General features: G+C 37.1%; 34 protein-coding genes and 2 pseudogenes (2 of these 36 cut by a window edge). 22 read left to right on the top strand and 14 right to left on the bottom strand.

The genetic code is table 11. The features are described 5' to 3' along the window. A protein-coding gene (locus JCM15092_RS02680) for a beta-galactosidase (protein WP_024993304.1) crosses the window boundary here: on the top strand, window positions 1-1,744 show its 3' portion. 332 nt of this gene lie to the left of the window's left edge; only the last 1,744 of its 2,076 coding nucleotides appear in the window; its start codon lies beyond the left edge, outside the window; it ends in the stop codon at window positions 1,742-1,744. 102 nt (window positions 1,745-1,846) lie between these two features. Here JCM15092_RS02680 and JCM15092_RS02685 read toward each other — a convergent pair whose 3' ends face one another. Next, complete coding sequence (locus JCM15092_RS02685) at window positions 1,847-2,971, bottom strand: glycoside hydrolase family 88/105 protein (RefSeq protein WP_024993305.1); 1,125 nt, start codon at window positions 2,969-2,971, stop codon at window positions 1,847-1,849. Window positions 2,972-3,521: 550 nt separating this feature from the next. Between JCM15092_RS02685 and JCM15092_RS02690 the strand changes: the two genes are divergently transcribed. The 8 genes and pseudogenes from JCM15092_RS02690 (at window position 3,522) to rhaM (ending at window position 20,304) form a co-directional block, all read left to right on the top strand. Beyond that, the gene (locus tag JCM15092_RS02690; protein WP_024993306.1) at window positions 3,522-6,692 is read left to right on the top strand and encodes a SusC/RagA family TonB-linked outer membrane protein; all 3,171 of its coding nucleotides are present in this window, start codon (window positions 3,522-3,524) and stop codon (window positions 6,690-6,692) included. Window positions 6,693-6,724: 32 nt separating this feature from the next. Continuing rightward, window positions 6,725-8,842: a RagB/SusD family nutrient uptake outer membrane protein gene (locus JCM15092_RS02695; protein ID WP_024993307.1), complete on the top strand. Its 2,118-nt coding sequence runs from the start codon at window positions 6,725-6,727 to the stop codon at window positions 8,840-8,842. A gap of 235 nt (window positions 8,843-9,077) precedes the next feature. Next, a complete protein-coding gene (locus tag JCM15092_RS02700; protein WP_024993308.1) occupies window positions 9,078-10,406 on the top strand; it encodes an oligogalacturonate lyase family protein in 1,329 nt (442 codons plus the stop codon). A gap of 22 nt (window positions 10,407-10,428) precedes the next feature. Next, a pseudogene (locus JCM15092_RS14710) lies at window positions 10,429-13,433 on the top strand (glycoside hydrolase family 2 protein). Window positions 13,434-13,612: 179 nt separating this feature from the next. Continuing rightward, window positions 13,613-15,211: a rhamnogalacturonan acetylesterase gene (locus JCM15092_RS02710; protein ID WP_235782256.1), complete on the top strand. Its 1,599-nt coding sequence runs from the start codon at window positions 13,613-13,615 to the stop codon at window positions 15,209-15,211. A gap of 33 nt (window positions 15,212-15,244) precedes the next feature. Then, the gene (locus JCM15092_RS02715) at window positions 15,245-18,520 is read left to right on the top strand and encodes an exo-rhamnogalacturonan lyase family protein (RefSeq protein ID WP_024993310.1); all 3,276 of its coding nucleotides are present in this window, start codon (window positions 15,245-15,247) and stop codon (window positions 18,518-18,520) included. Between the two features lie 66 nt (window positions 18,521-18,586). After that, the gene (locus tag JCM15092_RS02720) at window positions 18,587-19,960 is read left to right on the top strand and encodes a glycoside hydrolase family 88/105 protein (protein ID WP_408636483.1); all 1,374 of its coding nucleotides are present in this window, start codon (window positions 18,587-18,589) and stop codon (window positions 19,958-19,960) included. 30 nt (window positions 19,961-19,990) lie between these two features. Further along, window positions 19,991-20,304: pseudogene (gene rhaM, locus JCM15092_RS14715) on the top strand (L-rhamnose mutarotase). Between the two features lie 78 nt (window positions 20,305-20,382). On the opposite strand, the gene JCM15092_RS02730 reads toward rhaM, so the two are convergent. The 5 genes from JCM15092_RS02730 to rhaB form a co-directional block, all read right to left on the bottom strand. Then, a complete protein-coding gene (locus tag JCM15092_RS02730) occupies window positions 20,383-21,297 on the bottom strand; it encodes an AraC family transcriptional regulator (RefSeq protein ID WP_024993312.1) in 915 nt (304 codons plus the stop codon). 121 nt (window positions 21,298-21,418) lie between these two features. After that, complete coding sequence (gene rhaD, locus JCM15092_RS02735; protein WP_024993313.1) at window positions 21,419-22,228, bottom strand: rhamnulose-1-phosphate aldolase; 810 nt, start codon at window positions 22,226-22,228, stop codon at window positions 21,419-21,421. Between the two features lie 9 nt (window positions 22,229-22,237). Further along, a complete protein-coding gene (rhaT, locus tag JCM15092_RS02740; protein ID WP_024993314.1) occupies window positions 22,238-23,248 on the bottom strand; it encodes an L-rhamnose/proton symporter RhaT in 1,011 nt (336 codons plus the stop codon). Between the two features lie 12 nt (window positions 23,249-23,260). Then, on the bottom strand, window positions 23,261-24,511 hold the full coding sequence (locus tag JCM15092_RS02745; RefSeq protein ID WP_024993315.1) for an L-rhamnose isomerase: 1,251 nt from the start codon (window positions 24,509-24,511) through the stop codon (window positions 23,261-23,263). Window positions 24,512-24,541: 30 nt separating this feature from the next. Then, the gene (gene rhaB / locus JCM15092_RS02750) at window positions 24,542-26,020 is read right to left on the bottom strand and encodes a rhamnulokinase (RefSeq protein WP_024993316.1); all 1,479 of its coding nucleotides are present in this window, start codon (window positions 26,018-26,020) and stop codon (window positions 24,542-24,544) included. A gap of 275 nt (window positions 26,021-26,295) precedes the next feature. Here rhaB and JCM15092_RS02755 point away from each other — a divergent pair, with 275 nt between their 5' ends. The 11 genes from JCM15092_RS02755 (at window position 26,296) to JCM15092_RS02805 (ending at window position 42,115) form a co-directional block, all read left to right on the top strand. Continuing rightward, window positions 26,296-28,671, top strand: a complete 2,376-nt coding sequence (locus JCM15092_RS02755; RefSeq protein ID WP_024993317.1) for a glycoside hydrolase family 31 protein — start codon at window positions 26,296-26,298, stop codon at window positions 28,669-28,671. A 119-nt stretch (window positions 28,672-28,790) separates the two neighbouring features. Then, window positions 28,791-31,316, top strand: coding sequence for a glycoside hydrolase family 9 protein (locus tag JCM15092_RS02760; protein WP_024993318.1), 2,526 nt, complete (start codon window positions 28,791-28,793; stop codon window positions 31,314-31,316). Further along, window positions 31,306-33,189 carry a putative glycosyl hydrolase gene (locus tag JCM15092_RS02765; protein WP_024993319.1) on the top strand — a complete coding sequence of 628 codons (1,884 nt, stop codon included), beginning with the start codon at window positions 31,306-31,308 and terminating at the stop codon, window positions 33,187-33,189. Before JCM15092_RS02760 ends, JCM15092_RS02765 begins: the two co-directional genes overlap by 11 nt. 108 nt (window positions 33,190-33,297) lie before the next feature. After that, window positions 33,298-33,771: an arginine repressor gene (gene argR / locus JCM15092_RS02770; RefSeq protein WP_024993320.1), complete on the top strand. Its 474-nt coding sequence runs from the start codon at window positions 33,298-33,300 to the stop codon at window positions 33,769-33,771. Between the two features lie 28 nt (window positions 33,772-33,799). Further along, the gene (locus JCM15092_RS02775; RefSeq protein ID WP_024993321.1) at window positions 33,800-34,354 is read left to right on the top strand and encodes a GNAT family N-acetyltransferase; all 555 of its coding nucleotides are present in this window, start codon (window positions 33,800-33,802) and stop codon (window positions 34,352-34,354) included. Between the two features lie 12 nt (window positions 34,355-34,366). Further along, window positions 34,367-35,572 (top strand): argininosuccinate synthase, encoded by a 1,206-nt coding sequence (locus JCM15092_RS02780; protein ID WP_024993322.1) that lies wholly within the window; start codon window positions 34,367-34,369, stop codon window positions 35,570-35,572. 2 nt (window positions 35,573-35,574) lie between these two features. Next, on the top strand, window positions 35,575-36,543 hold the full coding sequence (argC, locus tag JCM15092_RS02785; RefSeq protein ID WP_024993323.1) for an N-acetyl-gamma-glutamyl-phosphate reductase: 969 nt from the start codon (window positions 35,575-35,577) through the stop codon (window positions 36,541-36,543). Between the two features lie 74 nt (window positions 36,544-36,617). Then, complete coding sequence (locus tag JCM15092_RS02790; RefSeq protein ID WP_024993324.1) at window positions 36,618-37,739, top strand: aspartate aminotransferase family protein; 1,122 nt, start codon at window positions 36,618-36,620, stop codon at window positions 37,737-37,739. Between the two features lie 68 nt (window positions 37,740-37,807). Then, window positions 37,808-38,581, top strand: coding sequence for a pyrroline-5-carboxylate reductase (proC, locus tag JCM15092_RS02795; protein ID WP_024993325.1), 774 nt, complete (start codon window positions 37,808-37,810; stop codon window positions 38,579-38,581). A gap of 465 nt (window positions 38,582-39,046) precedes the next feature. After that, complete coding sequence (locus JCM15092_RS02800; RefSeq protein ID WP_024993326.1) at window positions 39,047-41,383, top strand: glycosyl hydrolase 115 family protein; 2,337 nt, start codon at window positions 39,047-39,049, stop codon at window positions 41,381-41,383. 57 nt (window positions 41,384-41,440) lie between these two features. Further along, window positions 41,441-42,115, top strand: a complete 675-nt coding sequence (locus JCM15092_RS02805; RefSeq protein WP_024993327.1) for an SGNH/GDSL hydrolase family protein — start codon at window positions 41,441-41,443, stop codon at window positions 42,113-42,115. A 118-nt stretch (window positions 42,116-42,233) separates the two neighbouring features. Here JCM15092_RS02805 and JCM15092_RS02810 read toward each other — a convergent pair whose 3' ends face one another. Genes JCM15092_RS02810 through JCM15092_RS02825 form a run of 4 tightly spaced genes read right to left on the bottom strand, consistent with a single transcriptional unit; the run spans window position 42,234 to window position 47,085 of the window. Next, on the bottom strand, window positions 42,234-43,424 hold the full coding sequence (locus JCM15092_RS02810; RefSeq protein ID WP_024993328.1) for an AGE family epimerase/isomerase: 1,191 nt from the start codon (window positions 43,422-43,424) through the stop codon (window positions 42,234-42,236). Window positions 43,425-43,428: 4 nt separating this feature from the next. Then, a complete protein-coding gene (locus JCM15092_RS02815; protein ID WP_024993329.1) occupies window positions 43,429-44,835 on the bottom strand; it encodes an MFS transporter in 1,407 nt (468 codons plus the stop codon). A 1-nt stretch (window position 44,836) separates the two neighbouring features. Continuing rightward, on the bottom strand, window positions 44,837-46,018 hold the full coding sequence (locus JCM15092_RS02820; protein ID WP_034541468.1) for a glycoside hydrolase family 130 protein: 1,182 nt from the start codon (window positions 46,016-46,018) through the stop codon (window positions 44,837-44,839). A gap of 2 nt (window positions 46,019-46,020) precedes the next feature. Further along, on the bottom strand, window positions 46,021-47,085 hold the full coding sequence (locus JCM15092_RS02825) for a glycoside hydrolase family 26 protein (RefSeq protein ID WP_024993331.1): 1,065 nt from the start codon (window positions 47,083-47,085) through the stop codon (window positions 46,021-46,023). Window positions 47,086-47,361: 276 nt separating this feature from the next. On the opposite strand from JCM15092_RS02825, the gene JCM15092_RS02830 reads away from it, so the two are divergent. Both JCM15092_RS02830 and JCM15092_RS02835 read left to right on the top strand, forming a co-directional pair. Continuing rightward, window positions 47,362-49,095 carry a DUF6057 family protein gene (locus JCM15092_RS02830; protein WP_024993332.1) on the top strand — a complete coding sequence of 578 codons (1,734 nt, stop codon included), beginning with the start codon at window positions 47,362-47,364 and terminating at the stop codon, window positions 49,093-49,095. Window positions 49,096-49,107: 12 nt separating this feature from the next. After that, window positions 49,108-50,574: a TolB family protein gene (locus tag JCM15092_RS02835; protein WP_024993333.1), complete on the top strand. Its 1,467-nt coding sequence runs from the start codon at window positions 49,108-49,110 to the stop codon at window positions 50,572-50,574. 502 nt (window positions 50,575-51,076) lie between these two features. Here JCM15092_RS02835 and JCM15092_RS02840 read toward each other — a convergent pair. The 4 genes from JCM15092_RS02840 to JCM15092_RS17880 form a co-directional block, all read right to left on the bottom strand. After that, on the bottom strand, window positions 51,077-52,978 hold the full coding sequence (locus JCM15092_RS02840) for a RagB/SusD family nutrient uptake outer membrane protein (protein ID WP_024993334.1): 1,902 nt from the start codon (window positions 52,976-52,978) through the stop codon (window positions 51,077-51,079). A 19-nt stretch (window positions 52,979-52,997) separates the two neighbouring features. Further along, window positions 52,998-56,273 carry a SusC/RagA family TonB-linked outer membrane protein gene (locus tag JCM15092_RS02845; RefSeq protein WP_024993335.1) on the bottom strand — a complete coding sequence of 1,092 codons (3,276 nt, stop codon included), beginning with the start codon at window positions 56,271-56,273 and terminating at the stop codon, window positions 52,998-53,000. Window positions 56,274-56,769: 496 nt separating this feature from the next. Continuing rightward, entirely contained in the window at window positions 56,770-57,288 is a 519-nt protein-coding gene (locus JCM15092_RS17875; RefSeq protein WP_369384641.1) for an acetylxylan esterase, read from the bottom strand. Beyond that, window positions 57,237-57,671, bottom strand: the 3' portion of a protein-coding gene (locus tag JCM15092_RS17880; RefSeq protein ID WP_369384638.1) for an acetylxylan esterase. 381 nt of this gene lie beyond the right edge of the window; the window shows 435 of its 816 coding nt (coding positions 382-816); its start codon lies off the right edge, out of view — the gene reads right to left on this strand; it ends in the stop codon at window positions 57,237-57,239. Before JCM15092_RS17880 ends, JCM15092_RS17875 begins: the two co-directional genes overlap by 52 nt.

Raw genomic sequence — 57,671 nt, forward strand, 5'->3', positions numbered from 1 at the left:
CTCAAGGAGATATCCTGAGATCTTAATTAAAGAGGAGGATGGCACTATTCTTGACCATGGTGCACGTCAACATGCCTCTTTTGCTTCACCTCTTTATAGGAAGTTGGCATACAGAATGATTGAGAAATTAGCGGAACATTATGGTAATGATTCCAGAATAATTGGTTGGCAACTAGATAATGAGCCTGCTGTACAGTTTGACTATAACGATAGTGCAGAGAAGGCCTTCCGTGAATTTCTCAAGAAGAAATATGTAAATATAAAAGCTCTGAATGATGCTTGGGGCACAGCCTTTTGGAGTGAAGTCTACTCTTCATTTGATGAGATAACATTGCCAAAGAGAAAACAGATGTTTATGAATCATCATCAGATTCTTGATTACAGACGTTTCGCTGCTGCTCAGACAAATGATTTTCTTAATGAGCAATCTTTACTGATAAAGAGATATGCAAAGAATCAGTGGGTTACAACTAACTATATCCCAAATTATGAGGAAGGACATATCGGAGGAAGCAAATCTCTTGATTTCCAAAGCTACACTCGTTACATGGTATATGGAGATAATGAAGGAATTGGAAGAAGAGGGTATAGGGTAGGCAATCCTCTTAGGATAGCTTTTGCAAATGATTTTTTCCGTCCCGTTCAAGGTACTTATGGTGTTATGGAACTTCAACCTGGACAAGTTAACTGGGGAAGTATAAATCCTCAGCCACTACCTGGAGCCGTACGTCTCTGGTTATGGAGCGTTTTTGCCGGAGGAAGTGATTTTGTTTGTACATACAGATTTCGACAGCCACTTTATGGAACAGAACAGTATCATTATGGAATTATCGGACCGGATGGCGTGACTGTTACTCCTGGAGGATATGAATATAGTCAGTTTGTTAATGATATAAAAGAACTTAGAAAGCATTATAAGCCTCGTCAGCTTATGCCTAAGGAGTATTTGGCAAGACGCACTGCCATACTTTTCAATCATGAAAATTCATGGAGTATAGAGAGACAAAAGCAGAATGCTACATGGAATACATTAGGGCATGTGGAGAAATATTATAAAGCACTCAAATCTTTTGGGGCACCTGTTGACTTCATAACAGAAGATAAAGATTTTTCAGCCTATCCTTTCATGATTGCTCCAGCGTATCAGTTGGCTGATGATGAGTTAGTAAGCAAATGGATAAAATATGTAGAGAATGGTGGTAATCTTATCCTTACATGCAGAACAGCTCAGAAAGATAGATTTGGACGTCTGCCTAAGGCTAAGTTCGGAGCTATGCTAAACAGACTAACAGGTAATGAGCTTGATTTTTATGATCTACTTCTCCCTAATGACCCAGGTAAAGTTGTAATGGATAATAAGGTGTATAAGTGGAATACATGGGGGGAGATAATAAAACCAGCTCAGCAAGCAACTGTTTTAGCAAAATATACCGATGAGTTTTATGAAGGTGCACCAGCTGTTACAACACGTGATCTAGGAAAAGGTAGCATTACATATGTGGGAGTTGATTCTCAAGATGGGGCTTTAGAAATGGATATATTGAAGAAAATTTATCCGAAAAACAATGTACAAATATTGGATTTGCCTTTCGGAGTAACTATGGAATATAGAAATGGATTAGGTATTGTACTTAACTATTCTGATAAACCTTATCAATTTGATCTCCCTAAAGAAGCAAAGGTTCTTATAGGAAAACCATTGATTGAGACTGCAGGAGTTCTAGTATTCTCAATAGCAAAATAACATTGATGCTAATATAAATTAAGGTCCTCTATGTGAATACATAGAGGACCTTTTCATAATCTTTTACCTATACTAAAAAATAACACCTTTTCATGAAAACATTTAGTTTAGTTTATAGATTTCTGTGCCTGCCAACAAGAAACATCCAACTCCAAAGTCATCAAAATTAGGTACGGTATTGTATGTTACAGGTTGGCTGTCTTTAGGCTCTTTTCCTGTACCTTGTACATATCCTAAGAAACCATTACTATGTACGGCATCTTTTACAACTGCATTCCATGCTTTGAGAAGTATTGGTAGATACTCATTTCTGTCTAGTATATTATTACGTACTCCCCATGCCATACCATATATGAATAGTGAAGTTCCAGTTGTCTCTTTGCCGCCGAAATTTGTTTCATCATGCAGACTTACGTTCCAAAATCCGTCTTTTCTCTGACAGCTTTTCAAAGCCTTACTCATATTAATAAAGTCCTTGATATAGTCATTTCTATGAGTCTCATTAGATGGTATTTCATCTAGCACCCTAACAAGAGCAGCATAAACCCATCCATTTCCTCTACTCCAATAGCAGTTCTTTCCATTTGGCTCTTTATATGGTGGGTCAAAATCCTTATCTCTCCACCACAGCCCATCTTTCTCATTATACATGCCATTATCTCCATCATGATTACGTGAGAAATCGTACATCTGCCACATCTTATCGAAATATTTCTGTTCACCGGTAACATTGCCTAACTTGGCAAAAACAGGCATTCCCATCTGAATAGCATCAATCCAGTTCCAATCATTAGCCTGTGGTGTATTAACTAACATATCCATATTAGTCTTTACATTTTGTATCATTCCCCACTGTTTTGTAATCCTATACATATCTATATATATCTGACTACAGCAATAGTTATCAGCATTTCTTGTCGCTGCTCCATCTCTAGGACACCATTTATGGAATTCCCCCCAATCAAAGATATAATTATAGAATGTATCCTGAGGATATATTTTGTAAAGTTCCATCAGTCCTTCATAATATACTGCTCGTGTCCAAAGATTGCTGGAACGATATTTTCCTACAAATGTAGCTGTTCTTGGATCAGGCCATTTAGACATAAAATGATTGTTCACTTTGACTAAAGTGGCAAGTGTTTCCTTCTGATTAGGGATCTCTTGTGAAACTATTTTTCCACAGGTAAGTACCATTAAAATGGTTATTACAAGATTCTTATTCATAAATGATGTTTTCGCTTATTTTGATGATTTATACTTCTGAGATTATTACGTTATTGCGTTTATATACAAAATCAATAATATTATATATAGGTATAATAAAAGACATTTTGTAAAACTAAATCTTAGAAACAAAAATATGAAATGTAGATAACATGCAAAATGTGTTATCATCCATTGTTATGTACTATTGTACGATAATGGCAATTTATTTGAATCATATACCAATAAAAGTAATTACCTGCATTAATCCTTTTATTCAGTATCGTAGAAATATAGAAGAATGCATAAGTGCTGATAATCAAAATGCTCGCAAAGATATCCGTTTTGATATTAATCTAGTTCTTACTTCTTAACTTTTTATTCAATATGAAATATTTTCCATCAAATTGTACGATTCTACATTTGTATTACCTATAAATGCAGATATGTTTGTATAGCAAAATCATATTTAAATATTAAATATGGTTGTCCATATCTATTATTAGATTAATAGATAGCGTTACCTTAAACTATTTATAACCAGAGTCATATAAAACTTATTTCTAGTAAAATGAAAAAACGAATTAAATCTAAATTTAATGTAAATCAAAAATTGCTTGTAGCTATTTTGATTTGTTCCTCATCTCTTGGAGGTAGTATTTCAACTTTCGCACGACCAGATTCTTCATCTATACAATCTGTCTTGGAGAATATACAGGTTAAAGGTAATGTGGTAGATACATCTGGCGAACCAATAATTGGTGCAAGTATAGTTGTTAAAGGAACTACTAATGGAACAGTTTCTGACCTAGATGGAAATTTTACATTAAGTGTTCCAAAAGATGCAACGCTGAATATCTCTTACATAGGCTATATTTCTACATCAGTAAAAGCTGCTTCAAATCTTAAGATTGTCTTAAAGGAAGACTCTAAAACCTTAAGTGAAGTTGTTGTTGTAGGTTATGGTGTTCAAAAGAAGAGTGATGTAACAGGTGCAATGGTCAGCGTTAGTGGTGAGCAACTTAATGTTAAGCCAGTGAGCAATGCTTTTGAAGCTCTACAAGGTAAGGCTGCCGGTGTTGATATTACTTCAAGTGAACGTCCTGGTACAGTAGGATCAATACATATTCGTGGAAACCGCTCTATTACTGCAACCCAATCTCCACTGTATGTAGTTGATGGAGTACCTTTGAGTGCAGGTGGTATAGAATCAATCAACCCACGTGATATACAATCAATAGATATATTGAAAGATGCATCATCAACAGCAATTTATGGTTCTCGTGGTGCTAATGGTGTTGTTCTTATCACTACAAAACGTGGAAAAGTTGGAAAGATGTCATTGAATTACTCAGGTTCTGTAACTCTTGAGAATCTAGTAGATAAATCTCCGGCAATGAGTGCCAGCGATTATATTACATGGCGTAGATGGGCATATTATAATTCTAATCCCGCAAAAAATCCAATGGGTAATCAACCAACTTACGCAAAAGACCAAGATTATTTCTCAGGTGATGAGTCCGCTTTGGCTAACGTTAATAAAGGTTGGGTAAATGATACATGGGATGGATCAAAAGTAACTGACACAGATTGGGCTGGAATGGTAACTCGTACAGGTATCACCAGTGAACATACATTGAGTGGTAGTGGTGGTAATGAGTTTGCTCAGACCTTCTTCTCAGTAGGATATCTAAATAATAAGGGAACTCAGAAAGGACAGGAGTACTCTCGTTATAACTTTGCAATGTCTGTTGACTTACAGGTAAAACCATGGTTGAAACTTGGTGGATCTATCAATGGTTCATGGGCAGTACAGGATTATGGTTATTCACGCACTGGGCAATCATCTAATTCAGGTCCAACAGATATCTATGGTGCAGCTAAAGCTATACCAAGATATGGTGTTCCATATACTGAAGATGGTACTATTATAACTAATCCTTGTGGCTCTGTAACAAATGTATATACAGTAGTGGACGAATGGACTAAATCAACTGATAACCGTGAAACATTCAGAGCTTTAGGTAGTTTCTATGGTCAATTCGACTTCGGAAAGATGTGGAAACCATTAGAAGGCTTTTCATATAAGATCTCTTTCGGACCAGACTTCCGTCATTATCGTCAGGGTATATTTATTGGCAAAGATTCTGCTGTAAAGATGGGTTCAAAGAATTATGCAAAATATTCTACAGACCGTTATCTTTCATGGACATTAGATAATCAGATTAATTATGCCAAAAGTTTCGGAAAGCATAGCTTTAATTTGACGTTGTTACAATCTGCTTCAAAATATAATAAGGAAGGTGGCTCTGAGAATGCTAGTGCTATACCTAACGAGAATTTTGAATGGTATAATATGGGCTCTGTGGATATCACAGATGCTACAACTTATGGAGCAGGTATGGGAACAAGCTTAAGTGAAAATCAGCTTGCATCTTATATGGGCCGTTTGAACTACTCTTTCAATGAAAAATATCTGCTGACTATATCTGGTCGTTATGATGGCTCTTCTGTTCTGGCAAAAGGTAATAAATGGAGTTTCTTCCCATCTCTTGCATTAGGCTGGCGTTTGGATCAAGAGGACTTTATGAAAGATATAAAATGGGTTAATCAGTTGAAACTACGTTTCGGTGTAGGTACAACCGGTAATGCAGCTGTTGGTGCTTATTCTACTCTAGGAAATATTCAAGGTTTCTATGTTCCTTTCGGAGAAACTTTGACTCCTGCTTATGCAACAAATGAGCCATATTATACATCAAATTCTGTGCTTATGGCAAATAAGGACTTAGGTTGGGAAAAGACAACTCAGTTTAACTATGGTGTTGACTTCAGCTTCCTTAATGGAAGAATCGGTGGTACTCTTGATATATATCACTCAAAGACAAATGATCTTCTTCTTGCAATGAGCATCCCAACTCTTACAGGTTTCGCCTCTACAAATGCAAATGTTGGTAAGACAAAGAATTTCGGTGTTGACTTGTCATTAAATGTAATACCGGTAAGAACACGTGACTTTGAGTGGAGCTCTACTTTTAATGGTTCTTATCAGAAAGATGAAATTGTTGAATTGTCAAATGGTAAGGAAGATGATATCGCTAATGAGTGGTTTATTGGTAAATCTATTGGAGTTGTCTATGGAACTGATAACGACGGACTTTGGCAAGAAGCAGATGCAGAGTTAATGGCTAAGTTCAATGCTAATGGTCATAAATTTGAGGCTGGTAAAGTTAAACCGGTAGATCAAAATGGAGATTTTGTTATAGATAGCAAAGACAAGAAAATTCTTGGAAACACAACTCCAAACTGGGTAATTGGATGGACAAATAACTTTAGCTATAAAGGATTGGAACTTGCTATTGAACTTAACGGACGACTTGGCTATATGGTTAATCAAGGAGCAGAAGGTCAGTATGGTATGTACAATCAGCGTGAGATAGATTATTGGACTCCTGATAATACAGGTGCAGAATATCAAAAGCCAATTTACAGTACCGCTGGAGGTGATGAATTCTCAAGTTTGCTTGGATTCAGAAAAGCTTCTTTCATAAAGGTCCGCAATATATCATTGGGATATAACTTTGACCAGAAACTTATAAGAAATCTTGGCATTAGCTCATTGAAAGTATATGCTCAGGCTAAAAACTTAGGTAATTTATATTCTTCTGTAGACTTTATGGATTTGGATTTAGGAACAACATACTACAATAGAGGTTTCTCTTTTGGCTTACAAGTAGGTTTCTAATCAATAGTTCACATATCAATATTTAATAAACCATGAAAAAGATAAATATTTTACTATATTCTTTAGCATTGACAGTAGCATCTACTTCATGCAGTGAAAGCTTCTTAGATGAAGAAAACAAGGCTTCATATACAACTGATTATTTCAAAACATCTCAAGGAATTCAGGACTTGGCAACTGCCTTATATGGTAATATACGTTGGCACTTCGGATATGAGTGGGCGTATGGTATCACATTATATGGTACTGATGAATTTACAAATGGTGCTGATTTAACATCTGAACCTTGGAATACTTATGACAGCCGTCTAAACTCACTAAACTGTACTACAGCAAATGGTGCAGCAAATAATAACTGTCCTGGTGTCTCTGCTCTTTGGGATCAGATGTACTACGGTATTGCTTCTGCAAATGAGGTTATCTCTTCTGCAGTTTATGTAAGCGATGAATCTGTCCGCACAAAATGTGAAGGAGAAGCATACTTCTTGCGCGGATATAACTACTATCGCCTCTTTGCACAGTACGGTGGAGTAGTTATTCAGACTGAACCAGCTCAAGGGGTTGTGAGGACATTCAAGCGCGCAACCGCTGAGGAGACATTGAACCAGGTAATCTCTGATTTTGAACAAGCTTATGCTAAATTACCTATAGAACGCTGGCGTGGTACAGGAACATGGACAAAATATACTGCGGCTCATTTCTTGGCCAAAGCATTACTTTATCGTCAGTCAGAACGTTGCAGTGACTGGAATTCGTCATATAATGCAACTACTGATCTTCAGAAAGTTGTTGCTCTTTGTGATGAGGTAATAGCTGCTTGTCCTTTGGAGAGTGATTATAATAATCTATATGCAAAGTGGACCGGAATTGATTGCAAGGCTGAAGAGTCTAAAGAGATATTGATGTCATGCCAGCACAGTTCTTCGGCTGTAGGACGTTTTGGAAACCGTACTTATAATTACTTTACTCCACAGTTCTCGAACTTCTCAGGAGGCTTTGTTCAGCGTGGCCAATATATTGGAGGTATGGACTTCCAACGTTGCCGTCCAACAGAATATAGCTATTCTATATTTGACAATGTTAATGACTCACGTATGTGGAAGACATTCAAGACTGTTTATGGAATGAATAATTATGTTGAAATACCTGCTAATGTTAAGAGTCTTGGTATAACAAGTGATAAACAGCCACAGTTAGGTGATGAGGGTATTATGTTTATTCTTAATAAGAAGGATGATTCACGTTTCCAGGATGAGACTACCTATGGTACTTTCGGTCGTGGAGGAACAGCTCATACATTTGTTAATCCAAATACAAATAAGTGGGTGCCTAACGTATTCCCTGTATATCTTGGCGGAAAATATGTATTAAATACATATGGTGTTAGTGGAAACCCATCTCAGTCAAATGTTTTCTGTGGTATAAATAAAGCAGATGATGGTTCTCGTACTGCTGAAAAGGGTGATGCACATCGTGACGTTATCATGGCTAGAACAGGTGAAACATACTTAATTAAGGCTGAAGCACAAGTACGTATGGAAAAATACCAGGATGCTATTGCTACTGTTAATTTATTGCGTGCAAGAGCACAATGGAAGAATGGTGAGAATAGAGAGTTCTATACAGATGGATCAATGGCTTTCTTGAAGAGCTATGGTGGTGATGAAGACAATTCAACTGCATCATCTGTATTGGGCAAGTGTAAAGATGCAAAAAAAGTTAAGCTTGATAACAAGGCTGCATTTGAAGCATCATTTATACAGCGTAGTACATACTATTTATCAACTGGTATAGCAAAAACAACAGATCCTTCTAGCTTGCAGATTGCTAGTTACAAAACTTTGCCTGCAGAAGATGAATCAGTTTTATCTGCTATGGGAGTTAGTGGTGATAAAGATAGGTTGATAAACTTTATTCTTAATGAAAGAACTCGCGAGTGTTTAGGTGAATGGAATAGATGGGAAGAACTTAGCCGTACAAAGACTTTAGTTAAACGTGCTAAACTCTATAATCCTGAGGCTTCAAAGAATGTAGCTGAAAAACACCTACTTCGTCCTATACCTCAAACATTCCTTGATCAACTTCAAAATGAAGATGGTACTAACTTGACAGACGAGCAAAAGGCTGCTTGGCAGAATACAGGATATTAATAAAGGTTTTACTATTTGTTATTTGATAATAATAATTTTAAGAGGGTGTGTCGTGATGACACCCCCTCTTTTTTTGTTGCAAACGCCGGAATAATGATAGTCCTTATTGTACTAAATTGGTTTTGGACTATTCACTATGTAATTGTACAAAATTCTATTTTATGCAATATGTTGCTTACATATTTTTGCTTTCCAAAGTATAATAATTCAAAACTATTAATATCATAAATACGATATGAAAAAGATTTTTCTTGCTGCTTTTGGACTTCTTGCTCTATGTAATTCAGCTGTTGCCCAGTTTGGCAATGTCTCAAAATCAGAGATGAAGAGTTTTGTAGATCCTCAAACAGGATATAAAATAACAATGCTCACAGATACAATGAAGAATGATAGATTTCTATATCAAACAGATCCAATGTGGACTGCTGATGGGAAGTATCTGTTATTCCGCTCTTCAAGTCGCGGTGGCAATTCTTTAGAAAAAGAGGTGAATGGTGAAAAACCAAAGTCAAGACCGGTACAGATCTATTTTATCGAAATAGCAACCGGGAAGATTACCCAGGCAACAGAAAGTGATAATTTGGGAAGTGTTTTTCTTGCAAACAAGAGCAATCGTATGTTTATGAGTCGTCAAGAGAATGAAAATTGGAACATGTATGTTATTGATCTTGATAGATTCTTTACAGATGCAAAAAAAGGAAAAGTTGATAGTAAAAGTTCTTATGAGAAGTTTATAGGCACATTTCCAAAGAACATGGGTAAACCAGGTGGATATGCAATAGACTGCAATGATGACTATGCATATATTACTGTCGAACGCGAGGGAACTAAGGAAGAGGAAGAGAGGATGATGAAGAATGCATATATAGGAGAGAGTAATCAGCCTATAAAAATACAACCAACTCTTTGTGGAATAAGAAAGATGAATCTTAAAACAGGTGAAGTAACAAAGGTTGTTGACACTGAATTTAAGACCGGGCATATACAGGCAAGCCGTTTCACTCCAGGTGAGATCGTATTCTGCAATGAAACAGGAGGTGATGCCTATCAACGCATGTGGTTCTGCACTGCCGATGGCTCCGTGTTCAAGCCTCTTTATAATGAGACAAAACTTGATTGGGTGACACACGAGACATTTGTAACTAAAGACTATGTCTATTTCAATATATTGGGTTTCCAACCAAGACTTAGAAAGCAGCTTAGTGGTATTGTAAGAATAAACTTGCGAACTGATGATGTGGAACCTATTGGACAGGTTGAGATGGATAAAGACCGCAAGGCTATGGAAGGACAACTAATTGGCAGAGGATTTTGGCATTGTAATGCAAGCAGAGATAATGTATGGGCTGCAGGTGATACTTTTGGAGGTAATGTGTGGCTTATAGATATTAAAACTGGTAAGCGTCACTGGATTGCATCTGATACAAAGATGAAGCCTGACCATGCTCACCCAAGTTTTAGCCCTGATGGAACAAAACTACTTTTCCAATCAGGGCATTTTACCAGTGGTAAACGTCTGAATCTTATGATGTTTGATATTAGTACAGTAGATAAAAAGAATTGAAAAATCTTAAAGTTATAATATAATGAAGAAAAAAATAGTATTAGTCTTTTTGACTCTCTTTTGTATCGGTTTTGTAAGAGCCAATGCAGAGGCGCGCGATAAATATAATTTTAACTCCAACTGGCTTTTATGGGTAGGAGATGACTCTAGTGCAAAAGAGTTCAAATATGATGATTCCCGTTGGAAGAAGGTTACATTGCCACGTCCATTTAATGAAGATGAGGCTTTTCGTTTGAGTATAGAGCAACTTACTGATACCATTATATGGTACCGCAAGCATTTTGTACTCCCTAAAGAGAGCAAAGGAAAGAAAGTCTTTGTAGAGTTTGAAGGTGTAAGACAGGGAGCTGACTTCTACATTAACGGCAAGTATATAGGTCTTCATGAAAACGGAGCTATGGCAGTAGGATTTGATGTCACTCCATATATCAAGTATAATAAAGAGAATGTTATTTCTGTTAGGATAGATAATAACTGGAGTTATAAGGAACGTGCTACCGGTACAAAATACCAATGGAGCGACCGTAACTTTAACGCTAACTATGGAGGAATTCCAAAGAATATATGGCTTCATATCACTGATAAACTTTACCAGACATTACCATTATACAGCAACCTTAAGACGACAGGTGTCTATGTATATGCAGAGGATATCAAGGTTAAGTCGAAGAGAGCTGTTATCAATGCAGAATCACAAGTAAAAAATGAGTATGCTAAGAATAAAAGAGTAGCATATAAAGTTGAGCTGATTGATAATGAAGGCAAAAGTGTTAAGAAATTCGGATCAGATGAAGTGTTAGTTAAGCCGGGTGAAACAGTTACTCTAAAGGCTGCCGATAGTGTAGAAGGACTTCATTTCTGGAGCTGGGGGTATGGCTATCTATATACTGTTAAAACAAGTCTTTGGGTAGATGGTAAGAAAGTTGATGAGGTTGCAACACGTACCGGTTTCAGGAAGACACGTTTTGCTGATGGAAAAATTTGGCTAAACGACAGAGTGATACAGATGAAAGGTTTTGCACAACGTACCAGTAATGAGTGGCCAGGAGTGGGTATGAGCGTTCCTGCATGGTTGAGTGATTATAGCAACGGCCTTATGGTTGAAGGTAATGCTAATCTGGTAAGATGGATGCATATTACTCCATGGAAACAGGATATTGAGTCTTGCGACCGTGTAGGTCTTATTCAGGCTATGCAGGCGGGAGATGCTGAGAAAGATAGCAAGGGACGCCAATGGGGACAACGCACTGAACTTATGCGTGATGCCATAATATATAATCGAAACAATCCGAGCATCTTGTTCTATGAATGTGGAAATGAATCAATAAGTCGCGAGCATATGCAGGAGATGAAGGCAATAAGAGATATGTATGATCCTAATGGAGGACGTGCAATAGGCTCTCGTGAGATGTTGGACATACGTGAGGCTGAATATGGTGGCGAGATGCTATATATAAACAAGAGCAAACATCATCCTATGTGGGCTATGGAGTATTGCCGCGATGAGGGATTGAGAAAATATTGGGATGAATATTCATATCCTTATCATATTAATGGAGATGGTAATGATTCATTCCGCTCAGCTGCGACAAACACTGTGCAGAAGAAAGTAGATGCCAGACCATACAATCGCAATCAGGACTCTTTCACTATAGAGAATGTTATGCGCTGGTTTGACTATTGGCGTGAACGTCCCGGAACGGGAGATCGTGTTAGCTCTGGTGGAGTTAAAATTATATTCTCGGATACAAACACTCATTACCGAGGAGTAGAGAATTACCGCCGTAGTGGTGTTACAGATGCTATGCGTATTCCTAAAGATCCATTCTTCGCACATCAGGTGATGTGGGACGGCTGGGTTGATATTGAGAAACCACGTATCTATATTGTGGGACATTGGAACTATAAAAAAGATACAGTAAAACCTGTTTATGTAATATCAAGTGCAGAGAAAATTGAGCTATTTCTTAATGGAAAATCATTAGGATATGGAGTAAAAGAGTATAATTTCCTAAATACATTTAAGGACCTACATTTCGAAGAGGGAAAACTTGAAGCCGTAGGATATGATGCAAATGGTAAAGAGTGTTGTCGTACTATGTTGCAGACAGCCGGCAAACCAGAGAAGATAAAATTAAGTTTGATTCAGAATCCGAATGGATGGAAAGCTGATGGAGCTGATATGGTTCTGTTGCAGGTAGAGGTAACCGATAAGGATGGCCTACGTTGTCCTTTGGCTAATGATACGATTCATTTCCAAGTTGACGGACCTGCAGAATGGAGAGGTGGTATAGCTCAAGGCAAGGACAACTTTATTCTTTCGAAAGATCTGCCGGTGGAATGTGGAGTAAACCGTTCATTGATACGTTCACTTACTGTTCCTGGCAATGTACATATTACTGCCAAGCTGAAGGATTGGAACAGGCAGTGATAGATTTGACTACATCTACTGTTGAGGTAAAAGGTGGACTATCTAAATATATTCCGGGAGAAGCTTTGAAAGGACGACTGACACGTGGTGAAACACCTCTTACCCCATCATATAGTGATTCAAAGATAGATGTGAAAATTCTTTCTGCTGTAGCTGGAGTTAATAGTGATGATGCAGCAAATAGCTTTGATGATAATGAGCTTAGTGAGTGGAAAAATGATGGAAATTTGAGAACTGCGTGGATAAAATATACCTTCGAACGCCCTGCTAGAATTGATGAAATTTGTATGAAACTTACAGGATGGCGTATGCGTAGTTATCCATTGGAGATATATGCTGGTGATGAGAAGATATGGAGTGGCGAAACAGAAAAGAGCCTTGGATATGTCCATCTTAATGTAAAACCTGTTTTTACTAAGGAAATATCTATACGTCTTAATGGTTCAAGTAAAGAGAATGATGCCTTCAATGGAATAGTTGAAGTGGCTGCACCTGCTGCTGGAGAACTTGATCTGTTTAAAGCAAAAGATGGGGATAAGACAAATAATGAGTTGCGCATTGTAGAGGTCGAATTTAAAGAGAGCTTATTGCAATAGGAAATATATAGTAATTGATTCCATATGATGTGAACGATATAACATTAATATGAATAATTATCTATTCATATATAATTGTATCTCTTCTATCTTTGAGTATTGATATATTCTATATCCTTTCTAATAGAAAAAAGATGAAATACATACAGAAGATTATGTGCTTACTTTTTATCACTATAATGATACAAGAGGTAAATGCACAACAAAAAATAAATGCTCCAGTAAAAGATGTAAATGGAGTTATTGATAATACTTTAGATAGCCTAAATATAGCACTTACATCTCGTCCTCAATCAGGCTCTTCCAGAAAAGGAGATAATCCTGTCCTGTTTCTTGTAGGTAACTCGACTATGCGTACCGGAACTCTTGGAAATGGTAATAATGGTCAGTGGGGATGGGGATTCTTTGCTCATGAATACTTTGACGAGGATAAGATTACAGTAGAGAATCATGCGTTGGGTGGAACAAGTAGCCGTACTTTCTATAATAAATTATGGCCAGATGTTCTAAAAGGTATCCGTAAGGGCGATTGGGTAATAATCGAATTGGGACATAACGATAACGGACCATATGATAGTGGAAGAGCAAGAGCTTCAATACCTGGAATCGGTAAGGAATATCTTGATGTCACAATCAAGGAGACCGGCGTTAAAGAGAGAGTATATACTTATGGAGAATATATGCGCCGTTTCATAAGTGAAGTGAAGAAAAAAGGGGCTCATCCAATACTTATGTCGCTTACTCCACGAAATGCATGGGAGGATAAGGATAGCACAATCATTACACGTGTTAACAAGACTTTCGGACTATGGGCTAAACAGGTTGCTAAAGCAGCAAAAATTCCATTTATCGATCTGAATGATATCTCTGCCAGAAAGTTTGAGAAGTTTGGTAAGAAGAAGGTTCAGTATATGTTCTATATTGATCGTATTCATACAAGTGCTTTCGGTGCAAGAGTGAATGCTGAGTCGGCTGCTGAGGGAATAAGAAACACAAAAGGATTAAAGTTAGCCAATTTCCTAAAGCCAGTCCAAGTGGATAGTGTCATAGGAAAAAGCCGCAAGAAAGGTTGTCCAATACTCTTCACTGTTGGTGATAGCACTGTGAAAAATCAAGATAAAGATGAGAATGGCCAATGGGGATGGGGAAGTGTAATATCTGAACTTTTCAATACATCCAAAATAACTGTTGAAAACCATGCAATGGCCGGCAGAAGCGCACGCACTTACCTTGATGAAGGAAGATGGGACAAAGTATATAATGCCTTGCAACCTGGCGACTTTGTCTTAATACAATTCGGACATAACGATGTGGGAGATATAAATATAGGTAAGGCACGAGGAGAACTTACCGGATCTGGTGATGAGAGTAAGGTGTTCAAGATGAGTAATACAGGCAGATACCAGGTGATTTATACCTTTGGATGGTATTTGAGAAAATTCATTATGGATGTTCAAGAAAAAGGTGCCACACCTATTGTTCTTAGTCATACTCCACGCAATATATTCGACTCAGGCAAGATTGAGCGTAACAGTGGCTCTCTTGGAAAATGGACTAAAGATGCAGCTGAATCAACTGGAGCATATTATATAGATTTGAATAAGATATCTGCTGATAAGCTTCAGAAGATAGCTGATGAAGATGGTCTAAAGAAATTGGGAGAGTACTTTTGTAAAGATCATACTCATACATCTATTAAAGGTGCACATTTGAATGCTCAGGGAATAGCAGAAGGTCTAAAGGATGTCAACTGCCCTTTGAAAGAGTACTTAAAGTGACCTAAACAATATCTTCTATAAATGAGAGTTATTATGAGAAACATATTTATTTTCCTTACTCTTATGCTATCTGTGAATGCTGTAGCTCAGAGTGGTAAAATCTCCGGATTAAATTCTAGGGAGTTTAATAAATATTGGAAAGTTGAATCAGAATCACCTCTTTATAAGGTTACTTTCAAAGGAGATACTGCAGATATCATCTCTCCAAAAGGACTGACTCTCTGGAGAAAGGAGAAGCTGAGAAGTGATATTATCATTGAATATGATGCATGTGTGGCTATTGAATCAGAGGGTGATCGTTTAAGTGATTTGAACTGCTTTTGGATGGCATCTGATCCCAAGAGTCCCGAATCAATATGGAAAAGAGAAAAATGGCGCAGAGGAATTTTTGAGAGATGTTATTCGCTTCAGCTATATTATCTGGGATATGGAGGAAATAATAATACTACCACACGTTTTCGCAGATATCAAGGTAATGAGGAGGGGGTAAAAGATCCGAAATGTCGTCCCTCTATCATTAAGGAGTATAAGGATGATTCGCATCTGCTAAAGCCGAATCATTGGTATCATATTAAGATAATGAACCGTAATAACAGAGTGAGTTTCTTTATTGATGGTAAATGTATTGTGGATTATAATGATGCCAAACCTCTTAAAGAGGGATGGTTTGGATTTAGAACTACACTTTCGCACACTAAGATAACAAACTTCAGGTACTCTATAGAGCAAAAAGGGAAACTAAACATTCCGCTGAACTGGATAGGTAATAGTCCGAAAAAAGATAAACCGGTAAGTTTTGGAGTTCCCTTTGACAAAGGCGAACTGTCAACCAACGAGAATCTATCTCTTATCTCAAGCGATAGTAAAAACATACCTGTGGATATGTGGCCATTAGCTTATTGGCCTGATGGCTCTGTGAAATGGTGCGGAATAGCAGCTGTTATTCCTAAAGGAACATCCAGTATATCTTTGGCGAAGAGTGAGAAGAAGAGGTCGTCGAAAAAACAGAATGCTGGTAAAAAACTTCAAATAAATGAGACTCCTGCATCCATTAAGATATCTACTGGAGAGGTTATCGCATATATATCTAAGAGTGGTAAATTCTTTATCGACAGCCTTTTCTATAAAGGGGTGAAAGTCGGTGAGAAGGCAAGAGTGATATGCGGAACTCAGAGCGAACCTGTTTCTGAAAACTCTGGCAATGTGATTTATGATAATTACGAAAGTCAGATAAAGAAAATCACCATAGAGCGTGCCGGTGATATACGTGCATTAGTTAAGTTCGATGGTATCCTTAAGAATCAGAAAGGCCGTGAATGGCTACCTTTTACTATCCGTGCCTATTTCTATGGTGGCAGTGGTGAGATAAAGATAGTCCATAGCTTGGTTTTTGATGGAGATCAGAATAAGGATTTTATCCGTTCACTTGGTATAAGATTTGATGTACCTATGCGCGAGGCTTTATATAACCGTCATGTGGCTTTCTCATGTTCCGATGGCGGCGTGTGGAGTGAACCTGTGCAACCACTTATCGGTAGACGTATACTGACATTGGATGGCTATGGCCCATTGCAGAAGATGCAGATGAGTGGTGAGCGTATCCCTGATTACGAAAAATTTGATGCAAAGAACCGCTCATTATTGGATAACTGGGCATCATGGGATAGCTATCGTCTTTCACAACTTAATGCAGATGCTTTCACTATACGTAAGAGAACGAATGGCAATAACCCATGGATAGGAACTTTCTCAGGAACACGTAGCAATGGATATGCTTTTGTTGGTGATGTAACAGGAGGATTGTCTGTCGGATATAAAGATTTCTGGCAATCATATCCATCATCAATAGAGATAACAAATACGAATTCAGATAAGGCCTCGTTGACTGCATGGCTATGGAGTCCGGAAGCTGAGCCTATGGACCTTCGCCATTATGATAATGTAGCTCATGATCTTAATGCCAGCTATGAAGATGTTCAGGAAGGACTTAGTACACCATACGGCGTAGGCCGTACATCTACTATTACTATAATGCCTCAATGTGGGTATAAGGGCAAAGAAGATTTTGCACAACAAGCAGAGGAGTATTCTGAGACATCTGTTTTGATGCCAACAGCTGAGTATCTTCATGACAAGCAGGCATTCGGTATATGGAGCCTTCCTGATAGGAAAACTCCTTTTAGAGAGAAAATCGAAGATAGATTGGACTTCTTTATAGAGTACTATAAGAAAGCAATTGAAGAGAATAAGTGGTATGGCTTTTGGAACTATGGTGATGTTATGCATACCTATGATCCGGTACGTCACACCTGGTTATATGATGTGGGTGGCTATGCATGGGATAATACAGAGTTGGCTACCAATATGTGGATATGGTATAGCTTCTTGCGTACAGGTCGTGCTGACATATGGAAGATGGCTGAGGCTATGAGCCGTCACACATGTGAAGTCGATGTTTATCACTTGGGTCCTAATGCCGGATTGGGTAGTCGTCATAATGTAAGCCATTGGGGATGCGGTGCAAAGGAGGCTCGTATTAGCCAGGCTGCATGGAATAGGTTCTATTACTATCTTACCACTGATGAAAGAAGTGGAGATTTGATGAGCGAAGTTAAAGATGCAGATCAGAAACTATATACTCTCGATCCAATGCGTCTTGCTCAGCCAAGAAGTCAATATCCATGCACAGCACCGGCTCGTCTTAGAATTGGACCGGATTGGTTGGCATATGCAGGCAATTGGATGACAGAGTGGGAGCGTACTAGGGATAATTCATATCGCGACAAGATCTTGGCTGGAATGAAGAGCATCGTTGCTTTACCAAGTAAAATATTCACAGGACCATTGGCATTAGGCTATGATCCTAAGACAGGAATAATTACAAGTGAATGCGATCCAAAGCTTCAGTCAACAAACCACCTCATGACAATAATGGGAGGTTTCGAGATTATGAACGAGATGATCAAAATGGTTGATTACCCTGAATGGAACAGTGCATGGCTGGAGTTCACAGCTAACTACAAGGATAAAGCCTTTAAAATAAATAGAAATAGATTCCGTATATCTCGTCTTCTGGGCTATGCTGCATATCATAACAGCGATACACAGATGGCTCACGAAGCTTGGAGTGAGATGATGCCTGAGAAAGATGGCAAACCTCTTCGTATCTATTCATCAAAGAAGATATTGCCACCTGAGGTTCCATCTCCTATAGATGAGTGCATAGGTATAAGTACAAATGATGTCGCAACTTGGGGACTTGATGCTATATATCTGCAGGAAGTGGTTCCTATGGATGACTGGAAATAAAGGAAATGTATTACTAACATATATAATATGAAAAAGAGAATTAAGATTCTGAATATTATAGCTTTAATGCTATTTGTTACAACTGCTAGTATTCATGCGCAGAAAAAGAATGAGCCAATTAATGATTCAAATACTCCATTACATCTGCTTAAGCCGGATTATAATGTACCATATAGAGTATTAACCAAAGAAGATATTAAGGTTGATATTGACCGCATCCTACACTATCTTGAATCATGCACTCCAACAAAAGTTGTGGATAAGAGAGATGGTAAAGTTATAGAGAATTATAAAAAAATAGATGAAAATTCTCAGCTTGAAAGAGGAACATTCCGTTTAGCAAGTTATGAGTGGGGTGTGACCTACTCAGCTATGCTCTCTGCAGCACAGATTACAGGTGACCAAGCTTATTATAAATATGTAACCGATCGTTTCTCTTTCCTATCAAAAGTGGCTCCATACTTTAATAAACTTCTTAAGGATGGTAAAGCTATTGATTCTCAGATGAAACAGATTCTTGCTCCTCATGCTTTGGATGATGCAGGAGCTGTTTGTGCTTCTATGATAAAACTACAGCAGAACGATAAGTCTCTAGATCTCTCAGCACTTATCAATAACTATATGGATTTTATAGTTAATAAAGAGTACAGACTTTCTGATGGTACTTTTGCACGTACTCGTCCACAGTATAATACTGTTTGGCTTGATGATATGTTTATGGGAATACCTCCTGTAGTACAATTTTCAAATATGGCCGATGGTGAAAAAGACAAATATCTCTCAGAAGCAGTGAAGCAAGTTCTACAGTTTTCTCAACGTATGTGGGTTCCCGAGAAGAACCTCTTCCGCCATGGATGGGTTGAAGGTATGAAACAGCATCCTGCATTCTTCTGGGGAAGAGCTAATGGATGGGCACTGTTGACTATGTGTGAGGTGTTGGATGTACTTCCTGAGAATTATCCTCATAGAGGAGAAATTATGGAATTGTTTAGAAAACATGTGGCAGGTTTGGCAGCTTTGCAAAGTGGTGAAGGATTATGGCATCAGTTGCTTGATCGTAATGACTCATATCTGGAAACCTCTGCTACTGCAATATATGTATATTGTATTGCCCATGCAATCAATAAGGGATGGATTGATGCTATGGCATATGGTCCTGTAGCCCACTTAGGATGGAATGCTATTAGCACTAAGATAGACTCAAAAGGTCATATCAGTGGTATATGTGTGGGAACAGGAATGGCTTATGATCCTGCATTCTACTATTATCGCCCTGTAAATGAATATGCAGCACATGGTTATGGACCTGTAATTTGGGCAGGTGCCGAGATGATAAATCTGGTCAACAATCAACATCCAAAGATGAATGATAGTGCTGTGATGTATTATCAGAATGAGCAGAAGACTACTGAGCCAATATTCCACGTGACAGATAAATAAATATTTATAACATAATTAAGGAGAAACAGTATGAAACGTGAAGCTTTTAAAATGTTCTTGAAACCAGGATTTGAACAGGAGTATAAGAAAAGACATGCCGCAATTTGGCCTGAGCTAAAGAAGATGCTTTCTGATGGTGGAGTGTATGACTACTCAATCTATTGGGATGAGGAGACAAATATACTATTTGCATGCCAGAAGACTAAGGGTGATGAATCATCACAGGACATGGGAAACAATCCTATCGTTCAGAATGGTGGGACTATATGGCTGACATAATGGAGGTAAATCCAGATAATTCACCTGTTACTATCCCATTACCAGAGATGTTTCATATGGATTAACGATATAGTATTTTAGTATTTTAGGTTAGGGTAATACGGTTCATGATAAGTCTTTATGACTTTAGTGAATCGTATTTTTTACTCCTCATCCAACTTCTTTGGACATTTGCCTATATTCCTATACTCTGATGGAGTCATCATAGTGCTCTTCTTAAATACAGAAAAGAAATGCTCTGTAGAAGAGTAATTTAATTTATAGCATATCTCTTTTATAGGAAGAGATGTTTCAACAAGAAGTTGTTTTGCTTTCCTTATCTTAAGTTCCTGAAAATATTTAGCAGGAGCATAACCTGTGTACTCTTTGAAGACCTTCCTGAACCAAGAATAGCTAATGTTAAGTTTAGTCGCTATCTCTTTAGCGTCGATCTCCTTCTCTATATTTTCACGCATTATAATCTTTGAACACTCAATCTTCTGAGCTGCTTTGTTCATCTCATACTTCTGATTGTTGGATATGTATATTATCTCTCCAATGATATGTAGTATAATACCTGAAATGCACTGCTGCGAGAAACTCTTATCCGATTCAGCCACTTCAAGTGCTTTGGAAAAGAGAGAAACGATATCTTCGTTTATTCCTAATGAGACGACCTGATTCTCTTTACTTATGAATGAGTTGCTGAATAAATTATCTGCAATAGTTCCTTTAAATCCTATGTAGTATTCATTCCATCCTGTCTCCATATTAGGAGAATAACTATGCCACTGGCCAGGAAATAAAATGAGAAGAGTACCCTTTTCTATCTCTGATTCCGGTGTCGTCTCACTATGAAATGTGCCTTTCCCTTTTGTGATATATACAAGTTGGTATTCATTAAGCACTCTCCCTTGTTGAGGAGAGAAATAGTAAGAGTCCGGATGGTTCTTAGGGGGATATATGCCTCCAGCCTCAATAGACTGAAATCCTACAGTGTTAACAGAGAGACCGAAGTTACAGTCTCGCTCACTTACAATTAGGTATTTAAATTCCGTTGCGTGTTTGTTGTAGTGCATACAATAGTATTTATCATTAGGATAAACAAATATATTGTTTTTTATTGAAGATGAACAGAAAAATCCCACTATAACATAAATAATTGTGTTATAGTGGGATAGGTGAAAAATAAAAAGTTCGTTATTTAGGTAAGTTGAAAGCTATTGAAAGTTCTTTCATCTGTTCGTCGCTCATTCCTTCAGGCTCAAAGCCCATGTTCTTTGCAGCTATGTAGATAAGTGCAGACTTGTTGAGTACGTCTACCTGGTCGAATGCTTCGAAAATGTCTGTTGATACGGAACAAACTCCATGTTTTTCCCATAAGACAACATCATAATCATTCAACTCTTCAACAGTCTTAGTAGCCAACTCTGTACCGCTAGGCATCTTATATTCTACAATACCTAATCCTCTTGGACAGAATGCTTTTGTCTCAGGAATCATGCTCCAAAGAATCTTAGTAAGCACATCTTTCTCTAAAAAGCTTCTCTTATGACTCATTGCTACAAGTTCAATAGGATGAGTGTGCAATGAAGCCTTGTAGTTATTGCCTTTACTAATCATATCCGAATGCATAAGCAGATGTGATGCTATTTCAGATGTTGGTTTTATAGGATTATCTGCAATTACTTCATAATTCTCTCCATCATCACAAATTCTAACGAATGAGCCATTCTCCATAGGTTTTCTAGCGAGATCTCTCATTCTTTTGTTTGTACCTTTGCAGAAGAAATAGCAACCTGCTAGATTAGGGAGTTTGAATCCAAAGCCACTCTTGGGTGCAATAGAAGGCATATTCTTTATCTCTTCATCTACATATTCAGTCACATTGACTACAATATTTCCTCCGTTTCTCTCAGCCCAACCTTTTTGCCATAAATATCCTGCAACTTCGGCTACCTTATCTATCTCTTCTTTTAAAAGAGGGCGATCATTTAATATTGATTTCATCATATATCTCTATTTTAATAATTCTGGTAAGAAACATGAAACAACAAGTACTACCAATCCTGTTACAAGCACAATAATTGTTTTACTATTGCATCCTTTCCACTCTTTCAATATTATTCCCCATACATTTGAGAATGTTACATTCAGTGACATTAGTATACACCACGAGAATGTTAGGAGAGTGGCTGATGAAGCTAGGAATCCTTTGCCAAGACTTAATCCGAAGAACTGACTATACCACAACAATCCGGCAAGAGCACAGAATAGGAGATTATTTGATAAGATTGAAGTCTTACCATAGTCACTCCATGTATGGTTCTTTGAATTCTGATAGATACAGTATAATGCATTAGTAAGAAAACCTCCTGTAGTCACCATAAGTGTGGCAGGTAGAGTTTTATAGATGGCATCAGTGCTCTCGAAACATAATGGCTCTCCAAATCCAAGTCCTATGCTGAAGCATGCACTCATAAATCCGGCAAGCAAAGCAACTATCATACCTTTTGTGAAATTGAAATCCTTCACAGCCTTTTTCTTCTCCTCATCACTAAGTGTTGAGGATTTCATACTTCCTGCATAACCAATTATGGCAATACCTACCAATGTTACAGCAACACCTACAATAACAGCAGTGGTAAGCTCATTAGCTTTTCCTGTAAATATTGGGGTGAGGATTGTACCCAAACCTGCACAAGTGCCTAATGCTATAGACTGGCCTAATGCAACACCAAGATATCTCATTGAGAGTCCAAAAGTCAAACCTCCTACGCCCCATAGAACTCCAAAGAATAGAGACCATAAAGTAGCAGTCGGGTTCTGAATGTAAATATCAAAGAGTGAAGCTCCTTGTGGCACTGCCAACAAGGCTCCAAGAAATGGGAATATAAGCCAGGCAAATACTCCTTGTACCATCCAATATGATTCCCAACTCCATGATTTTATCTTGTTTATTGGGACATAACAGCTGGATTGACAGAATGCTCCGATGGCAATAATTAATAAACCAATTATCAACTCCATAACAGTGTGGATTTATCGTTTAGAAGTTACTTCAGTTTCATATTTTTCTATCTCAGCGATAAATTCTTCGCCAACAGGAACATTATTCTTATAGCAGAACATATCCCATACAGCATTCCAAGGAAGTGACTTGCTCTCTTCAAGAAGTGCAAGACGTTGGAATCCTTTATCTTCTGCTTCATATTTTCTTAATGTATTCAATGGCTCAAGAAGTGCCTGACACATACATTTCTGTGTAGCTCTACTACCAATGACATAAGCACCGATTCTGTTAATTGATGCATCGAAGTAGTCAAGACCGATATGAACTTTATTAAGAGCATCACATCTTACTATCTCTTTGCAAAGATCAAGAGTGTCATCATTTAATATTGTTACGTGGTCTGAATCCCATCTTACAGGACGGCTTACATGTAACATCAACTCTGGAACAAAGAGAAGTAGAGAAGAAACTTTATCAGCTACACTCTCTGTTGGGTGGAAGTGACCTGTATCTAAAGTTATAATCTTATTGTTCTTAGATCCATATCCTACATAGAAATCATTTGAACCAACAGTATAGCTCTCAAGACCAATACCGAATACTTTTGATTCAATGCAATCCTTCATCATATCATATTTCTTCTCAAAGATATTATCAAGAGAGTCTTTAAGAAGAGCACGGTATTTCATTCTGTTTACAGTGATATCCTTGCTACCATCGTGTACCCAGATATTCATAATACATGGATCATTCTGGTATTCACCTATCTTCTGAGCTATCTCACGACAACGTTTTGTATGCTCGATCCAGAAATTGCGGATAGACTCATCTGGATTTGATAATGATAGGTTGCCTGATTTTGGATGAGAGAAAGATGTTGAGTTAAAGTCCAATTTTAAATTGTTTTCTTTAGCCCACTGCATCCAGCTATCAAAGTGCTTTGGCTCTACCTGGTCTCTGTCGACAAACTCACCTTTGAAATCACCATAAATTTCATGTAGGTTTACGCGGTGGTTACCTGGTATAAGTGATGCAGCCTTTTTGATATCTGCTCTTACCTCATCTATGTTACGTGCTTTGCCTGGGTAGTTACCTGTTGCCTGGATACCTCCTGTGAGTTCTCCTTTTGATTCAAAACCTGTAACATCGTCGGCTTGCCAACAGTGGAGAGATAGTTGAACTTTCTGTAACTTCTCCATTACCTCTTCAACATTGATACCAACTGCTTGGTAACGTTCAATAGCAATTTCGTATGCTTTTGTTATTGATGCTTCTTTCATTTGTAGTTTTATTTTTGGTTATTAAATTTATTAGATATCGTTTCTAAATAATGTTAGGTATTTATCATATGCTTTTCCCCATAACTCACCATCTTCAGGTTGATATGCGACTGTATCAATAGAATCTTTTATAAGCGTTCTCATAGATTTGATGTCGCTTACAATTCCTGAACTCATAGCTTGTATCATTATATTTCCTATAGCAGTAGCTTCACTTGGCCCGGCTACAACTTCAATACCTAGGGCATTGCTTGTTAACTGGTTTAATAGAGCATTCTTTGAACCTCCGCCTATGATGTGAAGTACATTAATCTCTTTTCCTGATAGGTTAGTAAGAGTTGTAAAGACCTGTCTGTATCTTAGTGCTAGTGACTCGAATATACAACGTGTTATTTCCCCATAAGTGGTAGGAACAGGTTGCGATGTTTGCTTGCAGTAACTCTTTATAGCATCGATCATCGATGATGGATTAGCAAAACAAGGAGAGTCCGGATTTATAATATATTTAAATGGCTCAGCTTTAAGTGCAGCATCAATAAGCTCAGGGTAAGAATAGTTATGTTCTTTCTCCCATTCTGCTCTGCATCTCTCCAAAAGCCACATGCCACATATATTCTTTAGGAATCTTATTGTACCCTGAATACCTCCTTCATTTGTGAAGTTTTCTTTGAAGCTATTCTCATTTATTATAGCATCAGAGTTTTCTATACCCATAAGACTCCATGTTCCTGAACTGAGGTATGCAAAATGATCATCTTTAGCTGGCACTGCAGCAACAGCAGAAGCTGTATCGTGACCTGCAACGGCTATTACAGGTATATCCGACAATCCGGTGATTTCTTGTACTTCTTTACTTAGGTTGCCTATTATATGTCCCGGGAAAACAATAGGTGCGAATTTATCTTTGCTAATACCTATTTCATTAAGCAACTCTTCATCAAACTCTCTCTTATTGGCATTTAGCATCTGTGAGGTGGATGCGATTGTATATTCAGTAACCATTTTGCCGGTAAGCAGATATGAGAGCGCATCAGGCATGAACAGAATCTTATCTGAAGCTTCCAAAGCTTGGCAGTTTCTTTGTTTTTGAGCAAAAAGTTGGAATAGAGTATTGAAGTTCATTATCTGGATACCTGTGTTTCCATAAACCTTCTCTTTACTAACCTTTTTAAATAGCTGGGCAGGAGAATCTATAGTACATGGATCCCTATATGAGTATGGATTTGATAAAATCTCACCATTCTTATCAATAAATACAACATCTACTCCCCAAGTATCAATACCTATAGAGCTAATCTCAATATTCTCTTTTGATATTATTTTTAATCCGTTTAGTATTTCATGGTATAGTGCTAGAATATCCCAATAGAAGCGGTTGCATGATTGAATGATATGATTGGGAAATCGTGTGATTTCTCTAAGTTCAATCTTCTGATCGATAACTTTTCCTAATATTGTACGGCCACTGGTCGCACCTAGGTCTACTGCAAAAAAATATGTGTCTTTCATCTATCTATTAATGGTATATAATTGGTTTAATCAAAGATATACTCTCTTAAATCAAAGGATATTCTCATTTTGATAATAAAACTATACTTTTTGATTCTATTACTTAATGTATAACTATGTTTCACATATAAACATGGTTTACAAATGAATATAACTATGATATATGTACTAAAATGAAACAAACAGATACCATATCTGAATCTTTTGATATACATTAGTTATCTAAGAATAAAATATCTTTATTATCCAATATTATATACTTTAAATTAATTATTATGAAAAAAGCATTTTTAGCTGTGGCTCTCCTTATGTTTGCTTCGGGCGACTTATTGAGCCAGCCACAATATAATCAAGGCTCTCTATATCTGATGAATCAGTCATTGGATATGAGTGCAGATTTCCATGATATGAGTAACACGCTATTCTTCGCTGATCATCTTGACTCTTTTGATGCGAAAAGTGGGGAGGGAATGCTTAACTGGAAAAGAGGACGTCTTGTTCCTAGGCAGGCATTTAATACAAACTGTTCACAGCCTCAGAAGTTGCAGATGCTTGATTTCCCAAATACAGCATATGTGAACGACCCCAATCTAAAGTTTACTATAGAATTTATAACTCCTCGTACTGCCAGAATAAAAGTTTTCACAACAATTGTTGAGCCTAAAAAGAGTGAGTCGGTTATGTTGGTAAAGGAGCCTGGTAAAGATAATAGTTGGAAGGTCAGTGAATCAGCCGATAAGATAGTCTATTCAAGTTCTTACGGAACGATTCAGATAAATAAAAATCCATGGAGAATAGTTCTGAAAGATAAATCAGGAAGGGTACTTAGCCAGACTGCAACATTGAGTGATGCTGACTCTACTCAGGTAAAGTATACTCCTTTCTCATTCATCAAGAGAGGCACAGATAATGCCCGTCGTATTAATCCTGTATTTACTTTGGCTGCTAATGAGATGATTTTTGGTTGTGGTGAATCTGCGACTGGACTAAATAAGGTCGGACAAAAGTTGAATCTGTTTGTAACAGACCCTCAAGGACCTGAGACTGATCAGATGTATAAGCCTATACCATTTTTTATGAGTAGTCGTGGATATGGAATGTTTATGCATACATCTGCTCCTGTTACCTGCGATTTTGGTGCGTCATATATAGGCTTGAACAAACTATTTATGGGTGATGAGAACCTTGACCTATTCATCTTTTTCGGAGAACCGAAAGACATTCTAAATGAGTATACTGAACTTGTTGGTAAACCAGGCATGCCTCCATTGTGGTCATTTGGTACATGGATGAGCCGTATTACCTATTTTAGTGAAAAGGAGGGATATGAAGTTGCTGCAAATATCAGAAAGAACAAATATCCTTGTGATGTAATTCATTTTGATACAGGATGGTTTGATGTTGACTGGCAATGTGACTATAAGTTCTCAAAGAACCGTTTCCCTAATCCTGAGAAGATGCTTAGTGATTTCAAAAAGGATGGTTTCCATGTATGTCTATGGCAGTTGCCATATTTTACACCTAAGAACAGCTACTTCCAGGAGTTGATAGATAAGAATATGTATGTTAAGAATGGAAATGGAGAACTCCCATATGAAGATGTTGTCCTTGATTTTTCAAACCCTGAAACAGTAAAATGGTATCAGGATAAATTGGCTGGTCTTCTTAAAATAGGAGTTAGTGCCATAAAGGTTGATTTCGGTGAAGGTGCTCCACTAAATGGAATATATGCATCAGGAAAGAGTGGATGGTATGAACATAACCTATATCCATTAAGATATAACAAAGCAGTAGCTGATATAACAAAGGACCTACATAATGAAAATATAATGTGGGCACGTTCTGCTTGGGCAGGATCTCAGCGTTATCCTTTACATTGGGGCGGTGATGCTGCAACAACTAATACCGGTCTATTGGGAACTCTTAGAGAAGGTCTCTCTTTTGGACTATCAGGATTCTCTTTCTGGAGTCATGACATGGGAGGTTTTGTTACATCTACTCCTGAAGATCTATATTGCCGTTGGTTACCATTTGGATTCTTGACTTCTCATACACGTGCACATGGAGCACCTCCAACAGAACCATGGTTATATGACAGCAAACGTGTTCAGGATACTTTCAGAAAGAGTGCAGAGATGAAATACCAATTGATGCCGTATGTGTATGCACAGGCTAAAGAGTGTACAGAAAAGGGACTTCCAATGCTTAGAGCACTGTTTATTGAATTCCCTGATGATCCGGGTGCATGGAAGATTGAGGATGAATATATGTTTGGTTCACAAATATTTGTAGCTCCTTTGATGGAATCAGGTATAAATGAACGTGTTGTATATCTACCTAAAGGAAAATGGATTGATTATCATGATGGAAAGGTTTACAATAGTGGCTGGAATACAATAAAAGCAGGAACTTTACCTATTATAATGCTTGTTCGTGACGGCTCTGTTCTACCTCATATTAAATTGGCTCAATCGACTTCAGAAATGGATTGGAGTAAGATAAATCTAAAGGTCTATTGTGTTGAAAAGAAGAGTGCGGAAGGACTATTATTCCTACCTTCAGATAGCAAAACACAAAGTATAAAGGTAAACTATGAACAAGGAAAGCCTGTATTATCAGGCAATGTTACAGGAACAAAGGTTAGCTTTTAATTTGTAACTTATATCTATCCCCCCTTCTCATGGGGGGATAGAAAATCCCTTTGAAATCCTCTTGAGATTACTGACAGATGCTGATTTATAATTGATATAATATAAATCCAATTAAAGTTATGAGGAATATCGCAATTGCTGTTGTGGCATTTTGTAGTATCACAATCCAAGCACAAGATTTTAAAATCAATTCTTCTGGATATTTTCAGAATTATGGAGCAAATGTAATGTTATTTAGTGATGTCTATCCAGAGGGGCATCAAGGTGGATTAACATTGGTACTGAATGGAAACCGTAAGGCTTCTAATGGTGATGTACGATTTGAGATATCTCCAGGACAGTGGCAAGCTCTTCCTAAAATAAGAGAGAGAGTGGTGGATGTTGAGAACAATGAGATTACTGTAAAATTAAGTTATCCCGATTCAACAAGACATCTTTCAGGCTTTAACCCCACAATATATCCTGATTTTGCATTTAACTATACCATAAAGGTAAAAGGAGAGAAAGATTATTTGGTACTGACAGTGGATCTTGATAAACCTGTACCTGAATCTTTTGCTGGGAAACTTGGATTCAACATTGAACTTGTTCCGTCAACTCTATTAGGCAGACCATGGTTGATGGATAATAATAGCGGAATTTTCCCTCATCAGGCTACAGGACCTACAATGAAGCAGAACTCCAATATTGAGCATATTGGAAACTTTAACTCTAAAGGGAAGGCTGATCTGAACCAGTTGCTACTGGACAAGAGTATATACAATCCTATGATTGCCGATGATATTGTATCTGCTCCTTTTGCAAAAGGTAAAAAGTTTGTGCTTAATCCTGACGATGAACTCTCCAAAATAACTATTGAAAGTGAAAAAGGTGATTTATCATTATATGATGGACGTATAAATCATAATAATGGTTGGTTTATTCTTAGAAGTGAATTCCCTGTAGGAGCTAAGGATGGAGCTGTTAAATGGATTATTCGTCCTTCTGTAGATAAAAAGTGGTACTATTCTCCGGTAGTCCAGACTTCACAAGTAGGGTATCATCCTGACCAGAAAAAGGTATCTGTCATAGAGTTGGACAGCCGTACATCTGATTTTAAGGATGTTGCTTTATACAAGATTGATGCGGATGGTCAGAAATTGGTTAAGGAGGGAAGAGCAAAAGATTGGGGTGCTTTTTTACGATATCATTATATTCAATTTGATTTCTCAGAGGTTAAAGGAGATGGACTATATAAGGTTGTTTATGATGGTAGTGAATCTCCAGTCTTTAGAATAGCAAAAGATGTGTGGACTAAAGGTATATGGCAGACTGAAGTAGAGTATTTTTTACCAATACAGATGTGCCATATGCGAGTGAATGAGAAGTATAGAGTTTGGCATGGGGCTTGCCATAATGATGATGCCCGCATGGCAAAAACAGATATTAATCATATTGATGGATATACACAAGGAACTTCTACACTATGTAAATATCAACCAGGTGAAATAGTACCGGGACTAAATGTTGGAGGATGGCATGATGCAGGTGATTACGATTTAAGAATAGAGTCACAGTCTTCAGAGGCTTATGTACTTGCAATGGCTTATGAAAACCATGGAGCTTACTGGGATGAGACAGCTATTGATTTCGATAAGAAGATTGTAGAAATGCATCAACCGGATGGAAAGAATGATATTTTACAGCAGGTTGAAAATGGTGCAATGACTATTGTTGCCGGTTGGAAAGCTTTGGGAAGATTATACAGAGGTATAATTTGTCCTACAGTAAGGCAATATGTACATTTAGGTGATGCTGTAACTGAAACTGACAATATTATAGGCAATGATGATGACCGTTGGGTATTTACAGAAGACAATCCAGGACGGGAGTTTCAGGTTGCTGCACAACTTGCCGGAATATCTCGAGCTTTGAAGGGATATAATGATTCTCTTAGTGATGAGTGCCTCAACATATCACGTTCTATTTTTGACAGAACACGATCGGATAGCAATTGGATCATGACAAATAAGATACATGCTGCCGTAGAACTTTATCTTGCCACTAAAGAGCGAAATTATAGGGACTTTGTATTAGCACAGGAGAACTTTATCTGTAATAACATTAACCAAACAGGTTGGTTTATAGGGCGATTTGATAAAGCAGCAGGAGATAAGAAATTCAGTAAGGCTATACGTAAAGCTTTACCAAAGTTACGCGAGATGTATATTGCTAATGAGAATAAAACTCCGTACGGAGTTCCTAATGATAGGGGTAATACTACGTCAGGCTCCTGGGAACCTCAGGGACTGGCATACAACTACTGCTTTTTGCATGATTCATATCCAGATATATTTGAGCCTGATTATATATTCAATGCTGTTCAGTATCTTCTAGGTATGCATCCAGGACGCAATCAATCCTCTTTTGTAACGGGTGTTGGATCTGAAACCATGAAGCAGGCATATGGTGTGAATAGAGCTGAATGGTCGTATATTCCTGGTGGAGTATCACCAGGTACAAACCTTATTCGTCCGGATTTACCGGAACTTCTACGCTTCCCTTATCTTTGGCAAGAAGGAGAATATTGTATGGGTGGTCATACTACTTGGTTTATGTATATGGTATTAGCAACAAATAAAATATTGAATGGAGATGAAAAATAGAAGTATATTATTTAAGTTTGGTATTGTAACTATTCTATTATTTACAATTATGTGTCAATCAGCTTATTCCAAAGCTTATAAGAACTTTAAAGTATCTGTTTATGTACGTGCTTATGAAGTTGAAAAGATGAAAGATCTTCAGTGGCTGGAATCTTCATGGAATATTATTTCTCAGCAACTTGATGTTGATAAAGTATATCTTGAAACTCATCGTGATTTGTTGATTGTAGATGATGCTACACTCAATCAGGCAAAGAAATTTTTCAAAGACCATGGTATTGAGACTGCAGGAGGCATAACATATACAATAGATGAGTCAAACAGTTTTGAAACATTCTGCTACTCTAATCCGGAACATAGAGAGAAGGTTCGTGAAATAGCTGAGCATACAGCTAAGCATTTTGATGAATTTATATTGGATGATTTCTTTTTTACAAGTTGCAAATCGGATATTGAGATAAAAGCAAAGGGAAATCAAAGTTGGAGTGAATATAGGCTTAAACTGATGAATGAGGCAGGACGTGATTTGGTCTTAAATCCTGCAAAGAAGGTTAATCCTAAAGTGAAAGTAATAATTAAATATCCTAACTGGTATGATCACTTTCAAGGTTTGGGATTTAATCTTGAAAAAGGGCCTCAGATGTTCGATGGAATGTGGACCGGTACAGAAACTAGAGACCCAGGGGGCAATCAGCATCTTCAGAATTATTTGAGTTATAATATTATCAGATTCTTTAACAACCTACGCCCGGGATATAATGGTGGAGGATGGGTTGATTCAGGAGGTCTAAATTTGGGTATGGATAGATATGCTGAGCAGCTGCATCTTACCATGCTTGCTAAAGCACCTGAAATAATACTATTTGCATTCAATCAATTATTGGATATTAAGTTATCCCCTAAATTTAATACTCCTTGGCAAAGTCCGGGGACAAGCTTCGACTATTCCAAAGTAACTGCGCCTATAAAGAAGAACGGGGAGACTGTTGAACCTACTACAATGGCTCGTATAGCAGATGTAGTCTTGAAACAGACCGATAAAATTGTTGGCAAACTTGGTAACCCAATAGGTATCAAATCATATAAACCTTTTCATTCTAATGGAGATGATTTCCTTCAAAATTATTTAGGAATGATAGGCCTGCCTATGGATATATATCCAACATTTCCTGAAGACCAGAAAGTAGTCCTGTTGACAGCTCAAGCTGCAAAAGACAGTATTATAGTTGATAAGATCAAGAAACAGCTGCAAAGGGGAGGTGATGTTGTTGTGACAACAGGATTGTTAAAGTCTATTCCTGATAAATTATCTGAGATATCAGAGTTACGTTGCAATGACTTGAAAGCTTTGGTAAATGATTTTGGATATTATGGAAAGAGCGAGAGAGATCTGCTTATTCCGCAAGTATTATACTATACAAATGATGCTTGGGAAATGGTAAGTGCAGGACGACCTTTGGTGGGAGGAGTATCTGGATTCCCTATTCTTTTAAGAGCACCATATTCTTCTGGAAATATGTATGTTCTTACTATACCAGATGATTTGGGAAATCTCTATGATTACCCTAGAGAGGCGTTGACTGAAATTCGTCGTATCTTATCAAAAGATAGCGGTATTTATTTAAATGCTCCATCTAAGGTTGCACTATTCCTATATGACAACAATACTTTGTTAGTTGAGAACTTTAATGATGAACCTGTTGAAGTTAGTATTATTACAAAAAAAGGAATTGATAACATGATAGATTTAGAGGATGATAAGATCTTAAAACCAATTCCACTAAACGTTCCATTTAGTAGAGCCAATGTTTCGCCACAGCAATCATTTAACTTATCGTTGTTACCCCATTCATATAAAGCTTATAAATATTGATATTCGGTATAAAAATTCGCATAAAAGTGAATAAATATATCTGTTAATCTTGCAGATATTCAAATTATATGTAATTTTGTAGTCGATTTTAAGAATAATTATACAGATATGAAAAGTAAGAATAGTAGACTGGATGCAATCAAAATTATTATTTCAAAGAATGAGATAGGTAGTCAGGAAGAATTGTTGCAAGCTTTATCAAAAGAAGGATTTAGTTTGACACAAGCTACATTGTCTAGAGACCTGAAGCAATTGAAAGTAGCTAAAGCCGCTAGTATGAATGGTAATTATGTTTATGTATTGCCAAACAATACAATGTATAAACGTATGACCGATCCCAAGCATGATAATGATAATTTGATTCATAACGGATTTATCTCTATTGAGTTTTCTTCAAACATAGCTGTAATAAAGACACGCCCAGGATATGCAAGTTCTTTAGCATACGATATTGACAACAAAAATTTTGACGAAATACTTGGTACGATTGCAGGAGATGATACGATATTACTTGTAATACGTGAAGGTTATAGCCATAGTTCAATAAAAGAGGCATTGTCGCTGATAATTCCTAGTTTTTGAAAATACAATTTTTTAGCTTAAGATATAAATGGATAATAAACAGATTGATGTGATGGTCGCAGACGCATCGCATGAAATATATGTCGATATAATTCTGGATACAATTAAAGAAGCTGCTAAGGTTCGTGGTACAGGTATTGCAGAACGTACTCATGAATATGTTGCAACAAAGATGAAAGAGGGGAAAGCTATTATTGCTCTTAGTGGTGATGCTTTTGCTGGTTTCACATATATAGAATCATGGGGAAACAAGCAATATGTAGCAACTTCCGGACTTATTGTACATCCCGATTTTAGGGGATTAGGCCTTGCTAAAAGAATTAAGCAGGCTTCATTCCAACTAGCTAGACTGCGATGGCCTAACGCTAAGATTTTCTCACTGACAAGTGGAGCGGCTGTGATGAAAATGAATACTGAACTTGGATACGTTCCTGTTACATTCAATGAACTAACAGATGATGACGCTTTTTGGAAAGGATGTGAAGGTTGCATAAACCACGATATCCTGAAAGCTAAGAATCGCAAGTTTTGTATCTGTACAGCTATGCTTTTCGATCCGTCAATACATTCTGATAAAAAATAAAAAAATATAGATATGGAAAACAAGAAAAAAGTAGTCGTTGCATATAGCGGCGGTCTTGATACATCATACACTGTAATGTATCTTTCTAAAGAGAAAGGATACGAAGTATATGCTGCTTGTGCAAATACAGGTGGCTTTAGCGCTGAACAGCTTAAGAAAAATGAGGAGAATGCCTATAAACTAGGTGCAAAAAAATATGTTACTATTGACGTAACTCAGGAGTATTACGATAAGAGTTTGAGATATATGGTATACGGAAATGTGCTTCGTAATGGTACATATCCTATCTCTGTAAGCTCTGAACGTATCTTCCAGGCATTAGCCATAGCACGTTACGCTAATGAGATTGGTGCTGATGCAATAGCTCATGGCTCAACAGGTGCAGGTAATGACCAGATACGTTTTGACATGACTTTCCTTGTATTGGCTCCAGGTATAGAGATTATCACTCTTACTCGTGACAATGCTCTTAGCCGTAATGAAGAGATTGAATATCTAAAGAATAATGGTTTCGAGGCAGACTTCACTAAATTGAAGTATTCATATAATGTTGGCCTTTGGGGAACATCTATATGTGGAGGCGAGATCTTGGACTCTAAGCAGGGCCTTCCAGAATCAGCTTATCTTAAACAGGTTACTAAAACAGGTAGCGAAGAACTTAAACTTACTTTTGAAAATGGCGAACTTAAAGCTGTCAACGGAGAGGAGTTTGATGATCCTATTAAGGCTATCCTGAAAGTTGAAGAGATTGGTGCTGCATATGGTATCGGCCGTGATATGCACGTAGGTGATACTATCATAGGTATTAAGGGTAGAGTAGGCTTTGAGGCTGCTGCTCCTATGCTTATTATTGGTGCTCATCGTTTCCTTGAAAAATATACTCTCAGCAAATGGCAGCAGTACTGGAAAGATCAGGTTTCAAACTGGTATGGTATGTTCCTACACGAGAGCCAGTATCTTGAACCTGTTATGAGAGATATCGAAGCTATGCTTGAGGAATCTCAACGTAACGTAAACGGTACTGCAATTCTTGAACTACGTCCTCTCTCTTTTTCAACAGTGGGAGTTGATTCAAAGGATGATCTTGTTAAGACAAAATTCGGTGAATATGGTGAAATGCAGAAGGGATGGACTGCCGAAGATGCTAAAGGATTTATCAAAGTAACTTCAACACCTTTGCGTGTTTATTATAATAACCATAAAGACGAAAATATATAATCATGATTAAAGCGGGAATAATTGGTGGAGCAGGATATACGGCTGGTGAACTAATTAGAATTCTTCTGAATCATCCGGAAGTAGAGATAAAGTTTATTAATAGCAGCAGTAATGCAGGAAACAAGATTACTGATGTTCATGAGGGACTTTATGGTGAGACAGACTTACTATTTACAGATCAGTTGCCACTAGATGAAATTGATGTTCTCTTTTTCTGTACAGCACATGGAGATACAAAGAAATTCATAGAAAGCCATAACATTCCTGAAGATCTCAAAATTATTGACCTCTCAATGGATTATCGTCTGGAGAGTGATGACCATGATTTTATTTATGGATTGCCAGAACTTAACAGACGCATTATCTGCCAGAGTAAGCACGTTGCCAACCCTGGATGTTTCGCTACTTGTATTCAGTTGGGGTTGTTACCTCTAGCTAAGCATCTTTTGTTGAACGACGATGTAACTGTAAATGCTATAACAGGTAGTACAGGTGCGGGAGTTAAACCCGGAGCTACAAGCCATTTCAGCTGGAGAAATAATAATATGAGTATATATAAACCTTTCTGCCACCAACATGTGCCAGAGATAAAGCAATCTCTGAAACAGCTTCAGAATAGCTTTGACTCTGATATAGACTTCATACCTTATCGTGGCGATTTTCCACGCGGTATATTTGCTACATTGGTAGTGAAATGCAATATGGAACTGGAAGATGTTGTGAAACTATATGAAGATTATTATAGCAAAGACTCTTTCGTATTTATTATAGATAAGAACATTGACCTTAAACAGGTTGTCAATACAAATAAGGCTCTTATACATCTTGAGAAACATGGCAATAAACTGCTCATCGTTTCTTGTATAGATAATTTGCTCAAAGGAGCCAGCGGACAAGCTGTTCATAATATGAACTTAATGTTCAATCTTGAAGAAACAGTAGGCCTTAGACTGAAATCTTCGGCATTCTGATAAAATCAGATGAAGGTGTGTCGAGATTTTATCAGCTGACACACTTTCATTTTATAAATTTAAAAGTAGAAATTATGAAACTATTCGACGTATATCCACTATTCGATGTAAACATTGTTAAAGGAAAAGGATGCCATGTCTGGGATGATAAAGGCAATGAATATCTGGATCTTTATGGTGGCCATGCTGTTATCTCCATCGGTCATTCGCACCCACATTATGTTGAGGCTATAAGTAACCAGGTTGCACAACTTGGTTTCTATTCAAATTCAGTTATTAATAAACTTCAACAACAGGTAGCAAATCGTTTGGGAGAATTGAGCGGATACGACGACTATCAGCTTTTCCTTGTAAACAGTGGAGCTGAAGCAAATGAAAATGCACTAAAACTTGCATCTTTCTATAACGGAAGAAAACGAGTAATATCTTTTAATAAAGCTTTTCACGGACGTACTTCACTTGCCGTAGAAGTTACCGCAAATCCTAGTATAATAGCTCCTATCAATAACAATGGTCATGTGACATATCTTCCTTTGAATGATATAGAAGCTGTAAAATCTGAACTTATTGATGGGGATGTGTGTGCTGTAATTATTGAGGGTATTCAGGGAGTAGGAGGAATACGCGTACCTGAGGTTAAATTCCTGCAAGAGTTGAGCCGTATCTGTGAGGAGACAAACACAGTGCTTATACTCGATGAGATTCAGTCAGGTTATGGCCGTTCAGGTAAGTTCTTTGCTCATCAGCATGCAGGAATCCGTCCTGACATGATAACAGTAGCAAAAGGTATTGGTAATGGTTTCCCAATGTCAGGGGTTCTAATAAGCCCTAAATTCAAACCTGTCTATGGACAGCTTGGAACAACATTCGGAGGAAGTCATCTTGCTTGTACTGCAGCAACTGCTGTCCTTGATGTCATGAAGGATGAGAACCTTATAGAGAATGCCGCTAAAGTTGGTACACATCTTATTGCTGAACTGAAAAAGATAAGTCAGATAAAAGAGGTGAGAGGCGAGGGACTTATGATAGGTATGGAATTTGAAGAGCCTGTTAAGGAGTTAAGAAAAAGGTTACTCTTTGAAGAGAAAGTATTTACCGGAGTTAGTGGAACAAATGTAATACGTCTTCTTCCACCATTGTGTCTCTCTATGGATGAGGCTGACGACTTTCTAGGAAGATTAAAAAAATTACTATAAATATAAACAATAGTACCTTAGGCTTGTATATTTAATGAGTCATTAAGATATAAATAAATTCTGAAGATATGAAAGTAACAATAATTGGAGCTGGAAATATGGGCGGTGCAATTGCCCGAGGATTAGCACAAGGGAATATCGTTGCTACATCTGATATTACTGTATCAGATCCTACAACCGAAAAGTTAGAAGAACTGAAGGCTGAATATCCTGATATAAATGTTATTGCAGATAACTCAGAGGCTATAGAAGTTTCTGATATCATTATATTGGCTGTAAAACCTTGGTTGGTTAATCAAGTGCTTAGCATAATCAAACTCGCTCCAGAACAGGTACTGGTATCTGTTGCAGCAGGAGTTACATTCCAGAATATTGAAGAGAGTATAGGTTCAGGACAAACTATTTTCAGGTTGATACCGAATATTGCAATTAAATATCTTCAGAGTATGACTCTTATTGCAAGTCATAATGCAAGTAAGGAACAAGAAAAGTTCATTCTTGACATCTTTAATGAGATGGGACTCGCAATGATTGTTCCTGAGAGTCAGATGGCTGCAACAACAGCTCTTACATCTTGTGGAATAGCATATGTTCTGAAATATATTCATGCAGCCATGCAGGCAGGCATTGAACTCGGTATATATCCTAAAGATGCACAGAAGATGGTTGCACAATCTGTTAAGGGTGCTGCAGAACTTCTCCTCAATCAGGATACTCATCCTGCTGTAGAGATTGATAAAGTAACTACCCCTGGTGGAGTAACAATAAAGGGTATTAATGAGTTGGATCACTCCGGTTTTACTTCGGCTATAATAAAGGCTATGAAGGCAAGCGTGAAGTAGTTTTACTTATTATTCTTTTATATTCATCATTGATGTTTATATACACTTCAGCTGTGAAATATATGAATATCAATGATGTTTTTATTTTCCACAGCTGTGAAACCTTAATATCTTTGTATTAGATTCAGAAACTTTCTATGAATACTAAAAACTAAAACTTCTTTACCTGATGTAATGTAGACATTAACAGTTGTTTTTGTATCGGCTTTACATAATCATAAATTTAATCTTGTAAAGTATAATTCATTTTGCCATTATGTAGCTGGTCATAACCTTTTGTAAGTATCCTGAGAATGCAGTAAGAATTAAGACACCTACTCTTCCATTTGCTAAATATAAGCTTCAAGTTAAGGTCACAGGTGATAAACCTGAATGGAGCGACAAGAGAAAAATAATGTATGGAAGTGATGATACATTTGTGACAATAAATGATATTTACTATTTTCGATGAATAAAATATTAATAATGAAATATATAAAAGGAATAATTGCTCTTATTTTTGTTGTTAACGCTCAAATAGCTAGCGCTTTCTCAATAATATCAGAAAAACAGATAAACATATCTTTTGATAAGAAAGAGCAATCAGTAGTTAAGAAAGCGCTGGATTTGTTTACTCAAGATTGTAAAGTAGTATTGTCATCTGATATAAATATTAATAAATCCGGCAATATCATCGTTGGTACTATAGGAGTTAATCCTCTTCTGAAAGGCTATTCCAAAGAGATATCTAAGATAAAAGGTAAGAAGCAGGCATTTATTATTAAATCGCTTCAAGATGGAAAACTATTGGTAGCCGGTAGCGACTCCCATGGTACTGCCTATGGCCTAATGGAACTCTCGGAATTGATAGGTGTATCTCCATGGGAATGGTGGGCTGATGTTACTCCCAAAAAGAGAGAATCGTTTACTCTTCCTGATTCATACGAGAGAGTATGTTATCCTTCAGTGGAATATCGTGGTATATTCATTAATGATGAAGATTGGGGACTTATGCCTTGGAGCTACAAAAATTATGAGAAGTCTCCTGAGAGGGGACATATTGGTTCACGTACCAATGAGAAAATCTTTGAGTTGCTATTAAGGTTGAAGGCTAATACATATTGGCCGGCTATGCACGAATGTACAAAACCTTTCTTCCTTACAGATGGCAATCGTGAGATGGCAGCAAAATATGGCATCTACATAGGAGGTTCGCACTGTGAGCCAATGGCTTGTAGCGCTGCAGTAGAGTGGGGTGTTCGTGGAAAAGGGGAATACGATTATGTAAATAACAGGAAAGGTGTATACGATTTTTGGGAAAGCCGTGTAAAAGATGTGGCAAAGCAAGAGATATTGTATACCATAGGCATGAGAGGAGTTCATGATGGTAAGATGCAGGGTGCCAATAGTGTGGAGGAACAGAAAAATGTGCTGACAACAGTTTTTAAAGACCAGCGTGAGCTATTGACTAAATATGTAAATAAAGATATAGAGAGTGTACCACAAGTATTTATCCCATATAAAGAGATATTGGATGTTTATAATGCAGGCCTTCAAGTACCGGATGATGTTACTCTGATGTGGTGCGATGATAATTATGGATACATTCGTCATTTTCCTACTTCAGAAGAGAATATGCGTAAAGGAGGTAGTGGTCTCTACTACCATGTCTCTTATTGGGGACGTCCGCATGACTATTTATGGCTTGGAACATTTAGTCCATACCTTCTTTATCATCAGCTAAAAAAGGCTTATGATAAAGGTATTCAGAAGATATGGATCTTGAATGTTGGTGACATAAAACCAGCAGAGTATCAGATAGAACTTTTCATGGATATGGCTTGGAATATCGATGAAGTAAGCAAAATAGGCGTAAAGTCTCATCTGCAAAACTTCCTAAAGAGAGAATTTGGGAATAGTATAGGTGAAAGAATAGCTCCATTAATGGACGAGTATTATCGTCTGGCATTTATACGAAAGCCTGAGTTTATGGGGAATACACGTGAAGAGGAGAAAGATCCTCAATTCAAAATTGTTAAAGACCTCAATTGGAGTGAAGATTACATAACAAAGCGTTTGAATGATTATAAAACTATATCAGACAATGTGGAAAAGATTGGTAAAGATGTAGACAACGATCTTCAAGATGCATACTTCCAACTGATAAAGTACCCATTGCAAGCTGCTTCACTGATGAATGAAAAACATCTTTATGCACAACTTGCCCGACATGGTAAATCCGATTGGAGTAAGAGTGATATGGCTTTTGATGGCATAGCCTCTTTGACAAATATCTATAATGAGGGCATAAATAATAATGGTAAGTGGAGATATATGATGGATGCTCAGCCACGCAAGTTATCGGTCTTTAAGAAAGTGCCTCATACATCTTCTGATAAAGGGATGTTTGTGGAACGACCATATAAATACAAGTTCAATGCAGCTGATTATGTAGAAGGTAAAGGGCTACCTTGTGAGGGACTGGGTTATGAAGTAGAGGCTGTAGAGATATCTGAAGGCTTATCTCTGGGATATGATTTCGGCTCTATCGATGCAGATTCTGTAGAAATAGAACTCTGCTTTGTTCCTACTCATCCTGTTTCCGGTGATAAATTGCGCGTAAAGATTGCACTTGACGGAGAGACATGTGAACAGGAGATATCATATCAAACATATGGAAGAAGTGAGGAATGGAAAGAGAATGTACTTAATAACCGTGCCATTCGTAAAATAAAGCTGCCATTGAAAAGGGCTGCTTCTCATAGAGTGAAGATTACGGCATTGGATAATGGTATTGTTTTTGACCAACTTTTCATATATTGATCTCTAAATATTATATCTTTACAGTAACGATATTCTGTTTTTACTATTATTAATATTATGAAGAGACTTTATTTATTATTGATTCTGTTATCATGTAATCTGGCCATTATGGCTCAGACAGTATCCTCTGAGATACTCAATTCCTCACTTTATGGGAAGACAATAAACGTTATAGGAGACAGTTATGTAAGAAACCATCTACGTCCTGTTGAAGAGAGCTGGCATGCAAAGGTTGCCAAGAAGTATCATATGAAATATAATAATTATGGTCGCAATGGAGTATGTATAGCTTTCGATCGTGAACGTTTTGGTAAATCTCTGCTGACTCAATATGCTCAGATGAACGATAGTGCGGATTATGTACTGGTTATTGCCGGTCATAATGATGCCGAATTTGTGAAGAATAATTCAGACTCATTGCTTATCGTTAGTGATGCTATGGATAAGCTCTGTAAATCGTTAATAGCAAAATATCCAAGTGCAAAGATTGCTTTTGTAACTCCATGGAATGTACCTCGTCAAGGTTTCCAACAGGTTATTGGTGTTATGGAGGAAATTTGTGCAAAATACTCCATTCCTATATTCAATGCAGCAAAGAAGAGTGGGATATATGTATGGGATGAAGCATTTAGAAAGCTATATTTCCAATCACCTAATGATACTGCTCATTTGAACGATATGGGACACAATCTGTTTATGAATAAGGGGGAGAAGTTCTTGTTAGGACTTTAACTTTATAGAATTATATATGAGAAACCCCGAAAAGTTTATATCACTTTTCGGGGTCTCTTTTTAATAAATATTTGGTAATAAAAATGTAGCTTATAAATAATTTGAAATAGTCTTATGGTCAAAATCTTTCAATAATTTCCATACACATTCTTCCATTGTGATATGGGCACTTCCAAAATCCAGCCTTATCATCTTTACGGTTTACCTCTCCATTATCAGAAATACTCCAATACCACTCTCCATTGTCATAGTCTATCAGGTTATTCTTTATGAACTCCCAGCATTTTATGGCTTTTGATAGGTATGCATCATCATTGGTATGCTGATACATATTAAGGTAGCCGATAACAGTTTCTGCCTGAACCCACCAATGTGAGTCTCTATCTGTAGTACCTTTTTCAAGGTTCTTCTCGTAAATCATTGAGCCTTTTGTTGTTAACCCTTGAGATGCAGCATCGGCTATCTTCTTTATGATTGGAAGGATCTTATTTTTTAAGTCTTTATCTTCAAGAACAGAGACTGCTTCATCAATAAGCCAAGAAGCCTCTATGTCATGGCCATATGATACAATTCTATATTTACTGTTCCAATTATCATCGAAGAAGAGGTTAAGATGACTGGTCTCTTTATCCAAAATCTTATCAGTAAATATATCTATCAGATTTCTAATCTGCCTCTCTAACCTCTCATCTTTCCATACACGATAGAGATTTGTATATGGTTCAAGAATATGCAGATGAGTATTCATTGTCTTTCTTTCATTTGCATCTTTTTCGCTCAGACGCATGTCGTCTATCTCGTTCCACTCTCTTGTAAGTGCTTCACAATAACCGTTTTTATCATTGTCAAAGCTGTACTTCTCAATGCTTTCGAAAAGAGATATTGCATAATCAAGTGTTTCAGTATCAGATGTAGCTCTATAATATTCGCTTAGTCCGTATATAGCAAAGCCTATTGCATAAATCTGCTTCTTTGTATCTTTTGGCTCTCCATTATCTTTGAGTGACCAGTAAATTCCACCGAATTCTTTATCGAAAAAACCATTTATGATTACTCTTTTAGCGCGGGTAGCCATTTGAAGGTACTCAGGTTTCTTGAACAGTCTATATGCGGCTGAGAATGTCCACAATATTCTGGCATTTAGTATAGCTCCTTTATCTGCTCCCTTAATATGATTATCATTGCCATCTATCCTGCCGTAGAATCCACCCTGTACATCGGTCATCTTTTCTATCCAATATGGCAATATGTTATCAAGCAAAGTTTCATTGACTTCACTCTTTAACGTGGTTATTATATTCTCATTCATATTACTAATAGTTTTCTCTCCTTGTCTTGAGTTGTTCAGTTACATCCTTCATCTTCTTATCACCAAGTGGATAGAATATGAGAGCTACTACAGCTATAAGGCATGATAAGCCAGGCAACCAGCTCATAAGCATATTAAGTCCGAAAAGTGCTCCGTCGTTCTGTGCAGAATTTAATGCAGTGTTATATCCATAATAAGAGAGTAGCCATAATATAAGAGCACTTCCGAAGGCTCCTCCGAATTTCTGTGCCATTGTTGATGATGAGAAGATAAGTCCGGTAGAGCTTCTTCCATTCTTTAGTTCAGAGTAGTCGGCAACATCGGCATACATACTCCAAAGAAGAGGAAATGTCATACCTGCCATAATGGAAATAAGGATTTGAAGCGATAGGTATAGCCAACTCCCGGATGCATAAAAGAATACAATACTCAAAATAGCAGCCATAGACATAGCAAACATATAGGTATATTTCTTACCAATAAATGATGATATAGGAACTGCTAATATTACACCTATCATATTGGCTATCTCGCCAACTGCTAAATATACACCTGTAGTTAACCTTATTTCATTTCCTTCATTAGTGATCCAAAGTATATTATTATCTCCAACATAGTTCTGGAAGAAATATGCAGCAGCTCCTCCTCTGATAGAGTTAAAGAGCAGTGCTGATATTGCAACAAGAAGAAGTATCCACCAAGGGCCATTGCATCCTAATGCTTTAACATCTTTCAATACAGAACGATCTTCTTGGTTATTGTTTACCACTCTCTCTCTTGTCCATAAGAAGCATAATACAAAGATAATGGCACATATAATGCCTATAACAATCATTGCAAGTTGCCATGAGGTCTGCTCAGAGTGAAGACGTGCAGCTGCATCCATATCTGGTGTCGCCTTGTTGAAGCAACAGCAAAGAGGTTCAAAGATTGCGATTGCAATAAAACTTCCTGCATAAGCAAAAAACATTCTGAAGGATGAAAATACGGTCTTCTCTTCAGGTTTGTCAGTCATGACGCCAAGCATAGCTCCATAAGGAACGTTGATAGCTGTGTATATTGTCATCATCAATATATATGTCACATAGGCATATATGAGCTTACCGGTATAGGAGAAGTCAGGCGTACTGAAGGTCAATATACCTGCTATTGCAAAAGGAACAGCAACCCAAAGTAGGTAAGGTCGGTATCTTCCCCATTTAGTACTTGTCCTATCTGCAATTATTCCCATTATAGGGTCAGATACCGCATCCCATAATTTGGAGATAAGAAGCAGAAGTGCTCCATCAGCTAGTGAAAGACCAAAAACGTTTGAATAGAAGAATGGAAGATAGTATGAAAATATCTTCCAAAACATAGAGGAGGACATGTCGCCAAATCCATAACCGATTTTCTCCTTTAAAGATGCCATTTTACTTGTTTAATATTTTTAGATTATTGTCAACCAATCTCTTTATATTATCAACTGAGGCTTTAGTTGTCAGACCATCTTGTGGTGTGTTCATGCAATAGTCAATAAGCTTATCGATAGTAGAAGTAGCAACATGCATTCTAGTATCAGAAGAGGCATAGTAAATATATACTTTTCCATCTTCATCTGCAATCCATCCATTAGTAAAAAGTACATTTGACACATCACCAATTCTCTCTTCACCCTCAGGAGCCATAAAATATCCTGATGGAGCAGCTATAATCTTTGTAGGATCTTCAAGAGATGTCATATACATATATAAAACATATCTTAATCCTGCAGCACATCCTCTCACTCCGTGCGCTAGGTGTAACCATCCTTTTTCAGTCTTAATAGGATGAGGGCCCTCTCCATTTTTGACCTCCTTTATGGTGTGGTAAAATCTATAATCTATTATCTTTTCATCTTTTACAACAGCATTAGTGATGTCATCTATTAAAGCCCAACCGATACCACCGCCGCTGCCGGCATCGATGAATCCATCTTGTGGTCGGGTGTATAGTGCATATTTACCGTCTACAAATTCAGGGTGTAGTACAACATTTCTCTGCTGGCGTTTTGACTTCAAATCAGGAAGTCTCTCCCAGTTGATAAGATCTTTAGTACGTGCTATACCAGCTGTGGCTGTAGCAGAAGAGAGATCACCTTTTGGGGCATTATTGTCATATCTTTCAGCGCAGAAAATGCCATAAATCCATCCATCCTCATGAGCTGTAAGTCGCATGTCATAAATATTTGTTGCAGGGATAATATCTTCAGGCATAGTGACAGGATAGTCCCAAAAGCGGAATTTGTCTATACCGTTTGGACTCTCTGCAATAGCGAAGAATGACTTTCTATCAGCACCCTCAACTCTTACCACTAAAATATATTTACCATTATATTTGATAGCTCCGGAGTTCATGGTAGCATTGATGCCATTCCTCTCCATCAAATATGGATTTGTCTCTTGATTAAAGTCATATTTCCATATCAATGGAGTATGTTTGTTGGTGAGAACAGGATTCTTATAACGATTGTAAACGCCGTTACTTTCCTCTACTATCTCATTTTTCTTTTGTATTAACGATTCATGATGAGTGAATAGCTCCTTAATTCTCTTGTTATATTCTATTGAGTTCATATTTATTTGTGTATCTTTTTATTTATGTCATTTAGGAAAAGAGTTTTCTTATCATTATAGAAAGAGATAAAATTGTCTGCTGATTTTTGTCCTGGATATGGAGCGTAATAGTGATTTACCTTCTCTCTGGCATTTCTCCATACAACCATATAAGAAATAGGATATCTGTTTATTATTGGCATGAGAACCTCAGTCCACCATGTAGAGTCTGGTATTGCCTCAAATCCTGTCTCTGTAAGAGCTATAGGCTTTTTATGCTCTTCACCGGCTTGCTTTAGTATATTAAGAGCTTTGTCTAACTCCTTTTTATAAACCTCTTTATCAAACTGGTAGGTGTCTACTCCCAATATGTCTATTATATCATCACCTGGATATCTTTCAAAATATTCATCTGTGTTGTTGTATTCACTGCCCGGACTGTATGCAAAGGCTACATTATCGACTCCTCTCTCTCTCATCATCTCATATGTCATCCTCCATAAAGCTTTGTACTCGTCGGCAGTGCAGAGTTTCTTTCCCCACCAGAACCAACTTCCTGTATGTTCGTGCCATGGTCGGAAGATCACAGCTATTTTTTTACCATTTTCGTCCTTTAATGAGTTTATGAAGTCACAAAGCCTTCCTATCCATAGTTTAAATTTGGAATGGTTTTCACCGCCGGGAAGAATAGATGATACAACCTTATTGCTGCTTACATCCCAAGCATCTTTTCCTGTTAATGGATTATCAAGATGCCAGCTTAGTGTAACTATACCTCCTCTTTTATCTTGATTTAAAATTTCTCTATGGATTTTTGAGAAAGCTACGTTGTCCAGGCTTTTTTCATTACCTAATTCAATATGACCCAAGTCGAAGCTTATCATTGAAGGATAATCACCACATACACTCTTCACATCCGATCTTCCTTCGTCTCCTTCCCATCCTATACCGTATAGTGTATCGTCGTGATGACCGAAGAGATATCCTTTTTGAGGAATCTTCTTAAGGAAACCAATAACTTTTTTTAATTCCGGAGATCTGTTATCTTGTATTTTTTTTGCTTCAGAATTAAAATGGTCATCGCACATAAAAATGTAAATAATATTATCTTGGTGATTTTCATCGTATATAATTTATATAATAGATTTATGGCAAAATTAATGCATACTCTTTTATATAAATAGTATAATTTTATCAAAAGACAATACTAAAAAAAGATGCATAATTATTGTTTATCCATCTTATTTTAAATGTTATTATTCCCAATATCCATTTGAATAAAATACGCCTAAATCATTATGAATAGTGTTTCTAAATTTTCAGTTATCATTTATTCTAACTAGATTTGTGACAAATCTATATGCATGAAAAAATATATATTTAATAGTGGTAAACCTATACTTTTTATTGAAGGTACCATTTTGTTTCTGATACTTTCTTTTGTGTTCTATGTTGTAGGTTATTATAATTTCTGTTATCTGGAGCAGTGGAATACTTTCATATTCAGCAAAGAAGCTTACAGCGATATTTTGTTTCAACCAGGAGGAGCAATTCAGGTACTTTCTAATTTTATAGTTCAACTATTTGTTCATCCTCTATCTGGCATTTTTATTTCAGCATTTATCCTTACATGCCTTGCTCTAGCGTTATCCTGCATTCTTTATAAGTGGAGTAGAAACCGAGCTTCTTTTCCTATCTCTCTTTTTCCTGTAGCCTCGCTTATATTCTTGCATTATAATGTAAATTATAGTTATTCCGGAACTTTGGCTATTTTGTTGATGCTTGCTTTTCTTAGTCTCTATCTTTCAATCAATAAATTTTCTTACCGTTTTGTATATTCAGTTATATCTTTACTGCTGATATACCAGTTGGCAGGTCCTATAGCCTCTCTTTATGGTACTATTTTGATAATAATGGAGCTTTCAAATTTAAAGTGGAAATCACTTTTCATACTTATATTACCACTAATCCTACTTACAACAGTATATTTTTCTCTTAAGCAGGGGGTGGTAGGAGAGTGGAAGCAACTTCTACTTCCTGATGGGTACTTTACATTAAGACTTCATCCTGGCAATATAATATATATGCCTTGGATTATTATATCATCTGTCTTTGTACTATGCGGCATTAGCAAACTGTTTGAGTTAAAGAAGAAATGGATGGTTATTTCTGCTAATGTCATTGTATTTGTTGCTGCGGCTGTTTTTACTCAAACAGGAATCAAAAAATATGTTGATAGTAAAAGTGAAATTTTCAAAGAACTAAACTATTATGCAAGCAACAGTCAATGGGATAAGATTATTGAGAGATGCGGCAATATACCAATAAACAATCTTCTTTATCAGAACTACCTTAATATAGCTCTTGCGGAGAAGGGCATGTTGGCTGATAACCTTTTTAAGGAACCTTGTTATGATATACAGACGATTTATGTTGTAAGTAACAAAACACCATATATTTCGGCTCTTTTGAGTGATATATATTTCTCCATGGGTCATATTTCACTGTCTCAACGTACAGCTTTCGAAGCAAATGAGGGGGTAGGCAATTTTTCACCACGTATGCTAAAACGCTTGGTACAAACAAATATCATTTATGGGGCTTATGGGGTGGCGGATAAATATCTTGATCTGCTAGACAATACAATGTTTTATAAGGAGTGGGCTGAATCATATAGAAAATTCCTTTGGAATGATGCAGTTGTTGAGGCTGATCCTATATTGGGCGCTAAGAGAAGATGTCTCTTCCCTGACAATCGTTTTGCTGGAATAAATGGTTTAGATGATGATTTGAAGCAGATAGCCATACAAAATCCATCTCACAAAATAACAGTGCAATATTTGGGGTCTCTATATCTTCTATTTAAAGATTTACCTCGTTTTATGCAGACTATGGAACAGTTCTATGGTACAAAAGCATTACCATCGCCATTACCTCTCTATTTTCAGGAGGCTGTAGTTGCATATGCATCAGGAGATGACAAGATATTAAAGAAATATCAGATAGATGATGCTGTTGTGAAGCGCTATGAGTCATTCAAAAAAGAGCCACTTCAGCAGCCAAAAAGCTTATGGCATTTTTTAAAGTTCAGAATCTAAAATAAAAAACAGATGAGAAATATAAAATGTATTTCAGCTATTATAGGTTTAGCACTATTATCGGGATGTGCCGATAGGGTGAACGTTGACTCTCATATTAATTCTGCTCCCCCAATCTTTCCGGATTATACTGATGTTACACTTCCCCCAAATATAGCTCCACTTTGTTTCAGCATGCCTGATAGCTGTGGAGTAGCCCAATTTAGAGCAATATATCGTAGTGGAGATGAAGAGATTGTGGTTAAAGATAATGACGGGCAGTTTGCCATAGGTCAGTCTGACTGGAATAACCTAAAGAGAGCATCATCAAAGATAAGAGTGACTATTCAGGCTAAGAAAGGTGATAAATGGATAGAATATGCTCCTTTCAATTTGTATATTGCTAAAGATCGTATTGATCAATATATAGTCTATCGACTTATTGAACCGGGTTATGAAACTTGGAATGAGATGGGAATATACCAACGTAACCTTGAAGATTATGAACAGAGTGCGATAATTACAAATAAGATGACCGGATATGGATGTATGAATTGTCATGCTTTCTGTAAGAACAGCCCTGAAAAGATGCTTTTTCATATGAGGTCTGATTATGGAGGTACATACATAGTAGGAGAGAATAGTTTCAAGAAGTTGAATACAAAGACTCCACAGACTATATCAGCTTTGGTATATCCATCATGGCACCCTTCTGGTAATTATGTAGCTTTCTCTGTAAATAATACCAAACAGATGTTCCATACTACTGATAGAAATAGGGTAGAGGTATTTGATAATGCTTCGGATGTAGTAGTATATGATGTTAAAAAGGATGAGATAGTATCATCTCCGTTACTTATGTCAGATCGTGCCTTTGAAACTTTCCCTGCTTTCTCACCAGATGGAAAGACTCTCTATTTCTGCTCAGCCGATAGTTTGGAGATACCAGCTAAGTATGACAAGGTGAAATATAGCCTTTGTTCTATAAGCTTTGATGAGAAAACACGCTCATTTGGTAATGTTGTAGATACTCTATATAATGCACGTGAGGGTAAGAGCGTATCATTCCCACGAGTTTCTCCTGATGGAAAATATCTTATGTTTACTCTTTCTGCTTATGGTAATTTCTCAATATGGCATAAAGATGCAGACCTTTACCTTGTAAATCTAAAGAATAAACAGGTTTCTCCATTAAGCGAACTAAATAGTAAAGATACAGAGAGCTATCACTCATGGAGCAGTAATGGTAGATGGGTAGTATTTAGTAGTAGACGAATTGATGGCCTTTATACTCGTCCTTTCATCGCTTATATAGATAAAAATGGCAAGGCTCATAAGCCATTCCTTTTGCCACAGAAAGAGAAAGATTACTATACATTCTTGATGAAGTCATACAATATACCTGAATTTACAACAGGAAAGGTTAAGGTAGATCAATATGTTACAAGTAAGATAGCAAAGAAGGATAAAGGTACAGACCTAAAATTTAGTTACAAATAACATTAATATAATCATATCAATGGATTCTAATTATCAATAATTGGAATCCATTTTTTATATCCTTTTATAACCATTAGTAGTCCATATGGCAATTAAGCTATAAGTTAATATCCTACTTTAATGTATATTAAACAAATCGGAAACATAACGTAGTCTATCCTCTCTGTCTAATAATATCCACTTCGCCTGTTAATATATTTATTGAATAGCAAAACACTGCTCCACATATTTGCTTTATTATCTACACTTCATTTGTATAATCTAACCATCCACACATGTTTTATCTATATAAGGTATCACCATAGAAATTGTTAAATAGAAGTTTAGCAACCATGTTGAACATTCAGTTGTTTTATTTAAAGCATAATTATAGTAATCATTAGAGATATAAACTGCTAAACTTATAGAAAGGATTGCACAAAAAAGAAGGGGCTTCCCAATAAATTAGGAAACCCCTTCAGCTCTTAAAAACTAATATCCTATTGACATTAAATTCTAAATATTATTTGTATGCATCGTTCTGATCGCAAAGTGGGTTTTTAACCAACTCATCAGTAGGAATAGGCATATCCATTCTCTTAGGATCGAAATCGAACTGACGTACAGACTGCCAGTCACTCTTAGGATCTGATGCCTGAGCATGTTTTGGATAGTTATGTGCAATATGATCTTCCATGAAACCAGATTTTAACATATCAGGACACAAACACCATTCAGCACTGAACTCTTTACGACGTTCCATGTTTAAAGCAACTTTCCATACTGGAGATGTAAAGCCTTTCTGAGCTTTCAACTGAGTATAGTATGTCTTAGCATCAGGAACAGTAACAGCAGCTGTAGCAAATGGGTAAGGATAACTAGTGGTAGGAACATAGTCACCAAATCCACCATCAGCATAGAATTTTGCCATTTCATTATTGTAATAAGGAGCATACTTTTCAGTTAAGCTCTGAGCATTTCCTGCTTCAAGGTTACCAAATGCACGATTACGGAGTGTATTAATCTGAGCCCAGCCTTGAGCATCATTCTCTCCATAAAGATTGAAACGACATTCTGCATAGTCTAACATTACGTTAGGAAGACGTTTTCTATAAATCTGAGCTGGTGCCCATTGGTCATTATTCCAGTGGCAACGTCCCAAACGCCAGTATTTAGTAGTATAAACAGCAGGAGCATATTCACCACCTGTATCATATTTATAGTTATCATAGTTCAAATATTCCTGAACGAATGGATTGAAACCATTAGGAGAAGCATTTACTTTATCCAAATAATCTGCATTAGATGGAGCATCTAACCACTCTTGTTGTGGTTTGATAGTACTCTTCCATTCAGGTTTAACCAATTTAGACTCTGGTATACCTGCAGTAACTAAAGAACCGTCACGACGTCTATCACCTGGTTCGAATGAATCATAAAGTTCCCAAGAAAGAGCGATTGTACCCCAACCACCATTTGCAGGAGCTGCAGAGTAATAAATTGTCCAGCCGTTAGCACCACTTACAGCGTTACCATCCCAGCTACTCCATTTATCACCTTCATTCAATACCTGTTCGTAAATTGATTCTTTACCATAAACACCTGTAGCATCCCAAAGAGTCGTATATGATTTGTTCAATTCATATTCACCACAATCCAAAACTGCTTTCAATGCTTTCTCAGCCTCTTGGTAGCAAGCTGTAGCAACGTCAGGGCAACGATAAGCTTTCCACATGTAAGCATCACCTAGATAAGCAAGAGCCATACCTTTAGTACAACGTCCATAGTTGCTTTGATAAGGTTTCCAAGCTAATAGATCAGAAGCTTGCTTCAAGTCATCAATGATGAAGTCCCACATCTCTTCGTAAGATTGAGCTCTTGCTTTATAAGGAGTATTTACATAAGTCTCACCAGTCTGAAGCATAGGAACACGTCCGAATGTAGTAGCTAACCAGAAGTAGTGGAATGCACGTACAACTCTAGCTTCGCCTTCTGCTGTTTTAGCAACTTCAGAAGAGAAATTAGCAGTGTTTGCTGCTAAGTTAGCAAGGAAGTCGTTACAGCGAGAGATACCGCTATATGCTCTGTTCCAACCTTGTCTTAGCTCTTTTTTCTCAGCTGTCCAACTCTGAGTCATAAAGTCCTTATCCCAACCTGTTGCCTGAGTATCCATTGTAGGATGACATCCGGTAAAGATGTATGGTTTGAATGCGTCATCATTATAGTTTTCATCTTCGTCAGGAAGCATTGAGTCGTAGCATCCGTTCAAACTTCTTAATAGGTGGGTATCGTTATCATATCCTGAGTTCAAATCCAAAATAGAGTAATGATCTACTGTCAGGAATTCTTCATTGTCACAAGAGGTAGCTCCAAATAAAAGAGCAGACCCTGCGAGCAAACTATATAGTATTTTATTGAATTTCATATGTCTTTCATTTAAATTGTTAGAATTGAACATTTAGGCCGAATGAGAATGTACGTGGTGAAGGATAACGACCTGTATCAAGACCTGTTACGAGTACACTACCTTGACCGCACTCTGGATCACCATATTTATTATATGATGAGAAAGTAAACAAATTAGATACAGCTAGATAAACTCTTGCATTCTGAAGTAACATTTTGTTTACCAAAGATTTTGGTAAAGTATAACCAACCTGAACGTTGCTGATCTTTAAGAAATCACCATTCTTAACCCATGCATCAGAAGCACGCATGTTGTAGTTTGCATCCAAAAGTGAAAGGCGTGGTAATGTTCCATTAGTGTTAGTTGGTGACCAAGCTTTTTCAGCTGCCTCTTTCAAAATATTTGGAGTTGGGTCATCAGCAGTAAACATATTGCTCAAACGCATTGCTGAGTAAGAGAATATCTTTTGTCCTAATACACCATAAGTATACATTGAGAAGTCCCAATTTTTATATGTAGCAGAAAGATTCAAACTGTAGTTAAGTGTTGGGAAACCATTACCCAAAACATCCATATCGTTTTCATCGATGAAACCATTGCCATCCAAGTCTTTGAACTTGAAGTCACCAGCCTGAGTTTTGCTATTCTGGTAGAATCCACTGTTCTTTCCATTTGTAGCAGCATTTGCAGCATCTACAGCAGCTTTATCTTTGAATACACCTTCTACACGGTAACCATAGAATGAACCTACAGCATAGCCCTCTTTAGAAATAGAGTGATTACCCCAGTGATAACCAGCAGCAGCACCTACTGCACCAGTATTAGAACCATCACCTGTCCCTTGACCACTTGAGTCTGAGTTAGTATAATATACTGGCTCACCCATCTTCTTAATTTCGTTCTTCAATGTAGAACCATTCAATGTAGCATTGATTGTCCAATCATCATTAAGACGTTTCTTATAGTTAACGCTCAATTCAAATCCTTTATTGTTAATCTCACCATAGTTAGTGTATACCTGAGTGAAACCTGTTGAAGGACGTACCTGACGATAAAGTAATAGATCTTTTGATTTACGGATGAAGTAGTCAGCTGTAACATTCAACTCACCATTAAGTAACCCAAGGTCAATACCGATATTAGTCTGCTCATTAGTCTCCCATTTTAGATTTGTATCTACAAGTCCTTGGAATGTACCACCGTTTGCAGAAGGAGTAGATCCGATACCAATATTACCTCCTTGGCTATAGAAGTTATATTTAATACCTGCAGCACTTAATGCAGCTACTGAAAGGTCTGTTGCACCACCTGAGTTACCAGTCTGTCCCCAACCTAAACGAAGTTTCAAGTTAGAAATAATATCCTGGTCTTTCATGAAGTCCTCTTCAGAAATACGCCAAGCAGCTGCTGCTGATGGGAATGTACCCCAACGGTTACCTGCACCGAAATTTGAAGAACCATCACGACGAACAGTACCAGTAAAGATATAGCGGTCATACAAGCTGTAAGATCCACGAGCGAAGTAAGAGATGTTACGTGATTCAAGGTTCAAGCTACCACCTGCTGTAAGAGAACTAACATCAGAAGTCATTGATACGTTTCTTACATTGTCACCAGGGAAGTTCTTTGCACCTGCACTTGTCCATTGACCGTAGAAACGAGAAACCTCATTACCAGCCATCAATGTAAGATTATGGATATCGTTCTTCCAATTATAAGTGAAATAGTTCTGGATAGAAAGAGTCTGGCTGTCATTGTTACTTAAATTGAATGTGTTAGTGTAATCCAATTTGTTCAAAGTAACTTCAGTCATTGTTCCAGCAACATCGTTGAAACGTTTGTTGTTTGAAGAACCAACGAAACTATTGTATGAACCAGAATTGTAGTTGTAAGATACCAAAGTCTTGTAACTTAATCCTTTAAATAGAGTCAAATTCAAATATGCACTAGCCAAAACACGGTTGTTACGGTTACGTGATCTGTTGTTCATCTGTGTAGCATAGATGTTATTGTATGAATCAAGGAAACCTTCATTAGCATTTTTACCAAGAGCTGCACTACCGTAAGTACCATCAGCATTTACAACATTAGGAGATACATGTACTCCCTCTGTAGTTATATAATCCATTGTAGGACAAAGAATTTCCAAGTCACGGAAAGATGACATGTTACCGAAGTTACCTACAGTACCGTTTGATCCATGAGAGTCTGTATGAACGAAGTTTAAGTCACCACCAAATTCTAAGTACTTATTGATTTGAGTCTTAACATTAGCACGTGCAGTAATACGTTGATATTGTGAGTTCACAATCAAACCTTTGTTATCAAGGTAACCAACAGAGAAGTTATACTGGCTCTTATCATTACCACCTGATGAAGAGAGATTATAGTTCTGACGTAATGCTGTACGAGTCATTTGGTCTAACCAATCTATCTGTTTACGCTTTCCATCATATTGCTCAGCCCAGATCTGGTTGTAAAGACCTGAAGCGTCATTTGCATGTGCCTGACGGATTAAAGCTGCATAGCCATCAAGACTGTTAACTTCAAGGTTGCTAGATATAGTTTGAAGACCGAAGTCAGCTGTCAATGTAATAGATGAGTTACCTTTAGCACCATGTTTTGTTGTAATCATGATAACACCATTAGCACCTGCAGAACCGTAGATAGCTGTTGCAGAAGCATCTTTCAATACTTCCATGCTCTCGATATCTGATGGGTTAAGGAAGTTTACATTTGTTCCAACTTGAACGCCGTCAACTACGTAAAGAGGGTCAGCAGAGCCATTGATGGTCGCAACACCACGGATACGGATAGCTGCGTTAGCCTCAGGAGCACCGTCTTGTGAAGTTACCATCACACCGGCAGCAGCACCTTGCAAACCTTGTGCTACGTTTACTGGAACTTTACGCATCATTGCTTCGCGGTCAACAGAAGCAACAGAACCAGAGATATCACTCTTCTTCTGTGTACCATAACCAACTACTACAACTTCATCCAAAGATTTTGAATCCTCATTAAGTGTAACATTGATGGTTCTTTTTCCAGATACAGAAACTGTTTGTGTTGTGTATCCGATAAAAGAGAATGAAAGTTTTGCATTAGATGGGACATTGATTGAGTAATTTCCATCTAAATCGGTAATAATACCATTTGTAGTACCTACTTGAAGGACGTTCACACCTGGCATTGCATTGCCAAATGGATCCTTAACAGTACCTTTAACTGCTAGGTTTTGGGCGAAAACCAAAACAGGTATCATCAACAAAAGTGATAATAGCCCGAAGCTTCTTTTCAGATTAACGTTTTTCATATAAAAAATTATTTTAAGGTAATAGAAAAATAACTCTATTTAATAAGGTATATATAATACCATTAAAATCAAGGAAATATAAGCTTGAATCATGTTTTCATATTCATATTGATTAAGGGTTTAAACTTTGTTTATTTTAACTTGATAATTCCGCTTGTCAATAGATTTATTATAGTGGTGTTGGTTAAATTTATTATAATTTTAACAGAAAATTTGTTGCATTTATTTTACAACATGTTACAAACTAAATTTCAAACGTTACATAAAGGCAATATTATAAAAAATATAAATACGAAAACGGCCTCTATTCATTTATTTTTTTGTGTAACATTTATTTTTCATGTTATATTTATAGAACAATTGGTAATCTTTACCTTTTAAAGATTATTCGGTTTTAATGATTTAAGTTTAACATAAATTACAACTCACAAATAAAGTGTATTTAAAGAAGTGATTCAAATACTATTTTATCATTAAATGATACAATTTTGAACAATCACTGTAAATTCATTTTGTTCCATATCCATTTGCACCATTCATCCCACTGTTCCTGATACCAGAAATGAGCAGTTTGAAGGTATAGACTAATTTCTTTGGGCGATTTTATTGAGTTGTAAGCTGCATACATTGATGTCGGAGAGCAAACATTGTCATTGTACCCCCAACTATACCAACCAGGAATGTTTAGTAATCTTGCAAAGTTTACTACATCATAATATTTGCTTGTATTAATATCTGCTTGTGATGGATTGTCATTGTAAAGGAAATAGCATGGCCATCCTCCCTGTTGTTGGTGAAGGAAGGCAGTATGGTCACACATTGCTGGGTGAACAGCTGCAATAAATGTTACTCTCTTGTCTAATGCCCCAGTTGCAATAGATAGTGCTCCTCCTTGACTTGAACCGGTTACTCCAAGCTGTTTATGGTTAAACTCGTCCAGTGAACAGATATAATCTACAGCTCTTAAGGCTCCAATAAAAACTCTTTTATAGTAGAATTCATCTCTGTTTGCCAGGTTAAAATTCCAATATCCGTTAAGGCTCCTTGCGCCAACTTATCATAGTAGTCATTGCTCATTGTTACCGGAATTCCATGAATGCCTATCTCTAATGTTATTGCACCTTTTGAAGCTGTCTCTATATCTCCATAGTAAGCTCTTACTCCTGCTCCCGGTACTCTCAGTAATGCAGGATATTTGCCCTCTTTTTTGGGGATGCATAGAATGCCGTACGTTCTTGAACCAGGACGTATATTCTGAAAACTGACCTGATATACATTCACCTTATCGGTACATGACGATGGAATGATCTCCATCTTAGGTTCAATAGGTATCTTTCTGGCTTCAGACAATGCGCTTTCCCAATAGGTCATAAAATCTTCGGGCATCTCAGCACAAGG

This window comes from Phocaeicola paurosaccharolyticus JCM 15092, assembly GCF_000613805.1.
Classification (GTDB): domain Bacteria; phylum Bacteroidota; class Bacteroidia; order Bacteroidales; family Bacteroidaceae; genus Phocaeicola; species Phocaeicola paurosaccharolyticus.

What these genes read in the sequence shown, in the direction of transcription:
- JCM15092_RS02685 (WP_024993305.1), bottom strand. Translation starts at nt 2,971, where the DNA reads ATGAATAAGAATCTTGTAATAACCATTTTAATGGTACTTACCTGTGGA.
- JCM15092_RS02690 (WP_024993306.1), top strand. Translation starts at nt 3,522, where the DNA reads ATGAAAAAACGAATTAAATCTAAATTTAATGTAAATCAAAAATTGCTT.
- JCM15092_RS02695 (WP_024993307.1), top strand. Translation starts at nt 6,725, where the DNA reads ATGAAAAAGATAAATATTTTACTATATTCTTTAGCATTGACAGTAGCA.
- JCM15092_RS02700 (WP_024993308.1), top strand. Translation starts at nt 9,078, where the DNA reads ATGAAAAAGATTTTTCTTGCTGCTTTTGGACTTCTTGCTCTATGTAAT.
- JCM15092_RS02710 (WP_235782256.1), top strand. Translation starts at nt 13,613, where the DNA reads ATGATACAAGAGGTAAATGCACAACAAAAAATAAATGCTCCAGTAAAA.
- JCM15092_RS02715 (WP_024993310.1), top strand. Translation starts at nt 15,245, where the DNA reads ATGAGAAACATATTTATTTTCCTTACTCTTATGCTATCTGTGAATGCT.
- JCM15092_RS02720 (WP_408636483.1), top strand. Translation starts at nt 18,587, where the DNA reads ATGCTATTTGTTACAACTGCTAGTATTCATGCGCAGAAAAAGAATGAG.
- JCM15092_RS02730 (WP_024993312.1), bottom strand. Translation starts at nt 21,297, where the DNA reads ATGCACTACAACAAACACGCAACGGAATTTAAATACCTAATTGTAAGT.
- rhaD (WP_024993313.1), bottom strand. Translation starts at nt 22,228, where the DNA reads ATGAAATCAATATTAAATGATCGCCCTCTTTTAAAAGAAGAGATAGAT.
- rhaT (WP_024993314.1), bottom strand. Translation starts at nt 23,248, where the DNA reads ATGGAGTTGATAATTGGTTTATTAATTATTGCCATCGGAGCATTCTGT.
- JCM15092_RS02745 (WP_024993315.1), bottom strand. Translation starts at nt 24,511, where the DNA reads ATGAAAGAAGCATCAATAACAAAAGCATACGAAATTGCTATTGAACGT.
- rhaB (WP_024993316.1), bottom strand. Translation starts at nt 26,020, where the DNA reads ATGAAAGACACATATTTTTTTGCAGTAGACCTAGGTGCGACCAGTGGC.
- JCM15092_RS02755 (WP_024993317.1), top strand. Translation starts at nt 26,296, where the DNA reads ATGAAAAAAGCATTTTTAGCTGTGGCTCTCCTTATGTTTGCTTCGGGC.
- JCM15092_RS02760 (WP_024993318.1), top strand. Translation starts at nt 28,791, where the DNA reads ATGAGGAATATCGCAATTGCTGTTGTGGCATTTTGTAGTATCACAATC.
- JCM15092_RS02765 (WP_024993319.1), top strand. Translation starts at nt 31,306, where the DNA reads ATGAAAAATAGAAGTATATTATTTAAGTTTGGTATTGTAACTATTCTA.
- argR (WP_024993320.1), top strand. Translation starts at nt 33,298, where the DNA reads ATGAAAAGTAAGAATAGTAGACTGGATGCAATCAAAATTATTATTTCA.
- JCM15092_RS02775 (WP_024993321.1), top strand. Translation starts at nt 33,800, where the DNA reads ATGGATAATAAACAGATTGATGTGATGGTCGCAGACGCATCGCATGAA.
- JCM15092_RS02780 (WP_024993322.1), top strand. Translation starts at nt 34,367, where the DNA reads ATGGAAAACAAGAAAAAAGTAGTCGTTGCATATAGCGGCGGTCTTGAT.
- argC (WP_024993323.1), top strand. Translation starts at nt 35,575, where the DNA reads ATGATTAAAGCGGGAATAATTGGTGGAGCAGGATATACGGCTGGTGAA.
- JCM15092_RS02790 (WP_024993324.1), top strand. Translation starts at nt 36,618, where the DNA reads ATGAAACTATTCGACGTATATCCACTATTCGATGTAAACATTGTTAAA.
- proC (WP_024993325.1), top strand. Translation starts at nt 37,808, where the DNA reads ATGAAAGTAACAATAATTGGAGCTGGAAATATGGGCGGTGCAATTGCC.
- JCM15092_RS02800 (WP_024993326.1), top strand. Translation starts at nt 39,047, where the DNA reads ATGAAATATATAAAAGGAATAATTGCTCTTATTTTTGTTGTTAACGCT.
- JCM15092_RS02805 (WP_024993327.1), top strand. Translation starts at nt 41,441, where the DNA reads ATGAAGAGACTTTATTTATTATTGATTCTGTTATCATGTAATCTGGCC.
- JCM15092_RS02810 (WP_024993328.1), bottom strand. Translation starts at nt 43,424, where the DNA reads ATGAATGAGAATATAATAACCACGTTAAAGAGTGAAGTCAATGAAACT.
- JCM15092_RS02815 (WP_024993329.1), bottom strand. Translation starts at nt 44,835, where the DNA reads ATGGCATCTTTAAAGGAGAAAATCGGTTATGGATTTGGCGACATGTCC.
- JCM15092_RS02820 (WP_034541468.1), bottom strand. Translation starts at nt 46,018, where the DNA reads ATGAACTCAATAGAATATAACAAGAGAATTAAGGAGCTATTCACTCAT.
- JCM15092_RS02825 (WP_024993331.1), bottom strand. Translation starts at nt 47,085, where the DNA reads ATGTGCGATGACCATTTTAATTCTGAAGCAAAAAAAATACAAGATAAC.
- JCM15092_RS02830 (WP_024993332.1), top strand. Translation starts at nt 47,362, where the DNA reads ATGAAAAAATATATATTTAATAGTGGTAAACCTATACTTTTTATTGAA.
- JCM15092_RS02835 (WP_024993333.1), top strand. Translation starts at nt 49,108, where the DNA reads ATGAGAAATATAAAATGTATTTCAGCTATTATAGGTTTAGCACTATTA.
- JCM15092_RS02840 (WP_024993334.1), bottom strand. Translation starts at nt 52,978, where the DNA reads ATGAAATTCAATAAAATACTATATAGTTTGCTCGCAGGGTCTGCTCTT.
- JCM15092_RS02845 (WP_024993335.1), bottom strand. Translation starts at nt 56,273, where the DNA reads ATGAAAAACGTTAATCTGAAAAGAAGCTTCGGGCTATTATCACTTTTG.